Source organism: Rhodanobacter sp. GW835-FHT13D09 (assembly GCF_058793995.1).
On the sequence record NZ_JBXAGL010000010.1, the window covers coordinates 1 to 57,671 of the forward strand.

45 protein-coding genes, 1 pseudogene and 1 other annotated feature (1 of these 47 running past the window's edge) are annotated in these 57,671 nt (G+C 66.2%); of the genes and pseudogenes, 32 read left to right on the forward strand and 14 right to left on the reverse strand.

Annotated features, from left to right (window positions below; translation table 11 throughout):
• Positions 1-388: 388 nt before the first annotated feature.
• Positions 389-1,888, forward strand: a complete 1,500-nt coding sequence (gene glpK, locus AC1Q5A_RS13295) for a glycerol kinase GlpK (protein WP_492701352.1) — start codon at positions 389-391, stop codon at positions 1,886-1,888.
• A gap of 53 nt (positions 1,889-1,941) precedes the next feature.
• Here glpK and AC1Q5A_RS13300 read toward each other — a convergent pair whose 3' ends face one another.
• Positions 1,942-2,877, reverse strand: a complete 936-nt coding sequence (locus AC1Q5A_RS13300) for a carbohydrate kinase family protein (protein WP_492701354.1) — start codon at positions 2,875-2,877, stop codon at positions 1,942-1,944.
• A 276-nt stretch (positions 2,878-3,153) separates the two neighbouring features.
• Between AC1Q5A_RS13300 and AC1Q5A_RS13305 the strand changes: the two genes are divergently transcribed.
• From AC1Q5A_RS13305 to AC1Q5A_RS13360, 12 genes are all read left to right on the forward strand, one after another.
• Positions 3,154-4,200: a rod shape-determining protein gene (locus tag AC1Q5A_RS13305; protein ID WP_492623688.1), complete on the forward strand. Its 1,047-nt coding sequence runs from the start codon at positions 3,154-3,156 to the stop codon at positions 4,198-4,200.
• Between the two features lie 15 nt (positions 4,201-4,215).
• Positions 4,216-5,163, forward strand: a complete 948-nt coding sequence (mreC, locus tag AC1Q5A_RS13310) for a rod shape-determining protein MreC (protein ID WP_492701356.1) — start codon at positions 4,216-4,218, stop codon at positions 5,161-5,163.
• Positions 5,160-5,645, forward strand: coding sequence for a rod shape-determining protein MreD (gene mreD, locus AC1Q5A_RS13315; RefSeq protein ID WP_492701358.1), 486 nt, complete (start codon positions 5,160-5,162; stop codon positions 5,643-5,645). Before mreC ends, mreD begins: the two co-directional genes overlap by 4 nt.
• Before the next feature lie 16 nt (positions 5,646-5,661).
• Positions 5,662-7,668, forward strand: coding sequence for a penicillin-binding protein 2 (gene mrdA, locus AC1Q5A_RS13320; protein WP_492701360.1), 2,007 nt, complete (start codon positions 5,662-5,664; stop codon positions 7,666-7,668).
• On the forward strand, positions 7,665-8,780 hold the full coding sequence (gene rodA / locus AC1Q5A_RS13325) for a rod shape-determining protein RodA (RefSeq protein ID WP_492701362.1): 1,116 nt from the start codon (positions 7,665-7,667) through the stop codon (positions 8,778-8,780). The genes mrdA and rodA overlap by 4 nt, the downstream gene beginning before the upstream one ends.
• Before the next feature lie 96 nt (positions 8,781-8,876).
• Complete coding sequence (gene mltB / locus AC1Q5A_RS13330; RefSeq protein ID WP_492701364.1) at positions 8,877-9,893, forward strand: lytic murein transglycosylase B; 1,017 nt, start codon at positions 8,877-8,879, stop codon at positions 9,891-9,893.
• Positions 9,890-10,801 (forward strand): septal ring lytic transglycosylase RlpA family protein, encoded by a 912-nt coding sequence (locus AC1Q5A_RS13335; RefSeq protein WP_492701366.1) that lies wholly within the window; start codon positions 9,890-9,892, stop codon positions 10,799-10,801. Before mltB ends, AC1Q5A_RS13335 begins: the two co-directional genes overlap by 4 nt.
• A 75-nt stretch (positions 10,802-10,876) precedes the next feature.
• Positions 10,877-12,130 carry a D-alanyl-D-alanine carboxypeptidase family protein gene (locus AC1Q5A_RS13340; protein ID WP_492701368.1) on the forward strand — a complete coding sequence of 418 codons (1,254 nt, stop codon included), beginning with the start codon at positions 10,877-10,879 and terminating at the stop codon, positions 12,128-12,130.
• A complete protein-coding gene (locus AC1Q5A_RS13345; RefSeq protein ID WP_492701370.1) occupies positions 12,130-12,420 on the forward strand; it encodes a DUF493 family protein in 291 nt (96 codons plus the stop codon). The genes AC1Q5A_RS13340 and AC1Q5A_RS13345 overlap by 1 nt, the downstream gene beginning before the upstream one ends.
• A 196-nt stretch (positions 12,421-12,616) precedes the next feature.
• Positions 12,617-13,273: a lipoyl(octanoyl) transferase LipB gene (gene lipB / locus AC1Q5A_RS13350; RefSeq protein WP_492701644.1), complete on the forward strand. Its 657-nt coding sequence runs from the start codon at positions 12,617-12,619 to the stop codon at positions 13,271-13,273.
• A 9-nt stretch (positions 13,274-13,282) separates the two neighbouring features.
• Positions 13,283-14,293: a lipoyl synthase gene (gene lipA / locus AC1Q5A_RS13355; RefSeq protein WP_492701372.1), complete on the forward strand. Its 1,011-nt coding sequence runs from the start codon at positions 13,283-13,285 to the stop codon at positions 14,291-14,293.
• An 8-nt stretch (positions 14,294-14,301) separates the two neighbouring features.
• Positions 14,302-16,542 (forward strand): carboxy terminal-processing peptidase, encoded by a 2,241-nt coding sequence (locus tag AC1Q5A_RS13360; protein ID WP_492701374.1) that lies wholly within the window; start codon positions 14,302-14,304, stop codon positions 16,540-16,542.
• A gap of 105 nt (positions 16,543-16,647) precedes the next feature.
• Here AC1Q5A_RS13360 and AC1Q5A_RS13365 read toward each other — a convergent pair whose 3' ends face one another.
• The 3 genes from AC1Q5A_RS13365 to AC1Q5A_RS13375 all read right to left on the reverse strand — a co-directional run bounded on the left by AC1Q5A_RS13365 (position 16,648) and on the right by AC1Q5A_RS13375 (position 22,996).
• The gene (locus tag AC1Q5A_RS13365) at positions 16,648-17,970 is read right to left on the reverse strand and encodes an aspartyl/asparaginyl beta-hydroxylase domain-containing protein (protein ID WP_492701376.1); all 1,323 of its coding nucleotides are present in this window, start codon (positions 17,968-17,970) and stop codon (positions 16,648-16,650) included.
• Positions 17,971-18,152: 182 nt separating this feature from the next.
• Positions 18,153-20,015, reverse strand: coding sequence for a tetratricopeptide repeat-containing sulfotransferase family protein (locus AC1Q5A_RS13370; protein WP_492701378.1), 1,863 nt, complete (start codon positions 20,013-20,015; stop codon positions 18,153-18,155).
• A gap of 104 nt (positions 20,016-20,119) precedes the next feature.
• Positions 20,120-22,996 carry a TonB-dependent receptor plug domain-containing protein gene (locus AC1Q5A_RS13375; RefSeq protein ID WP_492701380.1) on the reverse strand — a complete coding sequence of 959 codons (2,877 nt, stop codon included), beginning with the start codon at positions 22,994-22,996 and terminating at the stop codon, positions 20,120-20,122.
• An 853-nt stretch (positions 22,997-23,849) separates the two neighbouring features.
• Between AC1Q5A_RS13375 and AC1Q5A_RS13380 the strand changes: the two genes are divergently transcribed.
• Positions 23,850-24,452, forward strand: coding sequence for a DUF4126 domain-containing protein (locus AC1Q5A_RS13380; RefSeq protein ID WP_492701382.1), 603 nt, complete (start codon positions 23,850-23,852; stop codon positions 24,450-24,452).
• Between the two features lie 31 nt (positions 24,453-24,483).
• Here AC1Q5A_RS13380 and AC1Q5A_RS13385 read toward each other — a convergent pair whose 3' ends face one another.
• From AC1Q5A_RS13385 to AC1Q5A_RS13405, 5 genes are all read right to left on the reverse strand, one after another.
• Positions 24,484-26,220 carry a M1 family metallopeptidase gene (locus tag AC1Q5A_RS13385; protein WP_492701384.1) on the reverse strand — a complete coding sequence of 579 codons (1,737 nt, stop codon included), beginning with the start codon at positions 26,218-26,220 and terminating at the stop codon, positions 24,484-24,486.
• A gap of 128 nt (positions 26,221-26,348) precedes the next feature.
• Positions 26,349-27,731 carry a leucyl aminopeptidase family protein gene (locus tag AC1Q5A_RS13390; protein WP_492701386.1) on the reverse strand — a complete coding sequence of 461 codons (1,383 nt, stop codon included), beginning with the start codon at positions 27,729-27,731 and terminating at the stop codon, positions 26,349-26,351.
• A gap of 100 nt (positions 27,732-27,831) precedes the next feature.
• Positions 27,832-28,530: an HAD family hydrolase gene (locus tag AC1Q5A_RS13395; RefSeq protein ID WP_492701646.1), complete on the reverse strand. Its 699-nt coding sequence runs from the start codon at positions 28,528-28,530 to the stop codon at positions 27,832-27,834.
• A gap of 13 nt (positions 28,531-28,543) precedes the next feature.
• On the reverse strand, positions 28,544-29,890 hold the full coding sequence (locus AC1Q5A_RS13400) for a LysM peptidoglycan-binding domain-containing protein (RefSeq protein WP_492701388.1): 1,347 nt from the start codon (positions 29,888-29,890) through the stop codon (positions 28,544-28,546).
• 304 nt (positions 29,891-30,194) lie between these two features.
• Positions 30,195-31,586, reverse strand: coding sequence for a Do family serine endopeptidase (locus tag AC1Q5A_RS13405; RefSeq protein ID WP_492701390.1), 1,392 nt, complete (start codon positions 31,584-31,586; stop codon positions 30,195-30,197).
• A gap of 401 nt (positions 31,587-31,987) precedes the next feature.
• On the opposite strand from AC1Q5A_RS13405, the gene AC1Q5A_RS13410 reads away from it, so the two are divergent.
• The 4 genes and pseudogenes from AC1Q5A_RS13410 to AC1Q5A_RS13425 all read left to right on the forward strand — a co-directional run.
• Entirely contained in the window at positions 31,988-35,260 is a 3,273-nt protein-coding gene (locus tag AC1Q5A_RS13410; protein ID WP_492701392.1) for a ribonucleotide reductase barrel domain-containing protein, read from the forward strand.
• Between the two features lie 60 nt (positions 35,261-35,320).
• On the forward strand, positions 35,321-35,908 hold the full coding sequence (locus tag AC1Q5A_RS13415; RefSeq protein ID WP_492701394.1) for a hypothetical protein: 588 nt from the start codon (positions 35,321-35,323) through the stop codon (positions 35,906-35,908).
• Between the two features lie 96 nt (positions 35,909-36,004).
• Entirely contained in the window at positions 36,005-36,742 is a 738-nt protein-coding gene (locus tag AC1Q5A_RS13420; RefSeq protein WP_492701396.1) for a TSCPD domain-containing protein, read from the forward strand.
• A gap of 169 nt (positions 36,743-36,911) precedes the next feature.
• A pseudogene (locus AC1Q5A_RS13425) lies at positions 36,912-37,447 on the forward strand (transposase); the annotation flags it as partial.
• Positions 37,190-37,306, forward strand: a sequence feature (AL1L pseudoknot). (Overlaps the previous pseudogene by 117 nt.)
• 553 nt (positions 37,448-38,000) lie before the next feature.
• Here AC1Q5A_RS13425 and AC1Q5A_RS13430 read toward each other — a convergent pair.
• Positions 38,001-38,804, reverse strand: coding sequence for a DNA-binding transcriptional regulator (locus tag AC1Q5A_RS13430; RefSeq protein ID WP_492701398.1), 804 nt, complete (start codon positions 38,802-38,804; stop codon positions 38,001-38,003).
• Between the two features lie 203 nt (positions 38,805-39,007).
• Here AC1Q5A_RS13430 and AC1Q5A_RS13435 point away from each other — a divergent pair, with 203 nt between their 5' ends.
• The 12 genes from AC1Q5A_RS13435 (at position 39,008) to AC1Q5A_RS13490 (ending at position 51,161) form a co-directional block, all read left to right on the forward strand.
• Positions 39,008-40,702: a bifunctional 3-(3-hydroxy-phenyl)propionate/3-hydroxycinnamic acid hydroxylase gene (locus tag AC1Q5A_RS13435; protein ID WP_492701400.1), complete on the forward strand. Its 1,695-nt coding sequence runs from the start codon at positions 39,008-39,010 to the stop codon at positions 40,700-40,702.
• Positions 40,699-41,646, forward strand: coding sequence for a 3-carboxyethylcatechol 2,3-dioxygenase (locus tag AC1Q5A_RS13440; protein WP_492701402.1), 948 nt, complete (start codon positions 40,699-40,701; stop codon positions 41,644-41,646). Before AC1Q5A_RS13435 ends, AC1Q5A_RS13440 begins: the two co-directional genes overlap by 4 nt.
• 21 nt (positions 41,647-41,667) lie before the next feature.
• Positions 41,668-42,522: an alpha/beta fold hydrolase gene (locus tag AC1Q5A_RS13445; protein WP_492701404.1), complete on the forward strand. Its 855-nt coding sequence runs from the start codon at positions 41,668-41,670 to the stop codon at positions 42,520-42,522.
• A 7-nt stretch (positions 42,523-42,529) separates the two neighbouring features.
• Positions 42,530-43,324, forward strand: coding sequence for a 2-keto-4-pentenoate hydratase (locus tag AC1Q5A_RS13450; RefSeq protein ID WP_492701406.1), 795 nt, complete (start codon positions 42,530-42,532; stop codon positions 43,322-43,324).
• 13 nt (positions 43,325-43,337) lie between these two features.
• On the forward strand, positions 43,338-44,285 hold the full coding sequence (locus AC1Q5A_RS13455; protein WP_492701408.1) for an acetaldehyde dehydrogenase (acetylating): 948 nt from the start codon (positions 43,338-43,340) through the stop codon (positions 44,283-44,285).
• Positions 44,286-44,296: 11 nt separating this feature from the next.
• Positions 44,297-45,367, forward strand: a complete 1,071-nt coding sequence (gene dmpG / locus AC1Q5A_RS13460; RefSeq protein WP_492701410.1) for a 4-hydroxy-2-oxovalerate aldolase — start codon at positions 44,297-44,299, stop codon at positions 45,365-45,367.
• Positions 45,368-45,439: 72 nt separating this feature from the next.
• Positions 45,440-46,024: a TetR/AcrR family transcriptional regulator gene (locus AC1Q5A_RS13465; RefSeq protein WP_492701412.1), complete on the forward strand. Its 585-nt coding sequence runs from the start codon at positions 45,440-45,442 to the stop codon at positions 46,022-46,024.
• A 304-nt stretch (positions 46,025-46,328) separates the two neighbouring features.
• On the forward strand, positions 46,329-47,240 hold the full coding sequence (locus AC1Q5A_RS13470) for a SphA family protein (protein WP_492701414.1): 912 nt from the start codon (positions 46,329-46,331) through the stop codon (positions 47,238-47,240).
• Between the two features lie 31 nt (positions 47,241-47,271).
• A complete protein-coding gene (locus AC1Q5A_RS13475; RefSeq protein WP_492701416.1) occupies positions 47,272-48,162 on the forward strand; it encodes a VOC family protein in 891 nt (296 codons plus the stop codon).
• A gap of 14 nt (positions 48,163-48,176) precedes the next feature.
• Positions 48,177-49,010: an alpha/beta fold hydrolase gene (locus AC1Q5A_RS13480; RefSeq protein ID WP_492701418.1), complete on the forward strand. Its 834-nt coding sequence runs from the start codon at positions 48,177-48,179 to the stop codon at positions 49,008-49,010.
• Positions 49,007-50,548: a bifunctional 3-(3-hydroxy-phenyl)propionate/3-hydroxycinnamic acid hydroxylase gene (locus AC1Q5A_RS13485; protein WP_492701420.1), complete on the forward strand. Its 1,542-nt coding sequence runs from the start codon at positions 49,007-49,009 to the stop codon at positions 50,546-50,548. The genes AC1Q5A_RS13480 and AC1Q5A_RS13485 overlap by 4 nt, the downstream gene beginning before the upstream one ends.
• Before the next feature lie 370 nt (positions 50,549-50,918).
• On the forward strand, positions 50,919-51,161 hold the full coding sequence (locus tag AC1Q5A_RS13490; protein WP_492701422.1) for a DUF2798 domain-containing protein: 243 nt from the start codon (positions 50,919-50,921) through the stop codon (positions 51,159-51,161).
• On the opposite strand, the gene AC1Q5A_RS13495 is transcribed toward AC1Q5A_RS13490, so the two are convergent.
• The 4 genes from AC1Q5A_RS13495 to AC1Q5A_RS13510 form a co-directional block, all read right to left on the reverse strand.
• Positions 51,158-51,328 (reverse strand): hypothetical protein, encoded by a 171-nt coding sequence (locus AC1Q5A_RS13495; protein WP_492701424.1) that lies wholly within the window; start codon positions 51,326-51,328, stop codon positions 51,158-51,160. The two genes, AC1Q5A_RS13490 and AC1Q5A_RS13495, sit on opposite strands and share 4 nt — an antisense overlap.
• 740 nt (positions 51,329-52,068) lie before the next feature.
• Positions 52,069-52,614, reverse strand: coding sequence for a Panacea domain-containing protein (locus AC1Q5A_RS13500; protein WP_492701426.1), 546 nt, complete (start codon positions 52,612-52,614; stop codon positions 52,069-52,071).
• A gap of 672 nt (positions 52,615-53,286) precedes the next feature.
• Entirely contained in the window at positions 53,287-53,571 is a 285-nt protein-coding gene (locus tag AC1Q5A_RS13505) for a helix-turn-helix domain-containing protein (protein WP_492701428.1), read from the reverse strand.
• A gap of 248 nt (positions 53,572-53,819) precedes the next feature.
• Positions 53,820-54,140, reverse strand: coding sequence for a helix-turn-helix domain-containing protein (locus AC1Q5A_RS13510; protein ID WP_492701430.1), 321 nt, complete (start codon positions 54,138-54,140; stop codon positions 53,820-53,822).
• Between the two features lie 277 nt (positions 54,141-54,417).
• Here AC1Q5A_RS13510 and AC1Q5A_RS13515 point away from each other — a divergent pair, with 277 nt between their 5' ends.
• Together AC1Q5A_RS13515 and AC1Q5A_RS13520 are read left to right on the forward strand one after the other, a co-directional pair.
• A complete protein-coding gene (locus AC1Q5A_RS13515; protein ID WP_492701432.1) occupies positions 54,418-56,820 on the forward strand; it encodes a TonB-dependent receptor plug domain-containing protein in 2,403 nt (800 codons plus the stop codon).
• 5 nt (positions 56,821-56,825) lie between these two features.
• Positions 56,826-57,671: the start of an Atxe2 family lasso peptide isopeptidase gene (locus tag AC1Q5A_RS13520; RefSeq protein WP_492701434.1), read on the forward strand. Its footprint extends 1,251 nt past the window's final position; only the first 846 of its 2,097 coding nucleotides appear in the window; it begins with the start codon at positions 56,826-56,828; the stop codon falls past the right edge of the window.

Consider the following 57,671-nt stretch of genomic DNA (forward strand, 5'->3'; position numbering starts at 1 on the left):
GGTGGGGGTTTTTCTTTGATGCGGTGGCGACCGCAGGTCGCGACCCGCAACAGGTCACCGCCAGGGGCTTTTTCCTGGAAGGCCTCCCCTCCAGGGGAGGCCTTCGTCTTTGTGGCGTTTAAATCGCCCAGCCGTCGCCGCGTCCGAAGGGCGTGACCCCACTGCCTACTCGTTTGTCCGCTTCATCAAGGTGCGCAGCATGGGCTGTGGCAGATCCCGCGGCACCTGATTTTCGTGATCCCGGCGCTCGCGTTGATCGATAAGCTGGCACCGCCCATCGGCAGGCAGGCCACGACGCATTGAAAGCGGGGGAATGCTGTACGGCAATCGCTCGCCGCACCGGCCAGTTGCTACTCTTCGCCGACGGGTTGGCGCGAAAGGATCAGCCGTGGCGCAACGCTATATATTGGCGATAGATCAGGGCACGACCAGCTCGCGCGCGATGCTGTTCGATCAAGCGGGCGCAGTGGCCGGCGTGGCGCAACGCGAGGTCTGCCAGATCTTTCCGCAGCCCGGCTGGGTGGAGCAGGACCCGCGGGAGATCCTGGCCAGCGTGCTGGCGACGGTGGCCGAGGTACTGGCTTCGGCACGGGTGGGCGCCGGCGAAGTGGCCGGCATCGGCATCACCAATCAGCGCGAGACCACCGTGGTGTGGGATCGCCACACCGGTGAGCCGGTCTACAACGCGATCGTGTGGCAGTCGCGGCAGAGCCTGGCGGTGTGCGAGCGGTTGGAGGCGGAAGGCTATGCGGCGCTGGTGCGCGGGAAGACCGGGCTGCTGATCGACGCGTATTTTTCCGGCAGCAAGATCCGCTGGATTCTCGATCATGTCGGTGGTGCCCGTGCCCGTGCAGAGCGTGGCGATCTGCTGTTCGGCACGATCGACAGCTGGCTGATCTGGAATCTCAGTGGCGGCAAGCTGCATGTCACCGATGTCAGCAATGCCGCGCGCACGCTGCTGTTCGACATCCATGCGCGGCGCTGGGACGACGAGCTGCTGCGCATGCTGGACATCCCGCGCAGCCTGCTGCCGCAGGTGCGTTCGTGCAGCGAAGTCCATGGCCTTACTGCAGCCTTGCCCGGCCTGCCGGCCGGGGTGCCGATCGGCGGCGTGGCCGGCGACCAGCAGGCGGCGTTGTTCGGCCAGGCCTGCTTCACCCCCGGCATGGCCAAGAACACCTACGGTACCGGCTGTTTCATGCTGATGAACACGGGGACACAGGCAGTGCCCTCGAGGCACGGCCTGCTGACCACGATCGCCTGGGAGCTGGATGGTGTCGTCGAATACGCGCTGGAAGGCAGCATCTTCGTCGCCGGCTCGGTGGTGCAGTGGCTGCGCGATGGCCTGCAGATGCTGGTGCACGCCAGCGATTCGCAGGCGTGCGCCGAGAGCGTGGATTCCAGCGACGGCGTGTACCTGGTGCCGGCTTTCGTCGGGCTGGGCGCCCCGTACTGGCGCAGCGACGTGCGCGGCGCGATGTTCGGACTGTCGCGCGGCACCCGCAAGGAGCACGTGGTGCGCGCGGCGCTGGAGTCGATGGCCTACCAGTCGCGCGACGTGCTGGCCGCGATGGAGGCCGACGCCGGCATCCCGCTGAAGGAATTGCGCGCGGATGGCGGAGCGATCGCCAACGACTTCATGGCACAGTTCCAGAGCGACATGCTGGGTGTACCGGTGCTGCGGCCGAAGATCGCCGAGACCACCGCGCTGGGCGCCGCCTACCTGGCCGGCCTGGCCGTGGGCTTCTGGGAAAGCCGCGAGCAGATCGCGGCGCTGTGGCAGGTGGACCGCCGCTTCGAGCCGGCGATGGACGAGTCGGTCCGCGACCGCCTTTACCGCGGCTGGCGCGATGCAGTGAACGCCACCATCGGCTTTCGGGTTGGCTGAAATGCACCGGGCCCGCGCGTGGGGGCCCGGTCGTCGCCGCGTCGAGGCGGGAATCAGTCCAGCGCGTAACCGAACTGGTCGAGGAATGCCGCGGCGAACTCGGCGTAGTCGAAGTGCTGGTTCTGGGTGCCCGGATGTTCCACTTTCAATGCGCCCATCAGCGAGGCCATGCGGCCTACCGTCGGCCAGTCCTTGCCGCGCATGATGCCGAAGATCAGGCCGGCGCGGTACGCGTCGCCGCAGCCGGTCGGATCCACCACCCGGCGCTCGCGCGCCGGCGGGATGACGTGGGTGTCGCCGCCCACGTGGATGACCGAACCTCGCGGGCCCTGGGTCACGATGTACGCCGTCACCCGTTCGGCGATCTCGGCGGCGCTCCAGCCGGTGCGTGCCTGCAGCAGCTGCGATTCGTAGTCGTTGACGATCACGTAGGTCGACTTCGTGATCATCGCGCGGAACTCGTCACCGCTGAACAGCGGCATCGCCTGGCCGGGGTCGAACACGAACGGCACGTCGCGCGCGGCGAATTCGTCCACGTGCTGCAGCATCGCCTCGCGGCCATCCGGGGCGACGATCGCGAAGTCGATCCCGGGGATGTCGCGCACGTGGTTTTCCTGCGCGCTGGACATCGCGCCGGGATGGAAGGCGGTGATCTGGTTGTTGTCCAGGTCGGTGGTGATGAAGCACTGCGGGGTGAACTGGTCGTCAAACACGCGCACGCCGTCGAGCCGGATGCCGCACTGCTCCATGTGCGCGCGATACGGTGCGAAATCCTGGCCCACCGCGGCCACCGGCAGCGGGTCGCCGCCCAGCAGCTTGAGGTTGTAGGCGATATTGCCGGCGCAGCCGCCGAACTCGCGGCGCATCCGCGGCACCAGGAACGACACGTTCAGGATGTGCATCTGGTCGGGCAGGATGTGGTTCTTGAACTGGTCCTGGAACACCATGATGGTGTCGTAGGCCAGCGATCCGCAGATGACGGCAGACATGATGAGCGGAAGCCCCGGGCAGAGGTGGAAAGGTCGCGGATGCCGCGGTCGGCCGGACGCCGAACCGGCCGGTTCCGGCCAAAGGCTGGAATCGTACCGTCATCCGCCCCTGTTGGCGAATTTCCGCGATCGCATCCAGTTCATTCCGCCGCGCAGAATGTGTGCTTATGGTCGTGTTGTGGAAGGGTTTCTTAACGTTATTGTCCTTGCGCATGCCTGCTACGCTGACTAGACTGGCCAGCTTACTTTTTAGCCAAGCCGAGCCACGGCGGACCCATGTTCAAGAAGTTTCGCGGGATCTTTTCCAACGACATCTCCATCGACCTCGGCACCGCCAACACGCTGATCTATGTGCGTGGCCAGGGCATCGTATTGAACGAACCCTCGGTGGTGGCGATCCGTCAGGACCGCGGCCCCGGCGGCCCGCGCACGATCGCGGCGGTCGGCAGCGAGGCCAAGCGCATGCTCGGCCGCACCCCGGGCAACATCGCCACCGTGCGGCCGATGAAGGACGGCGTGATCGCCGACTTCACCATGACCGAGGCGATGCTGCAGCACTTCATCAAGCAGGTGCACAAGTCGCGTCTGCTGCGGCCGAGCCCGCGCGTGCTGGTCTGCGTGCCGTGCGGCTCAACCCAGGTGGAGCGGCGTGCGATCAAGGAATCGGCCGAAGGCGCCGGTGCGCGCGACGTGTTCCTGATCGAGGAGCCGATGGCCGCCGCTATCGGCGCCGGCATCCCGGTGCACGAGGCGCGCGGCGCGATGGTGCTGGACATCGGCGGCGGCACCTCCGAGGTGGCGGTGATCTCGCTCAACGGCATCGTCTACTCGCAGTCGGTGCGCGTGGGCGGCGACCGCTTTGACGAGGCGATCATCAACTACGTGCGGCGCAACCACGGCACCCTGATCGGCGAATCGACCGCCGAGCGGATCAAGCTGCAGATCGGTTGCGCGTTCCCGCAGGGCGAGGTCAAGGAGATCGAGATCTCCGGCCGCAACCTGGCCGAGGGCGTGCCGCGCATGTTCACGATCAACTCCAACGAGATCCTCGAGGCGCTCCACGAGCCGCTGGCCGGCATCGTGGCGGCGGTGAAGTCGGCGCTGGAGCAGACCCCGCCGGAACTGTGTTCCGACGTCGCCGAGCGCGGCATCGTGCTGACCGGCGGCGGCGCGCTGCTGCGCGACCTCGACCGGCTGATCTCCGAGGAGACCGGCCTGCATGTGCAGGTGGCGGACGATCCGCTGACCTGCGTGGCGCGTGGTGGCGGCAAGGCGCTGGAGCTGATCGATCAGCACGGCAGCGACTTCTTCGCGCCCGAATAAGGCCGGGGCCGTCGGATGGCGCGCACGCGCGACGAGTCTTCGCCGCTGTTCGCCGGCAATGCCGCGGGCACGCTGCGGCTGATCGTCTACCTCGCGCTTGCCGTGGTGCTGATGGTGCTCGACCATCGCAACGGCTGGTTGTGGCGCCTGCGCTACGCCACGGCGGCCGTAGTGGAGCCGGTGTATCGGCTGGCCGGACTGCCGGCGGCCGGGGTCCGCGCGGTGAGCGTGACCTTTGCCGACCGCCAGCGGCTGACCGAGCAGAACCAGCGCCTGCGCGAAGACCTGTTGCTGGCCAACGCCAAGTTGAACCGGATGGCTGCGGTGGCCGAGCAGAACCAGCGCCTGAAGGAGTTGCTCGATACCCAGCACAGCCTGAATCTGAACGTGCAGCTGGCGCGGGTGATCGGCGTGGACCTCGGCGCCTACCGCTACGAGCTCACCCTGAACATGGGTGCCCGCGACGGCGTCAGGTCGGGCCAGCCGGTGATCGATGCGCACGGCGTGATGGGCCAGGTGAAGGAGGTGCTGCCGACCACCTCGATGGTGATGCTGATCACCGACCCGTCGCACGCGATCCCGGTGGTGATCGAGCGCACCGGCCTGCGCACGGTGGCCTATGGCTCGCGCGACGGCGCCGAGCTCAGCCTGCCGAACATTCCGCAGGCCGCCGACGTGCGTGCGGGTGACAAGTTGCTCACCTCCGGTCTCGGCGGGCGTTTCCCGCCGGGCTTCCCGGTCGGCGAGGTGCGTTCGGTGGCGCCGTCGGCGAGCGGCATGTTCCTGGTGGCGATGGCTCGGCCGTCCGCGGATCTCGACCGCAGCGAGGACGTGCTGCTGCTGCACGACCAGGCCGAGCCCGATGGTCCGCCCGCGCCGGTGACGCCGATGGGGCCGCCGCGTGACCTGGCGCCGGCTGCCTCCGCCGCTGCTCCGCCAGCGGCCAGCGGGGTACAGCGATGAACCGGCAGCGGCTGAGCCTGTGGTGGTTCGTCGGCACGCTGGTGTTCGCCCTGCTGTCGATGCTGGTGCCGCTGCCCGGCGCGCTGGAGCCGTTCAAGCCGTACTGGCCGGCGCTGTTCCTGCTGTACTGGTCGCTGGAGTCGGAAGACCGCGTCACCCTGGGGCTGGCCTTCATGGTGGGCCTGGCCGCGGACCTGCTCAACGGCGTGGTGCTAGGCGAGCAGGCGCTGCGCCTCACCGCGCTGGTGTTCATCGCGCTGCGCTTCCGCTCGCGGCTGCGTTTTTTCCCGATGTGGCAGCAGGCGCTGGCGGTGCTGGCGCTGCTGCTGAACGACCGCATCCTGCTGCTGATCGTGCGCGTGCTGGCCGGCGCCTCGCTGCCGCCGGCAAGCTGGTGGATCTCGCCGTTCGTGGGCGCCGCGCTGTGGCCGTTCCTGTTCCTGCTGCTGGACGACCTGCGCGCGCGGCTGCGGATCCAATGAGACATGAACCAGTGACATGAAGCCCCGGCGCTCGATCAAGGATCCCCGCGGCGAAAGCCTGCTGTTCCGGCGCCGCGCGCTGGCCGGTTTCGTGCTGATCGTGCTGTGCCTGTGCCTGCTGCTGAGCCGCTTCGTGTTCCTGCAGGTGATGCATCACGACGAGTTCGTCACCCGCTCGCAGGCCAACCGGGTCAAGCCGCGTGCGATCCCGCCGGCGCGCGGGCTGATCTACGACCGCAACGGCGTGCTGCTGGCCGACAATGTGCCCGCGTTCCGGCTGGAAGTGGTGCCCGAGCAGGTCAAGGACATGCCGGCGATGCTGGCCGAGCTGGGCAAGGTGGTGCCGCTGGACCCGGACGACCTGGACGCGTTCCGCAAGCAGCTGCGGCAGAGCCGGCGCTTCGAGAACGTGCCGCTGAAGATGCGCCTGACCGAGGACGAGATCGACCGCTTCGCGGTGAACCGCTGGCGCTTTCCCGGCGTGGACGTGGTGCCCTACCTGACCCGGCGCTATCCGCTGGGCGGGCTGTTCGCGCACGTGGTGGGCTACGTCGGACGCATCGACGCCGAGGACCTGGACCGGCTCGATCCGGTGCGCTACAAGGGCACCAGCCACGTTGGCCGCAGCGGCATCGAGCGCTCCTACGAGAACGTGCTGCACGGCACGCCCGGCTACGAGCTGCTGGAGGTGAACGCCGACGGGCGCACCCAGCGCGTGCTGGAAACGCATGCGCCGACGCCGGGCAGGAATCTCTACCTGAGCATTGACGTGCGGCTGCAGAAGGCCGCCGAGTCGGCCTTTGCTGGGCGGCCTGGCGCGGCGGTGGCGATCGACCCGCGCAACGGCCAGGTGCTGGCGATGGTCAGCGTGCCCACCTTCGACCCCAACCTGTTCGTCAACGGCATCAGCCAGGCCGACTACAGCGCGCTGACCACCGACCCGGACAAGCCGCTGTACAACCGCGCGCTGCGCGGCGTGTATCCGCCCGGTTCCACTGTGAAGCCGCTGGTCGGCCTGGCCGGGCTGGAAACCGGCCTGCGCACGCCGCAGGACACCGTGGTCTCCACCGGCGTGTTCTACATTCCGGGTCAGCAGCGCGGCTATCGCGACGACCAGCGCGGCGGCGTGGGGCGGGTCGACCTGCTCGGCGCGATCGAGCAGTCGGTGAACACCTATTTCTACAAGCTCGCGCTGGACATGGGCATCGACCGCTTCAGCGAGTACATGGGCAAGTTCGGCTTCGGCCGGCCGACCGGGATCGACCTGATCGGCGAATCCTCCGGCGTGCTTCCCTCGCGCGAATGGAAGGCGGCCAACTTCCGCCAGCCGTGGTACCCCGGCGAGACGGTGATCGCCGGCATCGGCCAGGGTTTCTGGGCGGTCACGCCGTTGCAGCTGGGCCACGCCATCGCCACCTTCGCCGGCCACGGCGTGCCGTACGCGCCGCGTCTGGTGATGGCCACCCAGGACGGCGTCAACGCGCAACCGCAACCGCTGGCCAACCCGCCCAGCGGGCCATCGGTGATCCGCAAGCCGGCCGACTGGGACGTGGTGAACCAGGGCATGCAGCGGGTGATCTACGGTGCCAAGGGCACCGGGCGCCGGCTCGGCGTCGGCTTCCCCTACCTGATGGCCGGCAAGAGCGGCACCGCCGAGCGCTTCTCGCGCACTTCCGAGGCCTACGACACCAACCGCAGCACGGCCTATCTGGCCAGTCGCCACCGCGCCTGGTTCGTCGCCTACGCGCCGGCCGACAATCCGCAGATCGCGGTGGCGGCGATCCTCGAATCCGGTGCCTGGGGCGCAGAGGCGGCCGGGCCGATCGTGCGCACCATCCTCGATACCTGGCTCGCCGCGCACGACGGCGTTATCCCCGGCGCGGAGCGCCTGCCGGTGACGGCGGCGCCGCTGGCGCCGGTCGCCGCGCCGGCGGCGACGGCCCCGCCCGATGCCGCCCTGGAAGACGACGGCCCGGTCGAAGACCTGCCGGCACAGGCCACCACAACGGGAGGCACGCCATGATCGAGGCGTTATATGCGCGTGCGCACCGCTTCCTGCGCCGCATCCTGATCCGGCCGCGGATCGACCTGCCGCTGGCGTTCAGCCTGTTCCTGCTGGCCTCGATCGGTCTGGTCACGTTGTACAGCGCCGGCGACGGTAGTCTGGCGCTGGTCGGCGGCCAGGCCGGCCGCTTCGTGCTGGGTGCCATGCTGCTGCTGCTGGTGTCGCGCATCCCGCCGTCGACTCTGCGCAGCTGGACGCCATGGCTGTACGCCGGCAGCACCGCCCTGCTGGTGGTGGTGGCGATCCTGGGCGAGGGCCGCGGCTCGACCCGCTGGCTGCACCTCGGCTTCATGCGCTTCCAGCCGTCCGAGCTGCTCAAGCTGACCATGCCGATGATGGTGGCCTGGTACCTGCACCCGCGCCAGCTGCCGCCGGGCTGGAAGGACATCGTGATGGTCGGCCTGCTGATCGCGATCCCGGCGGGGCTGATCGCCGAGCAACCGGACCTGGGCACCGCGGTGCTGGTGACCGCGGCCGGCGCGTTCGCGCTGTTCCTGTCCGGCATGGCGTGGTGGCGCATCGGCCTGCTGGTCGGCGCGGTGGCCGGGATGATCCCGGTCGGCTGGCACTTCATGCACCAGTACCAGCGCGAGCGCGTGCTGACCCTGCTCAACCCGGAGTCCGACCCGCTCGGCAACGGCTGGCACATCATCCAGTCGCAGATCGCGGTGGGTTCCGGTGGCGTGTTCGGCAAGGGCTGGCAGCACAGCACGCAGTCGCGGCTGGACTTCCTGCCCGAGCACACCACCGACTTCATCTTCGCGGTGTTCTCCGAAGAGTTCGGCCTGGTCGGGGTGGCCGCGCTGGTTGCGTTGTACGCGTTCATCATCGGTCGCTGCCTGTGGATCGCGATGGAGGCGCGCGATACCTACTCGCGTCTGCTCGCCGGCGCGATCGGCATGAGCTTCTTCGTCTACGTGTTCGTCAACGGCGGCATGGTCGCCGGCATGCTGCCGGTGGTCGGCGTGCCGATGCCGCTGATCAGCTACGGCGGCACCTCGGCGGTGTCGCTGCTGACCGGGTTCGGCGTGCTGATGTCGATCCACGCCAACCGCAAGATGCATATTTGAACGTTGCCGATTTCCTGCCCGCCATTCGCCCGGAGTTGCCCGCGCGTGCGTGCTAGGCTTTCGACGACATCGGTCTTCTGTGAGCGAAGCCACCACATGACAGTCGCGCCTGTGCCGGTCCCGGCCCATTTCCTCGCCATCCTCGGCCTGCTGTGGGTGGGAGTCTCGGCCTCGGCCCCGGCTACGGCGACGGTGCACCCCGGACAGGCGGAGCTGGTGCGCGAGGTCGCGCAGGAGACCGGCAAGAGCCCGCAGGCGCTGAACGCGCTGCTCGACGGCGCGAAGATGCAGCAGGGCATTCTCGATGCGATCAGCCGCCCGGCCGAGGCGAAGCCTTGGAAGGATTACCGGCCGATCTTCCTCACCGACCAGCGCATCCGTGACGGCGTCGCGTTCTATCGCGAACATCGCGCGCTGCTGGAGCAGATCGGCAAACAGTACGGTGTAGCGCCGCAGTACATCGTGGCGATCGTCGGCGTGGAGACCAGTTACGGCCGCATCACCGGCCGATACAAGGTGCTCGACGCACTGGTCACGCTGGGCCTGTACTACCCGCCGCGGGCGAAGTTCTTCCGCGAGCAGCTGAAGGAATTGCTGAGCCTGCCGGACAATCATCTGGCTGGCCCGCTCGACACGCTCACCGGCTCCTACGCCGGCGCGCAGGGCTGGGGCCAGTTCATGCCCGGCAGCATCCGCGATTTCGCGGTGGACGCCGACCACGACGGCCGCATCGACCTTTCGAACTCGCTGCCGGACATCTTCGCCAGCGTGGCCAACTATTTCGTGAAGCATGGCTGGGTCGACGGCGGCCCGGTCGCGGCCCGGGCGCAACCGGATGCGGCGGCCCGGCCGATCGCGGTCAAGGACGCCGCGCCGCAGTGGCCGTTGGAGCAGCTGGAGGCGTGGGGCTACGCGCCGTTGCAACGGCTGTCGCCGGGCGAGGCGGCCAGCCTGCAGACGCTGGAAGGCCCGAACGGGCCGGAGTACTGGTTCACCTTCCGGAATTTCTACGTGATCACCCGCTACAACCGCAGCCCGCTGTACGCTATGGTGGTCAACCAGCTGGCGCAGGCGATCGCTGCCGGTGCTGACCAGGCGGGCGCCGCACGATGAGGGCGGCAGGCGTGGCGGCGTTGCTGCTGGCGGCGTTGCTGCTCGCCGGCTGCGGCGGCGCGAAGACGAGGAAGCCGGGCTACGGCGCCAGCGGCAGCCGCGGCGGCGCGGCGCGCGGCGCCGACGAGAGGCGGGAGGGCGGTTTTCGCGACGACCTCAGCCAGTCGCAGGAACGGCGCTATCGCGACAGCGCCGACAGCGTGCCGCCGCCACTGGACGTCAGCAAGCTGGTCGAGCCGGTGCCGAAGGTCGAGCCACGCTCGCTGTACGGCAACAAGTCGCCGTATACCGTGCGCGGGCAGACCTACCGCGTGCTGTCCAGCGCGCGCGACTACGACGAGCGCGGCATCGCCTCGTTCTACGGCAACAAGTTCCACGGCTACAAGACCTCCAGCCTGGAAAACTACGACATGTATGCGTTCAGCGCGGCCAGCACCACCCTGCCGCTGCCCAGCTACGCGCGCGTGACCAACCTGGAAAACGGCAAGAGCGTGATCGTGCGGGTCAACGATCGCGGCCCGTTCCATGACAACCGCCTGATCGACCTGTCCTACGCCGCGGCGGTGAAGATCGGCATCTGGCCCAAGGGCACCGGCCTGGTCGAGGTGCGCGGGATCGACCCCGGGCAGCCGCTGCAGGAACTGCCGGCGCCGGTCGTGGTCACAGGCGGACACCCGGGAATCTACCTGCAGGTGGGCGCGTTCGCCGATGCGGAGAATGCCGAGCGGCTGGCACGGCGCCTGCGTCAGGCCGACCTGGGCGAGGTGCAGGTGAACGAGGCCATGGTCAATGGCCGGCGCGTGCGCCGGGTGCGGATCGGGCCGCTGGCCAGCGTGGACCGCGCCGACCAGGTCAGCGCCCGGATCGAAGGCATGGGCCTGCCGCGGCCCCAGGTCGCGGTAGACTGAGCAGGTTTTTCCACATCTTTTCCCATCGCGTCGGCAGCGCCGCGCCGACACCCAGCCACCGGACTGAACAACACGATGAATTTTTCCCGCCGCACCCTGATCCCGTTCGCCGCCCTTACGCTGCTGCTCGGCGCCGCCGTCGCCCAGACGCCGCCGCGCCCGTCGCCGGTACCGCGCCCGGTGGTTCCCGAGGCGCCGGTGCCGCCGCCGCCGGACGTCGACGGCAAGAGCTGGGTGCTGATGGACTACGCCACCGGCCAGATCCTCGCCAGCAAGGAGCCCGACCAGCGCGTGGAACCGGCCTCGATCACCAAGGTGATGACCGACTACGTGGTCTCCGCCGAGATCGCCAACGGCAAGATCCACATGACCGACCCGGTCACCATCAGCGAGAACGCCTGGCGCGGCGGCGGTGCCGGCACCGACGGCTCCACCAGCTTCCTCAAGCTCAACAGCCAGGTGCCGCTGAAGGACTTGCTGTACGGGATGATCATCCAGTCCGGCAACGACGCGGCAATCGCGCTGGCCGAGCACACCGCCGGCTCCGAACCGGCCTTCGCCGGCCTGATGAACGCCTACGCCAAGCAGCTCGGCATGGCCAACTCCAACTTCGAGAACGCCTCCGGCTACCCGATCGCGAACCACTACACCACCGCGCACGACATCGCGCTGCTGTCGCGCGCGCTGATCCACGACTTCCCCGAGGACTACGCGATCTCCGCGATCAAGGAGTTCGAGTGGAACGGCATCAAGCAGCACAACCGCAACACCCTGCTGTGGCGCGATCCCAGCGTGGACGGCATCAAGACCGGCCATACCGCCGCCGCCGGCTATTGCCTGGCCGCCTCGGCCAAGCAGGGCGAATCGCGCATGATCGCCATCGTGATGGGCGCCAGCAGCGAGAAGGCGCGCGCCGACTCGGCGATGGCCCTGCTCAACTACGGTTTCCGCTTCTACGAGACCCACAAGCTGTATGACGCCGGCAAGCCGCTGGCCACGCCGCGGCTGTGGAAGGGCGCCACGAACCAGCTGCCGCTGGGCGTCGCCGACAGCGTCCAGGTCACCGTCAAGCGTGGCCAGTACGACCAGCTCAAGGCCACCATGGACATCCCGGCCACGCTGATCGCGCCGTTCACCAAGGGCCAGCAGGTCGGCACGCTGCGCATCACGCTGGGCGGCCAGCCGGTGCAGAACGTACCGCTGGTGGCGCTGGCCGACGCGCCGCAGGGCGGCTTCTTCTCGCGCCTGTGGGACAGCATCCTGCTGTGGTTCCACAGCGACAAGAAAGCGGATGCCGAGGCGCCGGCCAAGGGCGCGGACGCGAAGTGATGCAGCCGGTCGACTTCAGCAAGGCGAAGCAGGAGGGCAAGGGCTTCCAGTTTCCCGGCGAATTCGAGGTCACCGCAGTCGGCAACGCCAGCGCGAACCTGCCGACCCACGTGCCGCAACTGCTGGAGCGCGCCGGCCTGCATGTGCTGCACGAGACCGTGCGGCACCGGCACTCCGGCGCGGGCAACTTCGTCTCGGTCACGGTCAGCTTCCGCTGCGACAGCCGCGAGCAGTACGAGGCGGCGCACCAGGCGCTGCGCGCCGATCCGGATATCCGGTACACGATGTGAGAGCCGGGAACAGGGAATCGGGAGTGGGAAATAGGGAAGGCTGGCGTCCTTGGTTGCCCATGCTTCGACGGACAGCATGAGCATCCCTTGCACCCTTCCCGCCGCCTCGAACAACGATTACCCGTCCCCATCTTTCCGATTCCCTTCGCCGACCGTGAACACCGATTCTCCATTCCCTATTCCCGATTCCCGGCCGCTGAAAATCCGCCGCCTCGGCCGCCAGCCGTACGCGGCGACCTGGCAGGCGATGAGCGCGTTCACCGACAATCGCACGGCGGACACGCCCGACGAGCTGTGGCTGCTGGAGCACGACCCGGTGTTCACCCTGGGCCAGGCCGGCAAGATGGAGCACGTGCTGGCGCCGGGCGACATCCCGGTGATTCCGGTGGATCGCGGTGGCCAGGTGACCTACCACGGGCCGGGCCAGATCGTCGGCTACCCGCTGATCGACCTGCGCCGGGCCGGCGTGGGCGTGCGCGAGCTGGTGCACCGGATCGAGCAGTCGCTGATCGACACGCTGGCGCACTGGAACGTGGTCGCGGCACGCCGCGAGGGCGCGCCCGGCGTCTACGTGGCCGACGCCAAGGTCGCCGCACTGGGCTTGCGCGTGCGCCGCGGCTGCAGCTTCCACGGGCTGGCCTTCAACGTGGCCATGGACCTGGAGCCGTTCCACCGCATCAATCCTTGCGGTTACAAGGGTTTGGCGGTCACGCAGCTGCTAGACTTGGGCGGTCCGTCGCGGTTGGCCGCGGTCGAGGACGTGCTGGTGGAGGAGTTCTGCCGCCAGTTCGGCTTCGCTGCCGAGCCCGCTGCCCCCATCCTGCCCGAACTCCCCGCCCGCGCAGCGGTCTGAGCTGTCTACATGAGCGAAACAACCGCCTCTTCCCCCAAGGTCATCCCGATCAGCGTCGTCGCCGGCGCGCCCGCCGCGGAAAAGCAGCTGGGCAACGACAAGATCGCGCTGAACCGCGCCGGTTTCGACACCAGCGTGCCGACCCTGCGCAAGCCCAGCTGGATCCGTGTGCGGCTGCCGCAGGGCAACGCCGTGCAGCAGTTGAAGGCACGCCTGCGCGAGAACTCGCTGGTCACGGTGTGCGAGGAAGCCTCCTGTCCGAACATCCACGAGTGCTTCAGCAAGGGCACCGCCACCTTCATGATCCTCGGCGAGGTGTGCACCCGCCGCTGCTCGTTCTGCGACGTGGCGCATGGCCGCCCGGTGGCGCCCGATCCGCTGGAACCGGCGCGGCTGGCCGAAACGATCCGCGACATGCGGCTGAAGTACGTGGTGATCACCTCGGTCGACCGCGACGACCTGCGCGACGGCGGCGCCGAGCACTTCGCCGCCTGCATCCGTGCCACGCGCCACGCCAGCCCGAACATCCGCATCGAGATCCTCACCCCGGATTTCCGCGGCAAGGGCCGCATGGAGCGCGCGCTCGAGGTGCTGAAGGACTTCCCGCCGGACGTGTTCAACCACAACCTGGAAACCGTGCCGCACCTGTACCGCGAGGTGCGCCCCGGCGCCGACTACCAGTGGTCGCTGGACCTGCTCAGGCGCTTCAAGGCGCAGCATCCCGAGGTGCCGACCAAGTCCGGCATCATGCTTGGCCTGGGCGAGACGATGGAGCAGGTGCTCGAGACGATGCGCGATCTGCGCGCCCATGACGTCGAGATGATCACCATCGGCCAGTACCTGCAGCCCACTCCGCACCATCATCCGGTGGTGCGCTACTGGACTCCCGAAGAATTCGAAGCGCTGCGCGCGGAAGGCGAGGCGATGGGCTTCCATCACGTCGCCTCCGGCCCGCTGGTGCGTTCGTCCTACCACGCCGATCTGCAGGCCCACGCGGCCGGGGTCACCGAGTCAGCCTGAGAACCTCCATGAAATTTCGTCCCGCGCTGGTCCTGCTGCTAGCCTTCACCGCGACCTGTGCGTTCGCGCAGTCGGCCGCCGACCTGGGCGCCGGCAAGGCCCGCAAGGCGGCCACCTGGCCGCTCGCGCCCACCACCAGCCAGGCGCAGGCCGCGCAGCTGTCGGCGCGCTTCCTGACCCGCTTCCACTACGATGCGCAGCCGCTCGACGACGCGATGTCGGCGCGCATCTACAAGGCCTACTTCAAGCTGCTCGACAGCGAGAAGGTGTTCTTCACCCAGGCCGACATGGCGAAGTTCGCGCCGTTGAAGACCAAGCTCGACGATGCGATCTGGAACCAGGATCTGTCCGCGCCGTTCGCCGTGTTCAACCTGTACCTGCAGCGTGCGGTCGAGCGCATGACCTATGCGCGCGAGCTGCTCAAGAAGGGCTTCGACTTCTCCGCCGACGAAAGCTACACGTTCGATCGCGAACACGCCGACTGGCCGAAGGACCAGGCCGAGCTCGACGACCTCTGGCGCAAGCGCACCAAGAACGACTGGCTGCGCCTGAAACTGGCCGGCAAGGACGATGCGGATATCCGCAAGACGCTGGACAAGCGCTACGCCGGCTACATCGAGCGGGTCAGGCAGCTTGACGGCCAGGACGCGTTCCAGACCTTCATGACCGCCTATGCCGAGACCACCGACCCGCACACCGACTACCTCGGCCCGCGCGCGGCGGAGAACTTCGACATCTCGATGAAGCTGTCGCTGGAAGGCATCGGCGCGGTGCTGCAGGCGCGCGACGACTACACCCAGATCCGCGAGCTGGTGCCGGGTGGCCCGGCCCTCAAGTCCGGCAAGGTCAAGGTCGGCGACCGCATCGTGGCCGTGGGCCAGGGCGACAAGGGCGCGATGGTCGAGGTGATCGGCTGGCGCCTGGACGACGTGGTCAACCTGATCCGCGGCAAGAAGGACACCACCGTGCGGCTGGAAGTCCTGCCGGCCGACACCGGCCTGGACGGCAAGCACGAGATGGTCAGCCTGGTGCGCCAGAAGGTCAGCATCGAGGAGCAGGCGGCGAAAAAGAAGGTCATCGAGATCAAGGACGGCGACGTCAGCCGCAAGATCGGCGTGATCGAGCTGCCTGCGTTCTACTCCGACTTCGGCGCACGCAGCGCCGGCGACAAGAACTACAAGAGCGCGACCCGCGACGTCACCAAGCTGCTCGGCGAGCTGAAGCAGGACGGCGTGCAGGGCGTAGTGGTGGACCTGCGCAACAACGGCGGCGGCTCGCTGGCCGAGGCCAATTCGCTGACCGGCCTGTTCATCGACAAGGGTCCGGTGGTACAGGTGCGCGACTCCCGCGGCGAGGTCGAGGTGCAGGGCGACGACCAGCCGGGCATGGCGTGGAGCGGCCCGCTGGCCGTGCTGGTCAACCGCGGCACGGCGTCGGCGTCGGAAATCTTCTCCGCTGCGATCCAGGACTACCACCGCGGCCTGGTGATCGGCGAACCGACCTTCGGCAAGGGCACCGTGCAGAACCTGGTCGACCTCGACCGCTACGCGCAGGGCGACAGCGAGAAGCCCGAGCTCGGCGAGCTGAAGATGACCATCCAGGAATTCTTCCGCATCAACGGCGGATCGACCCAGCTGAAGGGCGTCACCCCGGACATCGAGTTCCCGAAGAACGGCGACGACAAGGATTTCGGCGAGTCGACCTACGACAACGCGCTGAAGTGGACCCAGATCGCACCGGCGGACTACCAGGTGGTGGCCAACCTCAACGCCTACCTGCCCCAGCTGCAGAAACTGCACGCCGAGCGGACGGCGAAGTCGCCGGCGTGGAAGCTGATGCTGGACGAGCTGGCCCAGTACCGCGCGATGCGCGCCAAGACCTCGACTTCGCTGAATTTCGCCGCGCGCGAGGTCGAGCGCAAGCAGCTGGAGGCGGTCCAGGCCGATTTCCGCGCGCGGCACAGGGCCATCGACGGCACCGACGCCTCGCTCGCCGACGAGGCGAGCAGCCTCGACGACGGCCTCAACGCGAACGAGCGCAGCCTGAAGATCGAGCTGAAGCAGGAGAAGGATGCGAAGAAGGCGAAGGACGTGCAGCTCAACGAGACCGCGCACATCCTGTTCGACGCGCTCGGCATGATCAAGACCGATCCGAAGCTGGCCAGCGAAGTACTGCCCTATGGCGGAAAATACGGCGGCAGCCTCGCTGCGGCCCCCGCCGCGCCGGCGGCAGCGGAACCGGTGCATTGAAAAACCGCGCGATCGGGAAAAGGGCGGCGCGGGAGCGCCGCCCTTTTTTCTGCCCGATCATCCGGCGCCGACCACCCGCAGACCCGGCAGCCTCGCCGGCAGGGATCAGCCCGGCGTGGCGGGTATCTCGCAGGACTGGTTGAAATCGCCGATCGCCTCGACCAGGTCGGTCACGGCCGCACGCTCCGCCTCGCTGAGGTCGGGATGCCAGCAGTCCAGGATCAGCACCACGCGCGTCTGCCCGCTGCGGTTCCACGCCTCATGCTCGTAGGTGTCGTCGAACGTCACGCAACGACCTTCCTGCCACACGTGCTCTTCACCACCCACGCGGATGGCGCAATCGGGCGGAACGATCAGCGGCAGATGGGTCACCAGCCGCGTGTTGGTGACCCCGGTGTGCGGCAGGATGTGCGTACCCGGGCTCAGCACCGAGAACAGCGTTTCCGGCGCGTGGTCGCGGATGCGTACCAGCGGCAGCGTATCGAGCAAGGCGGTCGTTTGCGGGCAGCGCGCACAGTGTTCGTCATGGCGCTGGCCGTGGCGATAGAAAAAGTACGCATCCCAGGCGGGATCCTGGTTGCTGGACGAACGCAGCATGCTGCGACTGGCCTGCGCCGGCACCTGGCCCAGAAACGCCTCCAGCTGCTGTCCCCGCGACAACACGGCGTGCAGTTCCGCGCGCACCGTATCGGTCGCCGCCTCCAGCCGCTCCAGCCAGGGGAAGTGCTTGCGCGGGTAGTACGGCTGACTGGCGATATCGGGGAAATACAGGAATTTCGGCTTCTGTCGTGGATCGGGAATGTTCGCCGGCTGATCGAGGAAGTAGATCGCCAGACTGCGTTCCACCCGCGCCAGTTCGTCGCTGCCGTAACGCTCGCGCAGCGGATCCAGCGCGCCGCGGAACAAGCGGCGCCGTCCCTGGTTGACGTAGTTCACGGCATGTTTCACCGCATCGCGCAGACCCGGCGCGGTGGTTGCGTCGTCCTGCCAGCGCCCCCGCGCCCCCGCGCTTTCGATGGCCATGAAATAGGCCTTCAGCGCCTCGTGCGATTGTCCCAGTTGCTCCAGCGCCATGCCCAGCTGCAGGCGCGCCACGAACGCCCGTGGCGCCAGCGAAAGCCCGCACCGGAAGCTGGTGGCGGCTCCGCTGAAATCATCCACCGCCATCTGTGCGGTGGCCAGCTGGACCCAGGCAGTCGGATCGTCCCGCATCACCTGCACGGCGACCTGCAGGCGCTGAATGGCCGCTGCATGCTCCCCGCGCGCGGAGTGACAGCCGGCCACGAACCGCAGTGCCTCGACGTCCTGCGGATGCCTCTCGAGCAGGCTCAGGAAAGACTTCTCCGCGGCGTCCGGCTCGCCCTGTTGCGCATGTTGTCGCGCCATGCTGCGGCCGGCTTCCAGAGTATCGTCGTGCGGTCGGTTCATCGGCGGTCGATGGTCTCGCATGGATACGGTCGGCTCCCGCGGCGCAATCCACGGGAACTCCGCCTCGCCATCATACGCGGGACGCCTGGCCAATCGCCGGCTCCGCATGGCGCCGGGTGGCACGGGCGCAGGCCTCGCGGCATGCCTTGCGCAACCCGGCCTTCGCCGGTCGCGGGCAAGCCTCAGTCCGCATAGCCGAGCTGCTGCATGACGGGACGCAGGGTGGGCAGCACCGGCTCGAACCATTCGCGGTAGGCGTGCCAGCGCCCCACCGCCTTGCCGTTGATGCCCTGGGTGACCTGGGCATAGCTCGGGGTACTGATGAACGGCTTGCTCCGCGCATGTTCCGAAAAGCCTGCCATCGGCGACGCGTCCTCGATGCCGAGGAATTCGCCGAGGCCGGCAACGCTGGCCTCGAAGCGGCTGACCACCGATTCGTAGCGCCATTCCAGCAACTGCGGGGCGAATACCTCGACCTGCTTTTGCCATTGCCCGAAGGCCTGCACGTAGCCATCGGCGAGGCGCTGCAACGACGAGCACAACACCATGAAGGCGGGCGAGCGGAATGGCTGCATGTAACAGCTGAGCAGCACGTCGCAGGGGTGGCGCAGGCACAGGATGATCCGCGCTTGCGGAAACAGCCGCATGATCATCGGCAGGCACAGCATGTTGAGCGGATTCTTGTCCACCAGCCGGCGCCGTCCCCGATCCGGCAGGGCACGGTCGACCCGGCGGAAATAGACGGCGCGCAACTGGTCGGCTTCCGCCTGCGTCAGGTTCGCCAGATCGGCCGGGTAGTGCTGGCCGAACAGTTCCATGCCTTCGATCAGCTCATGGATGAAGGCACGCTCGTCCATGGACTGGAAGTCCGGGTGGGCATCGAGCATCTGTTCCAGCAAGGTGGTGCCGGAACGCGGAAAGCCGACCACGAAGACCGGACTTTGCCCGGCGGAAGGCGAGGACAGCGGATGCCAGGCCTCATGGGCGGCGCGGCTGACGACGCGATCGGCCATCTGCAACGGCTGGCTGTCGGGTGCCAGCAGCTCCGGCAGCACGTTCCGCGCAATATCCAGTTGTGCCGCATGTGCGGTCTGCAGCGCTTGCCAGACCTCATGTTGCCGGCCCTGCTTGTCGCAGGCAGAGGCCAGCCCAAACGCGGCGCCGGCCCGGCTCTGGTCGTCGGGGGCAACGGCAAGCACGCGCTGGTACAGCGCCGCGGCGCCGGCATGGTCGGCGCCGCGCATGGCCAGTGCGGCATGCGCGCTCCAGCCCTCGGCGCGTGCGCCCTGCGCTTCCGGTGGCAGCCGGTCGAGCGTGCCCAGCGGCAGCTCTCGCAGCTCGCCCCGTGCAAGCTCGACCTGGTTGCTTCTTTCGTGCAGCGCGATCCGTTGTGCGGCGATCCGCAGCCGCATCACCCCGGCATCGGGTCCGGGAGGCAACTGCGCGTGTGCCAGCGTGCGCAGCGCCGCATCCAGGTCGCCCTGCACGGCCAGCATCGCAGCCAGGATCAGGGCCTGCTCGGCGGGTTGCGGTGGCCAGTCGATGGCTCCAGCCAGCATCGCCTCCTGGCTGCCGTTGTCGCCGCAGACGTAGCAGGCATGCGCCGCCTGCAACCGGGCTTCGATGAAGTGCGGCTCGAGGGCCACCGCATCCATCAGGGTCTGTCGAGCCGGCAGCCAACGTCGCTGCTCGAGGTAGAGCAGGCCGAGGTTGTAGAGCACCTCGGCATCCTCCGGCGCCAGCGACCGCGCCTTCAGAAAAGCCTGTTCGGATGCCGCCGTATCGCCTGCGTGGCGACACGCAAGGGCCAGGTTGTTCCAGTACGCGGAGACCTCCGGCCGCAGCTGGGACAGCCGATGGAACGTCGCTGCGGCCGGGCCGTAGCGATGGGTGGCCTGTTGCGCCAGGCCGAGCCACAGCAGAGCGCTTTCGTCCGCGTCGCCGGTTTGCGGGGCCTGCGCCGCGAGGGCGATGACGTGTTCCATCTCGCCGGCGTGGTAGGCGGTGGCCATGGCGTTGGCGAGGGCGCTGGTTGGGGTAGGCATGCCTTCTCGATCGATCGTCCGCCGAGCCCCATTATGCAGGAGGGCCGCGGGAGTATCCCGCGGCCCTCCTGGGCAGCTTGACGCTTTCCTGGGTGATCAGGAAATCAGAACTTGAACGTGGCGCGCATCCAGTAATAGCGTCCCAGCGCGTCGTAGGTGGCGGTATCCACGTTGTAGTTCAGGCCGTTCTGGTAGACCAGCGGCGGAGCCTTGTTGCTGAGGTTGTCCACGCCGAGGTCGATCCGGGTATGCCATTCCGGGATCGCATAGCCAACCTGGATCGAGTGATACAGCACCGAGGCCATCGGTATGTTGACTCCGGCGAAGCTGGCGTCCGCATTCAGGTTGGTCAGATGGTGGATGTAGCGCGTCTGCCACTGCGCACTCCAGTTGCCCTTCGCCCAATTGAGCGTGCCCGTCCCGCGCCAGCGCGAGATGTTGCCGAACTGCTGGGAGTAGGTACCGGCGTAATTGACCGTCTGCGCGCCGGGTTGGCCGGGAGTGGCGTTGTTCTTGTAGCTGGAGAGATAGGTGGTGGAAAGGCCGGCCTTGAAATTGCCGGGGTCGACGCTGCCCAGGTCGAAATGCGGGATCTTGTAGTTCAGCGTGAAGTCGATGCCGCTGGTGCTCAGGTTGCCCAGATTGACCACCGGCGTATTGATGACGTTCACCTGGCCCGGCTGCTGGGTGGTGGTGTTGTAGCGACTGATGAACGAGCAATACGGGCTGCTGTTGTTGGCGAAGCAGCCATTGACCACGGTCGACGCTGCAATCGGTGTCAGCAGGTCACTCAGGTAGATGTGCCAGAAGTCGACGCTGGTGGACAGGCCATCGGCCCAGCTGGGGTTGTAGACCAGGCCGAAATCGATCGATTTGCCCTGCTCCGGCTTGAGCGAGGCACCGACCGTCTTGGCGCCGGCGTAATAGGTGTTGACCTGGGCCGGCGAGTTGCCAGCCCAGTTGACCGGGACGTACTGGCAGGCGGCGGGATGCTGCGCGAGCTGGGCGGCGGTGAGACCGACGCAGGGGTCGTTCAAGTTCGGCTGGACCAGGGTGACGCCGTCGTAGAGTTCATCCAGATTGGGGGCGCGGAATACTTCGGAGATGGTGCCGCGCAGCAGCAGATCCGCGATCGGGCGCCACTCGATGGCGATTTTCTTGTTGTTGGTGTTGCCGGAGGAGCCGTACCTGGAGGCACGGATACCCACGTCGAGGTTCAACGAATACGCCCACGGTTGCTGTGAGAGCAGCGGGATCAGCGATTCGGCATAGACTTCCTTGACGTTGTCGGCGCCACGACCCGGTGAACCGCAGGCTTCCTGCAGTACCTGGCAGTTGCCGGTGGCGAGGTTGAGGACAGCGTCGGGCGTCACCGTGTAATTCATCGATTGATGGCGGTACAGGGCGCCGACGGCCAGCTGCACGGCACCTGCCGGCAGATCCCACAACTCGCCGTTGGCATCGAGCTGGACCTGCTTGGTGGCATTGGTGAATACGTACTTCGGGGTATCCACGCCGGCCTTCAGAGCGGCCGTCTGGTGGGCCTGGTCGAAGATGTTCACGCCGCGGTTGATGGCCGCCTGGAAGTCGGCGATGTTGACCTCGTTGTAATCGCGCTGCACGCGATTGGCATGGCCGTAGTTGAGCGTGGCATCCCAGCTCCAGGTGCTCTGGCCGAATGTGCCGCGCAGGCCCGTGTTGATCTGCACGTTGGAGGTGGTGTACGTGTGCAGGCGCGTACCGAGCCCGGTCAAGCGGGTGTTGAAGCCATAGCCGGTGCCCGGAGCACCCGGGTGGGCGGGATCCGTGCCGAACGTGACCCCGAACGGATTGATCGGGTTGCTGGCCAGTACGTACCAGCCGTCGCTGTTGGCCGAGGTCGGCGCGGGCGCGTCCTGGCCGCTCGACTGGGTGTGGTTCAGGAACGCATCCGCGAAGAAGGTCAGGTTGTCCGCCAGCTTGTAGCTGCCGAGCACGAAGGTGTCGAAGCGCCGTTGCGCGGTCTGGATGTAGTTGAATGCGTTGTAGTTGTACGCATCCGGGTTGCCGCGGTCGCAGCGATAGTCGCTCACGCTCGATCCATTGCCTTGCGCCAATGTGATGTATTGGGTCGGGCAGGTGCCGGCGGCTTTGGCGGCGATCGACGCGGGCGTCTGGATCTTGCCGGTCGGAAGGGTGCTGGAACCGGCCGGGCTGATCACGCCGCTGGACAGGTACAGCTGGTGCGCGGAGTACTTGCGCTGGGTGGCGAGCACGGCGTCGTACTTGTTGTAGTCCATGCCGCCGACGATGTTGTAGTTGTCGCCGCTGGCGCCGGCGGTCAGGCTGATGCCGTGCCGATGGCCATCGCCGTGGTCGGACTCACCCAGGTTGACGCTGGCTTCGGCGCCCTTGTAGTCCTTGCGCAGGATGAAGTTGACCACGCCACCGATCGCATCCGAGCCATACACCGTCGAGGCGCCTTCGGCCAGCACGTCCACCCGCTCGATCATGTTCTGCGGGATCATGTTGAGATCGGCGTTGGCCATGCGCTGGCCGTCGATCAACATCAGCGTGCGGTTGGTGCCCAGGCCGCGCAGGGAGACGCGCGCCGCACCGTCGCCACCTTCCAGCAGCGGGCTGGCGACACCGCCGCCATTGCTGTTGTTCTGGGTGTTGGTCGCGTTGCCGGAAATGCTTGGCAGCTGTTGCAGCACGTTGCCCAGGGTCGGGCTGCCGGAATTGGTAATCGTGGCGCGATCCACGGTCACCACCGGACTGGACGTCTCGGCGTCGACGCGACGGATCAGCGAGCCGGTGACGACAACCGCCTCGAGATTCTTTGCCTTGCTTTTTGCGGCTGGCGCCGGCGTGACCTGCTTGGAGGCCGGTGCATCGCTGGTGGTCGATTCCTGTGCCTGGACGGCGCCTGCCGCCGCAAAAATGCCCACGCTCAATGCCAGACGCACGGCCAATGACAGGTGATTCAAGTTGTATTTCATGTGCTATCCCCGTTTGAAGTAGAGAGTTCCCCGTGCTTTCCCGGCGGGTCGGATGCGGTACGGATGGGTACCAGTCGCGCCAGGTCAGGCACTGAATTGCTCGATGGCGGCAGTCCGTATTTCTCGGGCTGAACGATGCTGCCGCTGAAGCCGCTTCGGGCCTCGCCGTGCTGCAAGCCTTGGTTGTTTTGTCTGCAGACGGATGGTGCGCCCGTGGCCGGGCTAGGTGACGCTGGACGGATGGCACCCCTGCAGGCGGCGCGCGCCCGGCGGCATGCCGATGGAAAGTGCGGTGGGCGTAGCCAGTGGGGGCTGGCCAGGAGGCAGTACGGGATGCATCTAGTTCTCCCGAGCATGATGAATGGTCCGGGATTCGTGACGGCGGCGCTTCTCGTGCAGATCCCATCCCTGATGAGCGCTTCCGGCCGCCCCTCCCAACGGGGCGCGTGTCGCCATGATCCGGTTCGTATGACGCAAGGCGGGTGGGTTTCGCCGGGGGCAGGCTGATCGCAATATTTTGCGATGCAGCCGGCGCGGGCGACGGAAGACACGGGCCGGCGTTCAGGATCACACGGAAGCGGGAAAAAAAACAGCGCCATGACATCAGTCCTTGTTTTCCGTGCCGACCCGGCAGCCGTCCGGCGGCGGGCCGCCGACCGCCCGGCCCGCAGCCGTGATGGCCGTATGGACGTCCGCCCGGGCATGCACGAGACGGTGCGGCGAGCCGCTTCTCGCCGATCGTGCGGTGCCGGCATTTCCTGCGTGACGAGCCATCGAGCGGCTGGACAGACGCCGGCGTGGCGCGTAAACCCTGCACTGCTGGAGTCCCCCGCCCGAGAGGATCCGCATGGACATGTTGCCGAACATTGCGCTTGCCGGTGGCCTGGCCTGGGCCAGCGGCATCCGGTTGTATGCCACGATCTTCGCGGCCGGCATGCTCGGCCGGTTCGGCTACGTGCACCTGCCGGACGGCCTGTTGCCGCTGACCGATACCTGGGTGCTGGCGGTATCGGGTGTGCTGATGCTGTGCGAGTTCCTGGCCGACAAGGTGCCGGCGTTCGACAGCGCCTGGGACGCCATCCATACCTTCATCCGCATCCCGGTCGGCACCCTGCTGGCCTGGGGCGTGTTCAAGGATTCCGGCGCCGGCGCGCAGCTGGCGGCAGCCCTGCTCGGCGGCGCGCTGGTGGCCGGCACGCATTTCACCAAGGCCGGCACGCGCGCGCTGATCAACACCTCGCCGGAGCCATTCAGCAACTGGGGCGCCAGCGTGGGTGAGGACGTCGGCTGGCTCGGCGGCCTGTACCTGATGTGGCGGCACCCGCTGGCACTGCTGGTCCTGCTCGGCCTGTTCGTGCTGCTGATGTGCTGGATGCTGCCGAAGATCGCGCGCGGCCTGCGCGTGCTGGCGCAGAAGCTGCGCGGCCTGCTCGGCGCGTTGCCCGGCAGCGGTTGACGGGCGCACCGCGGCGGCACGCCCGCGGCCGTCACCGCTTCGCTGCCTCGCGCTGCGCGCGTCGCTGTTCCATCCACTGCTGGAATTCGGTGATGCGCGGCTCGTCGCGCAGCAGCACCGAGTGCGGATCGATCGTCACCAGCGCACCGGCGGGCACGGCGAGGCTGCCGGCGCCGTCCGTCATCGGCACGGTGTGCACGAGGTCGTCCACCTGCACTTCCACCGGCATCGGGAACGGCAGGTCGTGCGGCACCTGCCAGCGCAGCTCCAGCGTGTCGCCGCGGCGCTGCACGTCCAGCTTGGGCAGCGCGGCCTGGTACAGGTAGACGCCGAAGAACCAGTCCAGCTTGCGCCCGGTCACCTTGTCCACGATGCCGATGTAGTCGAGGGTGGTGGCGTACTGCGGCGCGAAGTTGCCCGGCTTCGGATCGGGGCGGCCGTAGACCAGCTCGCGGATGCTGGCGTAGAACGCGCGGTCGCCGATCAGGTGGCGCAGCGTCTGCAGCATCAGCGCGCCCTTGTTGTAGATGTCCAGGCCCGGGCCGTTCTTTTCGTCGTAGACCTGCTCCTCGGTCCGGCCGCTGCCGGACACCAGCGGGTAGCGGTTGCGCAGCATCAGGCGCAGGCGGTGCAGCCAGCTGTAGTAGTCCGCGTCGCCGTCCAGAAGCTGCGCGTACAGCGGCTGCATGTAGGTGGCGAAGCTTTCGTGCAGCCACATGTCGTCCCAGTTCGCGTTGGTCATCTGGTTGCCGAACCATTCGTGCGCGAACTCGTGCTGCAGCAGCCAGTCGAAGCCACCGCCATCCTTGGCGTAGTGGTTGCCGTAGGCGTTGATGGTCTGGTGTTCCATGCCCTTGTACGGGGTTTCCACCACGCCCATCTTCTCGTCGCCCCACGGGTAGGGGCCGATCTTCGCCTCGAAGAAATCCAGCAGGCGCGGGAACTCGGCGAACAGGGCCTGCGCTTGCGCCTCTTCGCCGGGCAGGTACCAGTAGTGGAGCGCAATCGTGTTGCCGTAGCGGCTGCGGTACTCGCCCTTCAACTCCTGGTACGGGCCCACGTTGATCGAGACGGCGTAGGTGGCCGGATGCCTGGCACGCCAGTGATAGGTGCGCTGGCTGCCCTCGTCGCTGACGCCGACCAGCACGCCGTTGCCCGGCGCCACCAGCGGCTTGGGCACGCTGACGTAGAGATCCACCAGGTCGGGTTTGCCGCCGGGCTGGTCGATGCACGGCCAGAACAGGTCGCAGCCTTCGCCTTCCACCGCGCTGCCCACCCATGGCTGGCCGTCTTTGGTGCGGCTCCATACGAAGCCGCCGTCCCATGGCGCGTTCTTCGCCACGTGGGGCTTGCCGCCGTAGCTGATGGCGACCGTGAGTCTGCCGCCCTTGGCCAGCAATGCGGGCAGCTGGATGCGCAGGCGGCCGTCCGGATTGCCCCAAACCGAGGGGGCGAGGGGCTGGCCGTCGATGGCGACGGCGTGGACCGGCAGGTTGCGGTCCAGGTCGAGCAGCAGCACGCCGGTGGCCGCGGTGGCGGTGAAGGTGAGCACGGCGCGGCCGTCGATGGTCTGCCGGGCGGGATCGACCGCGATGTGCAGCTCGGCGTGGTCGAAGTGCACGCGCGTCTGCTCGGCCGGCATCGGCGTGCCGGAGTCCTTCGTCAACGCGGTGAGCGGTGGCTGCGCCGGTGCGCTGGACCCGGCCGGTGCGGCGCTGGCGGCACCCAGGCCGAGGGCGAGGCCGAGGGCAAGCAGGTGGGGGCGCATGGGCGGTCTCTCCGCGGGAGTCGAATTCCGCACGGTGCCACGTTGCGTACGGACGCGACATCGCCGGAAGTCATGCCTCATCCCGCCATTCCGATCGCTTTCCGCGTGCAGGGGAGGCGGAAAGGAGATCAACCGTGCCGGTAGCGCTGCTCCAGCATCGCAAACATCGCGCGCAGGCCCATCGCCTCGCCGCCGCGCGGGCGGCCGGGGCGGTCGGCGTCGTTCCAGGCGTAGGTGTCCAGGTGCAGCCACGGCGTGCCGTCCGGCACGAAGCGTTCCAGGTACAGCGCCGCGGTGATCGCGCCGGCATGGCGCGAGGGGCCGGCGTTGGCGAAGTCGGCCAGATAGGAGTCCAGCATCCGGCGGTACGGCCGCCATAGCGGCAGCTGCCACAACGGGTCGTCGACCGCGCGGCCGGCGGCCAGCGCGGCGGCCGCGGCGGTTTCGTCGTTGGCGAACAGCGCCGGCAGGTCCGGCCCCAGCGCCACGCGCGCGGCGCCGGTGAGGGTGGCGAAGTCGACGATCAGGTCGGGCTGCTGCTCGGCGCCGTAGGCCAGCGCGTCGCACAGCACCAGGCGGCCTTCGGCGTCGGTGTTGTCGATCTCCACCGAATGGCCGGCGCGGGTGACCACCACCTCGCCCGGGCGCAGCGCATTGCCAGCCACCGCGTTCTCCACCGCGGGAACCAGCAGGGTCAGCCGTACCGGCAGCTGCGCCTGCATCACCAGCCCGGCCAGCGCGATCGCGTGCGCCGCGCCGCCCATGTCCTTCTTCATCCAGCGCATGCCGTCGGACGGTTTCAGGTCGAGCCCGCCGGTGTCGAAGCACACGCCCTTGCCGACGATCACCAGCTTCGGGTCGGCCTTCCTGCCCCAGCTCAGCTCGACCAGCCGCGGCGCACGGTGGCTGGCGCGGCCGACCGCGTGGATGGTCGGGAAATTGGCCTTGAGCAGTTCGTCGCCGACCCACTCGCGCAGCTTCGCCTTGTGCATCTTGCCGAGTCGGCGGATCGCGTTGCCCAGTTGCTCCGGGCCCATGTCTTCGGTCGGCGTGTTGACCAGGTCGCGCACCAGCGCGGTGGCCTCGACCAGCGGCGCCAGCTGCCGCAACTCGGCGGCGGCGATGGCGAGCCGGGCCGGCGCGCGCTTCGGCTGGCGGTAGCGGTTGAACTGGTAGGCGCCAAGCGCCCAGCCGAGCGCGGCCCGGGCCGGGTCGGCGAGCACGCCTTCGGCGGCAAGGTGGTAGGTCGCCTCGGGCAGGCTGCACGGCAGCGCGGCGAGTGCCGCCAGCGGCTCGCGCGGGTCGACGCCGGCCAGCACCCGTACCAGCTTGCCGGCGTCGTCGCACAGCAGCGCGAACGTTCCTGCCGCCGCGGTGAAACCGCACTCGGCCAGCCAGTGCCGCTGCGCCGCGGTGAGCCGGCGACGGGTGGCGGCGTAGTGCGCGGCGTCGGTGGTCTCGATGGCGATGCTGCGGCGGTTGCCGGGCTGGCGTTCGATCAGGGCGGACATGCGGGATCCTTCGGGCTGGCGGCGGCACGGTGCGCCGCCTCATGGGCGATTAACCGGCAATGATGCGCGCATTGCCCGCGGCTTGCCTATGGCCCTTGGCTCAGCGGGCGCCGTACGAGTCCAGCCAGTCGGCCAGCTCGGTCAGGTTGCGCAGGTCGAGCCCGGGCGGCGGGCCCAGCTCGTTCGGCCACGGCCGGCCGTCGCGGTTGATCCATGCGGTGCGCAGCCCGGCGTCGCGGGCGCCGGCGATGTCCATCGCCGGATCGTCGCCGACGTGCAGGATCTGTTCCGGCGCCACGCCAAGTCGTTCGGCGGCTGCCAGGAAGATGCGCGGGTCGGGCTTGGCCACGCCGCTGTCGCGCGCGCAGACGTGGTGGGCGAAGTGTGCGTGGATGCCGATGCGCTGCAGGTCGGCATTGCCGTTGGTCAGGCTGGCCAGCGGCCAGTGCGCGGTGATGCGTTCGAGCGCGGGCAGGCTGTCCGGATACAGCTCCACGCGGTTGCGCGCGGCGAAGTAGATCTCCCACAGCGTCTGGACCGGCGCGTCATCTACGCCGCAGGCGGCGAACGCCTGCTGCAGGGTGAGCTGGCGCTGGCGGGTGAAGTCGTGGGCCAGGTCCAGCCGCTCGGCGGCCACCTGCATGCGCAGCTCGCGCATGGCCGCGATCGGCCAGGCGCGAGCCACTTCGGGATGGTATTGCCGCAGCCAGGCGTCCACCGCCTGGTCGGCGCGTTCCAGGGCCGGCAGTACCGGCCACAGGGTGTCGTCCAGGTCCAGCGTCAGCGCGCGTATCGGCACCGCGACCGGGGTGTCAGTTGTTGTCGATGCGCAGCACCTGGCCGAGCCTGATCTGGTCATTCTTCAGATGGTTCCACTCGCGCAGCTTGGCCACCTCGACCGAATGCCGCTTGGCGATCGACGACAGCGTATCGCCCTTGGCCACCTTGTAGGTGGTGGTGGCCTGGCGTGCGTGTGCGCTGACCTGGCCGAAATCCCTGCCGCCGCTTCGGTCGATGGTGGTGGCGCTGCCGTTGGCGTGCTCCACGCTGCTCACGCTGACGTCGGCCACGCTGCCCCGCACCTTGTTCAGGCGGGCGGCCTCCTGCGCGTCGGCATGGCGCTGTTCCACGGCCTGCCGCGCCGCCAGGGTGTCGGGCGAGGTGGGCGCGATGGCGGCGCGGGCCGCATAGGTCGCGCCCGGCGCCGACACCGGCGTGCTGCGGACGGCGCGTGCGCCGACCTCGGCGAGGATGCGGCTGCGGCGCGCGTCGTCCATCGACGCCAGCGCGCTGCCGTCCTGGTACGGCAGTACCGCATGCTTGCGCAGCGCGGCCTTGGCCGGCTCGGTCTGCATGAAGTCGATGAAGGCCTGCGCCTGGGCGGCCTTCGGGCTGCGCGGGTTGGTCACCAGGTACAGCGGGGTGAACAGCGGGTAGCTGCCGTCGGCGATGTTGGCGACGGTGGCCGCCTTGCCGTTGAGCGGGATCGCCTTGAGCTTGGGGTTGCCGCTGATACCTGCCAGGGTGGACACGCCGAGGCCGTTCGGGTTCAGCGCGACGCCTTCTTCCAGCTTGCGCGTGTTGACGTACAGCCGCGGCGCGGCCACCGGCTGGTTGCCGCGACCGAACAGCAGGCTGCGCAGGCTGTATTCCACGCCGTCGCCGGGGCTGGCCACCGCGTAGACGTCGATCGGCGCGTCGCGCCCGCCGACCTCGCTCCAGTTGTGGATCTTGCCGTAATAGATGTCGTGCACCTGTTTCAGCGTGAGGTTGCTGATCGGGTTGGACGACTGGGTGATGATCACCAGGGCGTCCCAGGCCACCGGCGTGAAGGTGAGCTGCGCGTTCTGCGCGCTGTCGTCGGCGGCACGCGCGCTGCCGGCCAGGTCGGCGGTGCCGTTGGCGACCGCGTCGATGCCCGAGGCGGTGTTGAACGGCTGCAATTCGATGCGGCCGTGGCCGGCCTTCTCCCACGCCTTCGCCACCTCGTCGACCACGCCGTTCGCGGTGGCGACGTCGCCGCGCCAGATCAGGCTGCTCTTGGCGGCGGTGCTGGCGCCGGCCTTCGCCTTGGGATGATGGGTCTTGGCAAGCGCGGGAGTGGCGAGGCAGGCCCCGATCAGGGCGACGGACAGCAGGTGGGCAAGACGGACAGACATGGCGGTGGGGAGCCCCGGAAATATGTGGAGTGGAGGCGAAAGTATGCCGCCCGGCAGACGCACGGGCGGTGAACGAGCCAGGCTATTTCATCGACCCGGATGCGGAACATCAAGCACTTTCATGCATTTGCGCGCAGACAATGGCCCGGGGTGTGCGCCGCGACACGGGCCGTGGGCGATCCCGGCCACGCTTTTGCCTGAACGGAATCTCGTAACGTCTTTACGCGCCGGTCATGCCGCACGCCGCGGGATGACCGGCGCAGCCGGCTGGTTAGCGTCGCGTGGGCGGAGCACCCCGCACGAGTCAGTTCACCACCACATAGCGCGTGTCGTCGCCGTCGGTGACCACCAGCACCAGCTGGCGCGGCTTCACTCCGGCCAGGCCGCGCAGCATGCCCAGGCTGGTGATGCGCTGGCTGCCTACGCCGATCACCACGTCGCCGGTGCTCAGCCCCGCACGGGCGGCGTGGCTGCCAGGCTGCACCGCGCTCACCGCCACGCCGTACCAGCCCTGGCTGCGCAGGTTCTGGCCCAGTTCGCTGAAGCGCACGCCGGCCAGGCGCGGATCGAGTTGGCTGCCGTCGATGCTGGCCAGCTTCTCCGCGGTGAGCTTGGCGTCGACCTCGCGTGCCTTGCCGTCGCGCAGCACGCCCAGGCGCAGGGTGCTGCCCAGCGGCAGCAGGCCTTCGGCGTTGTGCAATTCCTGCACGTCGCGCAGCGGTTTGCCGTTCACCGAGGTCAGCACGTCGCCGGGCTGCAGGCCGGCATGCTCGCCGGCCGAGCCGCTGCCCACGCCGGTGACCACCACGCCGTTGCTGTCCTTCAGTCCGAGCAGCTTGGCGATGCGGGGGGTGATCGCCTGGGTCTGCACGCCCAGGCTGCCGCGCTGCACCTTGCCGTGCGCCAGCAGCTGCGCCATCACCTCGCTGGTGAGGTTGCTGGGGATCGCGAAGCCGATGCCGACGTTGCCCCCGGACGGCGAGAAGATCATCGTGTTGATGCCCACCAGCTCGCCGCGCAGGTTGACCAGCGCGCCGCCGGAGTTGCCGGGGTTGATCGAGGCGTCGGTCTGGATGAAGTTCTGGTAGCCCGAGCCACCAAGGCCCGAGCGGCCCAGCGCGGAGACGATGCCGGCGGTGACCGTCTGGCCCAGCCCGAACGGGTCGCCCACCGCCACCACGTAGTCGCCCACCTGCAGGCCGGACGAGTCGGCCAGCGGCAGCGCCTTGAGGTTCTGCGCCGGAATCTGCACCACCGCCACGTCGGTTTCCGGGTCGGTGCCGATCAGTTTGGCCTTGAAGCTGCGCCCGTCCTGCAGCGTCACCTGGATGTCGTCGGCGCCGCCGACCACGTGGTTGTTGGTCAGCACGTAGCCCTTCGCCGCGTCCACGATCACGCCCGAGCCCAGGCTCTGCTCGACCCGCTCGCGCGGCGTTGCGGGCAGACCGAAAAACTGGCGCACCATCGGGTCGTCGAAATAGGCATCGCGCACCCGCACCCGCGTGGTGGTGGAGATGTTCACCACCGCCGGCGTTACCCGCGTCAGCATCGGCGCCAGCGACGGCATCGGCTGGCCACCGACCGCGGCCGGCAGGGCGGCGGCGCGGAGGGTTCCCGGCACGATGCCGAGGGCGAGCGCCGCCGCAGCGAGCAGGCCGGCCAGCCGGTGCAGGAGGCGGGGGTGCGGCTGCGTCATGGGGTTCTCCTGGGGCATTGAAAGCGGCGCTGCTTCGACCGGATCGCCGCGCCGCGGTTCCATCGGTCCGGATGATGCCGTGGGGACTTTACATCGGGCGACGCGAGGGTTAATTTGCCTACCCGACAGCAACCACAACATCTTGTGTTCAAATGCCGGCGTCGAGACAAGTGCTGGTGTCGACTATCGCGCTCTTGAGGGGGAGTCGTTGTCGTCGGGAACAGCTGGCACAAAGGCGGGAGGGCAATCCTCACAGCCGATCACGCGCCACGGACATAGCATGGTCGACCCACGTCGCACCAACACAGAAAACAACGCCGGCCGCGGGGCCGTTGCGGGAGGTCAGGAAGCCGATGAGCACAGCACGTGCGCCAGCCACAGGTTCAACCACGGGTACCGGCATGAGCCCGGCCCAGAACGCCAGCATGAGTCGCGACGCGGTGGTGGAGATTCCGCTGCAGCCTGCGTCCTACGACATCTGGGACAAGAAGTACCGACTGAAGGCGAAGTCCGGCGAGCCGGTCGACGCCAGCATCGACGAGACCTACCAGCGCGTGGCGCGTGCGCTGTCCGACGTCGAGGCCAGCGAAGAGCTGCGCGGCCACTGGTACGAGCGTTTCCTGTGGGCGCTGCGCCGTGGCGCGATCCCGGCCGGGCGGATCACCTCCAACGCCGGCGCGCTGGCGCACAAGCCGGCCACCAGCACGATCAACTGCACCGTCTCCGGCACCATCCACGACTCGATGGACGACATCCTGGAGAAGGTGCACGAGGCCGGCCTCACCCTGAAGGCCGGCTGCGGCATCGGCTACGAGTTCTCCACGCTGCGCCCGCGCGGCGCGTACGTGTCCGGCGCCGGCGCGTACACCTCCGGCCCGCTGTCGTTCATGGATATCTACGACAAGATGTGCTTCACCGTCTCCAGTGCCGGCGGCCGCCGCGGCGCGCAGATGGGCACGTTCGACATCAGCCACCCGGACGCCAAGGAATTCATCCGCGCCAAGCGCGAGGACGGCCGGCTGCGCCAGTTCAACCTCAGCCTGCTGATCACCGACGGCTTCATGCAGGCGGTCGAGCACGACCGGGACTGGCCGCTGGTGTTCCCGGTGCACGTGAAGGAGCAGGACGAGATCGACGTCAACGATCCGGCCCAGGTGGTGTGGCGCGAATGGCCCACCCACCAGAACTACGTCGACCGCGAGGACGGCCTGGTCGCCTGCAAGATCTACGGCACCATCCGCGCGCGGCACCTGTGGGACATGATCATGGTCTCGACGTACGACTACGCCGAGCCCGGTTTCATCCTGATCGACAAGGTCAACGAGATGAACAACAACTGGTGGTGCGAGCACATCCGCGCCACCAATCCGTGTGTCACTGCCGATACCTGGGTGCAGACCGCCGAAGGCCCGCGCCAGGTCGCCAACCTGCTCGGCCGCGGCTTCATGGCGCGGGTGGACGGTACCGACCACGCCACCGGTGCCGAGGGTTTCTTCCGTACCGCGACCAAGCCGGTGCTGGCGCTGCAGACCGTGGAAGGCCACCGCCTGCGCCTGACCGAAGATCACCGCGTGCGCCGCGTCTCGCGGATGACGCGCTGGAACGTCGAGACCGAATGGTGCACCGCCGGCGCGCTGCAGCCGGGTGATCGCGTGCTGCTCAACGACCACCGCGCCAACGCGCAATGGCCCGGCGCGCTCACCGCGGAACAGGGCTACCTGCTCGGCCTGCTGGTCGGTGACGGCACGCTCAAGCACGAGGCTGCCGTGCTGTCGGTGTGGCCGCAGGCCGCTGCCGTGAATGGTTCCGTGAACGGGAGTGCCCGTGCGCTGATGGCCGAGGCCTTGCGCTGCGCGCAAACCTTGCCGCATCGCGCCGATTTCGCCGGCTGGTCGGAAGTGGCCGGTCGCGGCGAATACCGCATGAAGTCCGCCGCGCTGCGCGACCTCGCCTTCGAGCTCGGCATGGGCGTGGGCGACAAGGCGGTCACCCCGGCGCTGGAACAGGCATCGAGCGAGGCATGTCGCGGTTTCCTGCGCGGCTTCTTCGACGCCGACGGTTCGGTGCAGGGCAGCCAGGCCAAGGGCGTGTCCGTGCGCCTGGCGCAGTCTGACCTGCCCCGGCTGGAAGCGGTGCAGCGCATGCTGCTGCGCCTGGGCATGCCGTCGCGCATCTACCGCGATCGCCGCGCAGCCGGTGAAAGCCTGCTGCCGGATGGGCATGGCGGTGCGCGCGCTTACACCACCCAGGCCCAGCACGAACTGGTGATCGCGGGCGAGGCGCTGGCTCGTTTCGCCGAGCTGATCGGTTTCGCCGACAGCGACAAGGGCACCCGCCTCAAGGCCGCCCTGTCCGGCTACAAGCGCAGCCTCAACCGCACGCGCTTCGTCGCCACCGTCGAATCGCTGCAGGCCGACGGCATCGAGGACGTCTACGACGTGCAGGTGCCCGGCATCAACACCTTCGACGGCAACGGCCTGCACGCGCACAACTGCGGCGAGCAGCCCCTGCCGCCGTATGGCTCGTGCCTGCTCGGCTCGGTCAACCTCACCACTTTCGTGCGCGATCCGTTCGGCCCGAAGGCGCGCTTCGACTGGGACGAATACCGCGAAGTGGTCAAGGTGTTCACCCGCATGCTCGACAACGTGGTCGAGATCAACGGCCTGCCGCTGGAACAGCAGCGCAACGAGATCCTGGGCAAGCGCCGCCACGGCATGGGCTTCCTCGGCCTGGGCTCCACCCTGACCATGCTGAAGATGCGCTACGGCAGCGCCGACGCGGTGGGCTTCACCGAGGACGTCTCGCGCGAGATGGCCGTGGCCGGCTGGGAAGTCGCGCTGGACCTGGCGAAGGAGAAGGGCGCCGCGCCGGTGCTGCTGCGCGACTACACCGTCACCGGCGACATGCTGCGCAAGCGCCCGGAAATGGCGAAGGACGGCTACCAGGTCGGCGACGCCATCCCCGGCCGCGTGCTGCACGCGAAGTACAGCCGCTACATGCAGCGCATCGCCACGGTGGCGCCGAACCTGGTCGAACAGCTGGCCGAGACCGGCGCGCGCTTCACCCACCACACCTCGATCGCGCCCACCGGCACCATCTCGCTCAGCCTGGCCAACAACGCCAGCAACGGCATCGAGCCCAGCTTCGCGCACAGCTATTCGCGCAACGTGATCCGCGAGGGCAAGAAGACCAAGGAAAAGATCGAGGTGCTCAGCTTCGAGCTGCTGGCCTACCGCGCCCTGATCAACGCCGACGCCAAGGTGTCCACCGACGAGCCCGCCAACCGGCTGCCGGACTACTTCGTCGCCGCCGACGACATCGGCCCGAAGGAGCACGTCGACATCCAGGCCGCCTCGCAGCTGTGGATCGACTCGTCGATCTCCAAGACCGCCAACGTGCCCACCGACTACCCCTACGAGGACTTCAAGGACATCTACTTCTACGCCTACAAGCAGGGCCTGAAGGGATGCACCACCTTCCGCTTCAACCCCGCCGCGTTCCAGGGCGTGCTGGTCAAGGAAGCGGACCTCGAAAGCACCCTCTACCGCTTCGAGCTGGAGGACGGTAGTGTTGTCGAACTGAAAGGCAATGAGCAGGTGGAATACGACGGCGAAATGCACTCCGCCGCCAACCTCTTCGATGCCTTGAAGGAAGGCTACTACGGCAAGTTCTGAACCGTCGTCCGTGCAGTCGCGGGCGGCAACTCAAGCGGTCCACCGGAGGGGAACACCAGCATGTCCATCGACAACGAAACTGAAGTGAGCAACGCCACCACCACGCCGGCCGCCGCCGAGGCGCCTGCTGTCGTTCTGCCGGTTCTGCCGGAAGTGCCGCCGGCGGCGCCGGTTGCCGCACCAGCACCGGCGAAGAAGAAGCCGGCAACGAAGAAAGCCGCGCCAAAGAAGGCCGCCGCCAAGAAGAAGGCCGCGCCGAAGAAGGCTGCCGCCAAGAAAGCCGTGAAGAAGGCGGCCAAGAAGGTTGCGAAGAAAGCGGCGGTGAAGAAGACCGCCGCGAAGAAGACCGTGAAAAAGGCCGCCAAAAAGGTCGCGAAGAAGGCCGGCGCCGCGAAGAAGGCGGTGAAGAAGGTTGCGAAGAAAGTCGCCAGGGTGGTGAAGAAGAAAGCCGCCAAGGTCGCAAGGAAGGTCAGCAGCAAGAAGACGGCCGGCAAGAAGGCCGCACCGAAAAAGGCGGCAGCGAAGAAGTCCGCCAGCAAGAAAGCCGTCGCCAAGACGGCCAAGAGGTCCACTGCCAGCAAGAAGGCGAGCGTCAAGTCGGCCGCGCGCAAGCCCGCCGCCAAGAAGGCCGCCGGCAAGAAGAAGTAAGCAGCACCGCATCCGGCCCGGCCGAAGCGCCGGGCCGGATGATCCACGCATCGTGCCGCGTCCACTCCGGCACCAACACCCAAAGAAGCGAACACCATGGCGATCAAGATCGAAAAGAAGATCACGGGCTACAACGTGGTCAAACCCGAAGACAAGGTTGCCGCCGCCCCGGTCGCCGCCGCCGCGCCGAAAGAGGCGCCGACGGCCGAAGTGATCCAGATGCACGAAAGCGTGGAGCGCCCCGAGACCCTGATCGGCTCCACCTTCAAGATCAAGTCGCCGCTGTTCGAGCACGCGCTGTACGTCACCATCAACGACATCGTGCTCAACGCCGGCACCAAGTACGAGCAGCGCCGCCCCTTCGAGATCTTCATCAACTCGAAGAACATGGACCACTTCCAGTGGATCGTGGCGCTCACCCGCATCCTCTCCGCCGTGTTCCGCAAGGGCGGCGACGTCACCTTCATCGTGGAAGAGCTGAAGGCCGTGTTCGACCCCCGCGGCGGCTACTTCAAGGCCGGCGGCGTCTACATGCCCAGCATCGTCGCCGAGATCGGCTCGGTGGTGGAGCAGCACATGAAGAACATCGGCCTGATCCACGATCCGGAGATGGACGAGGCGACGCGCAAGCTGATTGCCGAGAAGCGCGCGGCCTACGAGGCATTGGGTTCAAAAAAAAACACTGATGCCGGCGTGACTGCCGAGTCGACCAGCGCCGAGACGCTGACCTTTCCGCCTGGCTCGATGATGTGCGACAAGTGCAACACCAAGGCGCTGGTGCTGATGGACAACTGCCAGACTTGTCTGAATTGTGGGTATTCGAAGTGTGGGTGATAGGAGAATTGGATGAATGCCATATCCCCTGCACACAACCCTCACTTGGTACCAATTGAGCGCCGAGCACGGTTCACTCAATTGGAGTTGTGGAACTTGCGTGCCCAGCTTTGGGGCACTGAATCGCCCCGGTTTCGGTGGAGGCTCCAACTCTTGAGAGAATGGAGCCATGAACAAGTCCACAAAGTTTTCCCCTGAGGTCCGCGAGCGCGCGGTGCGCATGGTGCAGGAGCACCGCGGCGAGTATCCGTCGCTGTGGACGGCGGTGGAGTCGATCGCACCGAAAATCGGCTGTGTGCCGCAGACCCTGCTGAGCTGGGTCCAACGGCATGAGATCGATACCGGCGTACGTGAGGGCGTGACCACCGTCGAAGCGCAACGCGTGAAGGAGCTCGAACGCGAGGTCAAGGAGTTGCGGCGGGCCAACGAGATCCTGAAGCTGGCGAGCGCTTTTTTTGCCCAGGCGGAGCTCGACCGCCGGCTCAAGTCCTGAGGGACTTCGTCGACGCGCATCGAGCCACGTTCGGGGTCGAGCCGATCTGCAAGGTGTTGCAGATCGCCCCGTCGGGCTATCGTCGGCACGCCGCGCAGGTCCGTGAGCCACAGCGTCGCTGTGCCCGGGCCAAGCGCGACGCGCGGCTGCTGCCGGAGATCGAGCGCGTCTGGCGGGGCAACCTGCAGGTCTACGGGGCCGACAAAGTCTGGGAACTCCAGTGTGATCATGTCTCGCCGTGGCCTGCGGCCGCGCACTGGAGTGACCGCTGGTTGGTGCTGCGCTAGGTCAGGATCGCGCTCGTACAAGGAATGCCGGACACGCCCCATCCACCCGCGGGCGTTCCGGCGCGGGCGGGGCAACATGGATAGAAGAAAGGGAGAGTCGGACGCGGCAAAGAGGCCGCCGAGGGGGCTGTGGATCGAGGGAATCCGATGGAACGAATGAGGCGGGTATCGTCCGCGACGATCGCGCGGCAGGCGCTGCAAGAACGCCACGGCATCGCACACGACATCGGCCAATGTACGCCGCCGTGGGACAACTTTCGCCAGCGCGGGCGGACACACCCACGAAACCGCCCACGCACCCGGGTGGAAAACCGTGGCGGCAGGGTGCGGGGCTGCCAGGATTGCATGCGCTACCGCGAATGCACCGGTAACCCGATCTTCAATGGCCATGTTGCCCAGGCATGATCGGGCGCTGCTTTTCCCTTAAATGACGGTCTCCGACCCGATGCGGCTCCTTGCATGGGTGGCCTTCCAGGATCTATTCGTCCGCAGCGGACAATGCAGCCTCTTCGATCCGTTCGACGACTTTTCGCATGGCCGGTAGATAGCGCTCGGCCGCAGCCTTGATCGGCATTGCCTTGGCCAGGTAGACGAGGTTCAGGCATCCGAGGAGTTGATGCGGACCATGAATCGGAAGGGCGATCGCCGCAATCCGGCCCTCCATTTCCCACTCCATGAAGTTCTTGCCATAGCCTTGGCGGCGCGTCCGCTGGAGCAGACTTGTGATGGCCGCTGAATTGTTCGCCAAGCGGGAAGTTCCATGGTCTTCCCGTTTCGCCAACATGGAGAGGAGTTGCCTGCGCTCCTCTTCGGGGCAGAACGCCAGATAGACACGTCCGGTTGCGCTGGACAGCAGCGGCAGGCGACGGCCCACCATCGAGCAATGGAACGACAGGCGACTGAACCGATGCGTGGTCTCGCGGATCACCATGGCATCCCCATCAAGCGTGCACAGGTCGGTTGGCCACACGACTTCCTGCATCAACTCGCCTAGCAGCGGGGCCCCGATCGTCGATATCCATTCAGCATCCCGGAATCCTTCCGACAACTCGCGGACCTTGATGTCGAGCACGTAGTTCCCGTCTGACGCGCTCGTGCGTACGTAGCCTTCCTCCTGCAACGTCTCCAGCAGGCGCTTGACGGTGGTCCGGTGCAAGCCGGTCATGGCGCTGATTTCGGCGGCACCCGCACTGTGGCCAAGGCGGTTCATTGCATTGAGGACGTCGAGCCCGCGGGTCAGGCCGCGGACGTTCTTGTATCCGGAGGCTGGCTTGCTCGGCATGGCGGTTCGGATTTCCGGGATGGAACGTTGGGCCTGATCGGTTACATGGACAGGGGATGCTCTCAAAAGAGCGCTGCGGATGTGCACCTGGTGCACCAAGCATACGGTTTTTGTTGAATTGTTGCACCGCATCTTCCCAAGCTTCCCGCCTGCTGCAACAACCTGCGGGAGCGCGCCCCCGCAAATCCGCATCGGGAAAACGCATGAGCACCTTTGAAGGCACCCAACCCAACGCGAAGCCCGACCACGCCGCACAGGTCGTCGTCGTCGGTGCTGGCCCGGTCGGTCTGACTATCGCCAACTACCTCGGCCAACAGGGCCTCGACGTCCTGGTGCTGGAGAAGCTGGACAAGCTGATCGACTATCCGCGCGCCATCGGCATCGATGACGAGGCGCTGCGCACCATCCAGTCCATCGGTCTGGTCGAGAAGGTGCTGCCGCACACCACGCCGTACCACGCGATGCGTTTCCTGACCCCGGGCGGGCGCATGTTCGCCGACATCCAGCCGATGGCCGATGATTTCGGTTACTCGCGCCGCAACGCCTTCATCCAGCCGCAGATCGATGCGGTGCTGTACGAGGAGGGCCTGTCGCGCTTTTCGAACGTGCGCACGCTGTTCTTGCGCGAACTGGTCGGGATCTCGCAGGATGCCGACGGCGTGACTATCGAGGCGAGCAGCCCGGGCGGCAGCGAAACCGTGCGCGCGCAGTATGTGGTCGCCTGCGACGGCGGCAACAGCCGGGTGCGCCGCACGCTGAACGTGGCGTTCGACGGCGAGACCGCGCCGGACAGGTGGATCGTGGTCGACATCGCCAACGATCCGCTCGGCACGCCGAACATCTACCTGTGTTGCGACCACGAGCGCCCGTACGTGTCGGCCGCGTTGCCGCACGGCATCCGCCGTTTCGAGTTCAAAGTCAAGCCAGGCGAAACCGAGGAAGAACTCGACGAGCCGGAGAACATGCGCAAGCTGCTGGCCAAGGTGCTGCCGGAGCCGGACCAGGCCATCGACCTGATCCGCCAGCGCGTCTACACCCACAATGCGCGCCTGGCCGGCCAGTTCCGCGTCGGGCGCGTCCTGCTGGCCGGCGACGCCGCGCACATCATGCCGGTGTGGCAGGGCCAGGGTTACAACAGCGGCATGCGCGATGCGTCCAACCTGGCGTGGAAGCTGGCGCTGGTAGTCAAGGGATTGGCGAAGCCGGAACTGCTCGACACCTACGATGCCGAGCGCCGCGACCACGCAAAGGCGATGATCGACCTGTCGGTGCTGGCCGGAAAGGTGCTCAATCCGCCATCGAGGTGGCAGGGGACGCTGCGCGACGCGATTTCGTGGCTGCTGGCGTATTTCCCGCCGATCAAACGCTACTTTCTCGAGATGCGCTTCAAGCCGATGCCGCAGTACACGCAGGGCGCGATCGTCGCGCCGCAGCCGGCGCGGCCGGGTTCGCCGGTCGGCAAGCTCTTCATTCAGCCGAAGGTGCTGATCGAAAGCGGCGAAACCGTGCTGCTGGATGAAGCAGTTGGCGCCAACTTCGCCTTCATCGCCTGGGGTGTGGATCCGACCTGGGGCATGAGCGACGCGCAGGTCGCGTTCTGGACGAACCTTGGCGCGCGCTTCCTCCAAGTGGTGCCGGCGATGCAGCTGAAGTCGCAGGTGAGCAAGCCGCGCGAAGGCGTGGTCCGCATCGGCGACGTCACCCATCGCCTGAAGACATGGTTCGGCCAGAGCGGCGAAGGCGGCGATTCGATCGCGATCCTGCGCCCGGACCGTTTCGTCGCCGCCACCGCGCTGCCGCAGACCATCGGCAAGGTCAGCGACCAGCTCGCTTCGGCATTGTCGGCCTCCGTCGATGCACGACCCGCGCGGGCGAAGTCCCTGCAGGAAGCGGCATGAGTGCATTACTGCAATGCCTGTCGCATTCCCCGCTGGTGGGGTATGTCGACCCGGTGCCGGAAGTTCTGGCCGAAGTCGACGCCGTGGTGAAGGCGGCGCGTGAGCGCATCACCGCTTTCGATCCCGAACTGATCGTGCTGTTCTCGCCCGATCATTTCAACGGTTTCTTCTACGACGTGATGCCGAGCTTCTGCATTGGCACCGGTGCGCATGCCATCGGCGACTTCGGCACGCTCGCCGGCCGGCTCAGCGTGCCCTTCGACCCGGCTATCGACTGCGCCACCGCGGTGGTGGACGACGGCGTCGACGTTGCCGTGTCGCACGACATGCAGGTCGATCATGGCTTCGCCCAACCGCTGGAATTCCTGCTCGGTGCGCTGGACGCGAAACCGGTGATCCCGGTGTTCGTCAATTCGGTCGGCGCGCCGCTGCCGACGTTCAAGCGCGCGCGCATGCTCGGCGAAGCGGTCGGTCGCTGGGCACGCGGCACAGGCAAGCGCGTGCTGTTCATCGGCTCGGGCGGCCTGTCGCACCAACCGCCGGTGCCCGAATACGCCACCGCGCCGGAACCGGTGTGCGCCTCGCTGGATGGCGCCGGCTACAACCTCTCGCCGGAAGCGCGCGAAGCGCGCACCAACCGCGTCATCAACGCGGCAAAAGAATTCACCCGCGATCAGGATACGCTGCATCCGCTCAATCCGGTCTGGGACAATGGTTTCATCGACATGCTCGAAGCGAAGACGTACGCGCAACTCGACAGTGTCGCCAACGACACCGTTTCGGAAATCGCCGGTCGCAGCACGCATGAAGTGAAGACCTGGCTGGCCGCGTTCGCCGCGCTGTCGAGTTACGGTCCGTACCAGGCCGAAGCACGTTATTACCGCGCCATTCCCGAATGGATCGCCGGCTTCGGCGCACTCGCGGCACGCCCGCTGGGCACCTGAATTTTCCGAGGAACCGAAGACATGACCATGAACGAAGCCGAGACCAGCCGTTTCCTCTCCGTGAAGGAAGGCGACGCCAAACTGAATATCCACTTCAACGACTGCGGCAGCGGCGACGAGGTCGTGGTGTTGCTGCACGGCTCCGGCCCCGGCGCCAGCGGCTGGGCCAATTTCAACCGCAACATCGAGCCGCTGGTCGACGCCGGCTACCGCGTGCTGCTGGTCGACTGCCCCGGCTGGGGCAAGAGCGATTCGATCGTCAACAGCGGATCGCGCAGCGACCTCAACGCGCGCATCGCCAAGGGCGTGATCGACCAGCTGGGCATCGGCAAGATCCACCTTCTCGGCAACTCGATGGGCGGCCACAGCGCCGTGGCCTTCGCACTGAACTTCCCGCATAACACCGGCAAGCTGGTCTTGATGGGCGGCGGCACCGGCGGTATGAGCCTCTTCAACGCGATGCCGACCGAAGGCCTGAAGCTGCTCAACAACCTGTACCGCGAGCCGACGCTGGAGAACCTGAAGCGCTTCAACGACGTGTTCGTGTTCGACGCCAGCGTGCTGACCGAGGACCTGCTGCAGGCGCGGCTGGCGAACATGCTGAACCGCAGGGACCATCTGGAGAATTTCCTCAAGTCGTTGGAAGCCAACCCGCGCCAGTTCCCCGATTTCGGCCCGCGCCTGCCGACGGTCGCGGCGCAGACGCTGATCGTCTGGGGCCGTCAGGACCGCGTGGTGCCGTTCGACACCGGCCTGCGCCTGGTCGCCGGCATCCCGAATTCCGAACTGCACATCTTCAACCAGTGCGGCCATTGGGCGCAGTGGGAGCATGCGGACAAGTTCAACCGCATGGTCGTCGATTTCCTGAAGCATTGAGTACGCCATGACCGACCCCGCCACCCTCGCCAGGGCCGCCGAGTTGCTGCGTACCGCCGCGGCCACGGGCGAGTTCATCGCCCCGCTGCGCGAGACGTTCGACGGCCTGAGCGCCGACGACGCCTACGCGATCCAGAAGCTCAACACCGATTTGAAGGTGAACTGCGGCGCACGTATCGTCGGTGCCAAGATCGGCCTGACCTCGCCCGCCGTGCAGAAGCAGCTCGGCGTCGACCAGCCAGACTACGGCGTGCTGTTCGACGACATGGGCTACGGCGAGGGCCTGCCGATCCCGCTGGCCGGCCTGCATCAGCCCAAGGTCGAGGCGGAAGTGGCCTTCGTACTCGGTCGCGACCTCGACCTGGCCAGCCCGACCCTCGTCGACGTGATCGGCGCCATCGATTATGCCTTGCCCGCGCTGGAGATCGTCGGCTCGCGCGTCGCCAACTGGAACATCAAGCTGGTCGACACCGTGGCCGACAACGCCTCGTCTTCGGCCTTCGTCCTCGGCGGCGCGCCGAAGAAGCTCGGCGAACTCGACCTGCGCGGCTGCCGGATGACGATCAGCCGCGACGAGGAACAGAACGTCTCCACCGGCACCGGCGCCGCCTGCCTCGGCCATCCGCTCAACGCGGTGCTGTGGCTGGCGCGCACCCTCGCCCGCCATGGCGCCCCGCTCAAAGCCGGCGACCTCGTGTTGTCCGGCGCGCTCGGCCCGATGGTCGCGGTGGAGCCCGGCAAGACTTACACCGCCCGCATCGACGGCCTCGGCAGCGTGTCTGCCACCTTCGACAACCAGTAACAGGACATCCGCCATGACTGCAAAGATCAAGGCCGCGATCATCGGCTCGGGCAACATCGGTACCGACCTGATGATCAAGATCCTCCGCCACGGCAAGCACATCGAAATGGGGGCGATGGTCGGCATCGACCCGAACTCCGACGGCCTGGCCCGCGCTGTGCGCCTGAACGTCGCCACCACCCACGAGGGCGTCGAAGGCCTGACCCGCCTCGATGTGTTCAAGGACATCGACGTGGTGTTCGATGCCACCTCGGCCGGCGCCCACGTGAAGAACGACGCCATCCTGCGCGAGAACAAGCCGGGCATCCGCATGATCGACCTGACCCCGGCGGCGATCGGCCCGTACTGCATCCCGGTGGCCAACGGTTCCGAACACCTGGATGCGGTCAACGTCAACATGGTCACCTGCGGCGGCCAGGCCACGATCCCGATGGTGGCGGCGGTGAGCAAAGTGGCGAAGGTCCACTACGGCGAGATCATCGCCAGCATCTCGTCCAAGTCCGCCGGCCCCGGCACCCGTGCCAACATCGACGAGTTCACCGAGACCACCAGCAAGGCGATCGAAGTGATCGGCGGCGCCACCAAGGGCAAGGCCGTCATCGTCCTCAACCCGGCCGATCCGCCGCTGATCATGCGCGACACGGTCTACACCCTGTCCGACTTCGCCGACGAGGCCGAGATCGAGGCCAGCATCGCCGCGTTCGTGCAGGGCGTGCAGGACTACGTGCCGGGCTACCGGCTGAAGCAGCGGGTGCAGTTCGACCGCATCGAGACCCCGGTGCGCATCCCCGGCGTCGGCGATGCGGTCACCGGCCTGAAGACCTCGGTGTTCCTTGAAGTCGAAGGGGCCGCCCACTACCTGCCGGCCTACGCCGGCAACCTCGACATCATGACCAGCGCCGCGCTGCGCACCGCCGAGCGCATGGCCGAGCGGATGCTCGCCACGAAGCAGGCCGCCTGAGGAGAGCGACGATGATCACCGATCCCAAGACCCAGAAGATCTACATCTCCGACGTGACCCTGCGCGATGGTTCGCACGCCATCCGCCACCAGTACAGCGTCGAGCAGGCGAAGCGGATCGCCAAGGCGCTGGACGAGGCCAAGGTCGACAGCATCGAGGTCGCCCACGGCGACGGCCTGCAGGGCTCGAGTTTCAACTACGGCTTCGGCGCGCACAGCGACCTGGAGTGGATCGAGGCGGTCGCCAGCGTGGTGAAGCATGCGAAGATCGCGACCCTGCTGCTGCCGGGCATCGGCACCATTCACGACCTCAAGGCCGCCTACGACGCCGGCGCCCGAATCGTCCGTGTCGCGACCCACTGCACTGAGGCCGACGTCAGCAGGCAGCACATCGAATATGCGCGCAAGCTGGGCATGGACACGGTCGGCTTCCTGATGATGAGCCACATGACCACGCCGCAGAAGCTGGCCGGGCAGGCCAAGCTGATGGAAAGCTACGGCGCGACCTGCTGCTACGTGGTCGACTCCGGCGGCGCGCTGAGCATGAACGACATCCGCGACCGCTTCCGCGCGTTCAAGGACGTGCTGGACCCGGAGACCCACACCGGCATGCACGCGCACCACAATCTGAGCCTCGGCGTGGCGAACTCCATCGCTGCGGTGGAGGAGGGCTGCGACAGGATCGATGCCAGCCTCGCCGGCATGGGGGCTGGTGCTGGCAATGCACCGCTGGAGGTGTTCATCGCCGCGATCAGCCGGCTGGGCTGGAACCACGGCACCGATCTGTACAGGCTGATGGACGCGGCCGACGACATCGTGCGGCCGCTGCAGGATCGCCCGGTCCGCGTCGACCGCGAGACGCTCGCGCTCGGCTACGCCGGCGTCTACTCCAGCTTCCTGCGCCACAGCGAGGCGGCGGCGAAGAAGTACGGCCTGAAGACCGTCGACATCCTGGTCGAACTGGGCAAGCGGCGCATGGTCGGCGGGCAGGAGGACATGATCGTCGACGTTGCATTGGACCTGCTCAAGCAACAGGAACACGACCGCATCCATGCGGAACCGGTGATGAGCGAAGCCACCTGATCCCGGCCCGGGAGGCTTGCGCAGGCCTGCTATAGTCGGCAGGCTCGATGCGTTTTCCTGCCTCCCGGGTCCATGGCCGTAAAGACGACAACCCATTCGCGGGGCCGCCCGTTCAAGCACGAAGCCGGCGACGCGTTGCTGGAAGCGGCGCGCACGCTGGTCGCGGAGCAAGGCTACGCCAATGTATCGATGCAGGCGATCGCCAAGAGGGCCGGGGTCGGCCGCGTGACGGTGTACCGGCGCTGGAGCAACAAGGCCGACCTGGTGCTGCACGCCCTGCTGCGTTATTCCCAGGCCAAGACCGAGGTCGAGGATGGGCCTTTGGGTCAGATGCTGGATGAGTTCCTGGCCCAACTGTTCGCCGATTTGAACGCCTTGCATGGCCCGACCATCCGGAGCCTGATCGCCGCCGCGCAAGAGGATCCGGATTTCCGGGAGCGCCTCGAATACAAGTTGGCCCGTCCGCGCGACCGCTTGCTGCGCGCTCTCCTGAGCCGCGGCGTCGAGCGGGGCGAACTGCCTGCCGATGCCAACCTGGGCCTTATGGTGGAGAAAATCCACGGCGCGCTGTGGTACAGGATGCTCTTGGGCCGGCCCCTGACCCGGCGCTATGCCACCGAACTGGCGGCCTCGATGCTTCCCGTTCGCAAGCGATAGGTCACCTCGCCGGGTCAGCTGGATCCGCCCGCTCCCCCGGAACTGTCCGTGTCCAAGCCCTGCCTGCTGAAGGTGGGGCTTTTTCATGACCGTCTGTTGGAGGAAGGGGGCGGATCAAGGCTGAAAACGTTCGATCCTACCTCTCCATGATGCGGTGCAAGATGCAACTCCTCATTTATGGAACTACTGTTTCATTACCTTTAAGGTACTGATGTTCCATAAAGTTGAGAAGCGAGGATTCATGGCGCGATGGCAATCACGCCACTGCGCGTCTTACGAACGTGGAGAGGGGAGAGGGGAGAACATGAGACAGAAGCAATTCGTAGTGGCGACGTCGTTGGCAGTGGCCACGCTGGGGACCAGCATCGTGGCTCATGCCGGCGAGAGCCACGGTTCGATGTATGCGCCGGGCATCGAGAACTTCATTGTCGGCGCAATCCCGCCACCGGGCGTGTATGGCCAGGTCTATGGCTATTCGTATTCGGCGGACAAGCTCAGGGACGGCAATGGCGACAAAGTGCCGGTGAACTTCGACCTAGACGTCAACGTGGTGGCGCCGCGCGTGATCTGGGTGACCAAGTATCAGGTGCTGGGTGGGAGCCTGGTCTTCCATACGATCCTGCCGCTGGTGGACCAGCGCGTGTCGCTGGATCCGGCACCGGGCATGCATTTGAGCGACAGCAGGTTCTCGCCGGGAGACGTCACGTTCGGCGCCGGTATCGGGTACCACTACTCGCAGAAGGCACATGGTGCGTTGGCCGTGGACATTTTCGCCCCGACGGGTGCGTACGACGCCAAAAGGCTGGCCAATCCGGGCCGCAACTACTGGGCGGTACAGTCGATCTATGCGTTCGACTACATCGATCCGGCGGGATTCAACTTCGCCGCCAAGATCATGTACGAGTTCAACCTGGAGAACTCCGACACGAACTACAAGTCGGGCCAGGAACTCATCATCGACTACGCCGCGGGCTGGAGTTTCGGTCCGCATTGGACGATGGGTGTTGGCGGCACGGTGTACCGGCAAACCACCAACGACAAACAGAATGGCGAGGGCATCGCGAACAGCAAGGGCCGAACTTTCGCGATTGGCCCGAACATCAAGTACGACAGCGGCAAGGGGTGGCTGGTGACGGCCAAGTATTCGTCGGAATTCGACGTACGCAATCGCCCGGAAGGCGCGGTGTTCGCAGTCAAGGCCGTGTTCCCTCTGTAAGCGCGAAACAGAATCGGATCAGGAGACGAAGATGTCCATTTCAGCATTGGGTTACGTGGTCGTTGAAGCCAGCGACCTGAAAGCATGGGCCGACTACGGCCGCAACATCCTCGGGGCCGAGGTCAACGAGAACGACGGCGCGCTGGAACTTCGCGTCGACGAGCGCGCATGGCGTTTGCGCGTCGAGCAGGGGCCGCTGGACGACCTCAAGACCATCGGCTTCGAGGCCAGCACGCCGGTCGAATTCGCCGACGTGCTGGCCAGGCTGGATCAGGCCAAGGTCGCGTACAGCAAGGATTCGGCTCTGGCCAAGGCCCGCGGCGTGGTCGAACTGGCCACCTTCGTCGACCCGGCCGGCGTCACCATCGAGGTGTTTTACGGCGCCACGCAGTTGTTCCAGAAGCCGTTCGTGTCGCCGGCCGGCGTGCAGGGCTTCCTCACGGGCGACCAGGGCCTGGGCCACATCGTCGTCGCGGTGAAGGATGCCGGGGAGTACCAGGCGTTCTGGAGCAAGCTCGGTTTCCGTCTCAGCGATTACATCGAGTTCTCGCCGGCACCCGGCATCAGCGTCAACGTGAACTTCATGCACTGCAATCCGCGCCATCACACGCTCGCCTTCGCCGCGGTGCCGGCCCCCAAGCGCATCGTCCACCTGATGCTGCAGGTCAATCGCCTCGATGACGTGGGCCTGGCGCTGGATCGCGCCAAGAAAAGCGGCGTGCCGCTGGTCTGGGACATCGGTCGCCACACCAACGACCACATGACCTCGTTCTACATGGCCACCCCGAGCGGTTGGGAATTCGAATACGGCTGGGGAGCGCGCGAGATCGACGACGCCACCTGGACGGTCGAGCGCCACGACTCGATGAGCGTGTGGGGACACGGCCTGATGATCGACCCCACCAAACGCGAAATCCACTGAGGGAACTACTGAACATGGCCGAAAAAATCGAAGGCAAGTTCGCCACGGTCGATGGCGTGAAGGTGCATTACCACGACGTCGGCCAGGGTCCGGCGCTGGTGATGCTGCAAGGCTCCGGACCCGGCGCCACCGGCTGGTCGAACTACAGCCGCAACGTCAAGTACTTCGCCCGGAAATTCCGGGTGATCGTTCCGGACCTGCCGGGTTTCGGCAAGTCGGACATGAAGCCGGTGGATGCGCCGATCCCGGGCTGGTGGGCGAATGTCGTCCTTGGCCTGCTCGACCAGCTCGGCATCGACAAGGCGCATTTCGTGGGCAATTCGATGGGTGGCATGGTTTCGCTGAAGATCGCCCTGGAACAACCCGGGCGCATCGATCGCCTGGTGCTGATGGGCCCGGGTGGTGGCTCGCCGGTCAGCTCGGTGTTCCCGACCGAAGGCATCAAGACGCTGGTGAGCTTCTACGACGGCCCCGGTCCTTCGTTCGAGCGGCTGAAGAGCTTCGTCACCCAGATGGTGTACGACGCCACGTCGATGACCGACGAACTGCTCAAGGAACGCTTCGAGGCGGCGATCGCCCCCCGCATCGTCGCGCAGCCGCCGATGCGTCCCGGCCCCGGCGGCATGCCCGAGGAACTGTGGCGCGATGCGCGCCTGGCACGACTGCCGCACGAGACCCTGATCATCTGGGGCCGCGAAGACCGAGTCATGCCGATGGACATGGGGTTCACCCTGATGAAACAGATCCCGCGCGCCCGTTTCATGGTGATGCCACAGTGCGGCCACTGGGTGCAGTGGGAGCACGCCGACGAATTCAACCGTACTGTCGAGGGATTTCTTGCGCCATGAGCAACAACATCGAATACGACGCCGATGTGGCGATCATCGGTTATGGCCCCGGCGGCGTAGTCGCCGCCAACGTCCTGGGCAAACTCGGGGTGAAGGCCATCGCCATCGAGCGCTACAAGGATGTCTACTCCCGTGCCCGTGCCGTGACGGTGAACGACTGGACCATGCGTATCTTCCAGGATATGGGCCTGGACGAGCAGATGAAGAAGGTCATGGACGTGACCCACTCGCTGCGCTGGGTGGACTACGAAGGTCGCGAACTGGCGTCGATGCCATTCCCGCCGGGCGAGTTCGGTCACGCCACCTCGTACGCCATCTACCAGCCGGAGATGGAAAAGGTGCTGCGCGCAGCCGCCGATAAGCACGAGAGCGTCAACGTGCGCTACGGCGACGAGATGACCGATGTCGTCCAGGATGCGGACAGCGTGACCATCACGGTGACGAACGGCGACACCGGAGAGATCGGCACCATCCGCGCGAAGTATGCGCTGGCCTGCGACGGCGGCGCCAGCAAGACGCGCGAACTGCTGGGCATCAATCTCGTCGGCGACACCTTGCCCGTACGCTGGGTGGTGATCGACTGCCGGGTCAAGCGCTGGTGGCCAAACCGCCACATGCTGACCTTCTGGTCGGACAAGCAGCGGCCGGTCGTGGACATCGCGCTGTCGATGGGCAACCACCGTTGGGAATTTCCGCTCGACCCTGGCGAATCCGATGCCGATTTCCAGACGCACGAGCAGTTGTGGAAGCTGCTGAAATCGCTTGGCGTAACCGAAAATGAAATCGAGATCCACCAGCATGCCTTCTACAACCACCACGTGCGCCACGCGGAACGCTGGCGCGAGGGTCGCGTCTTCCTTTGCGGCGATGCCGCCCATCTGATGCCGCCGTGGGCTGGTTCTGGCATGCAATCCTGCATCCGCGACACACAGAACATCAGCCTGAAGCTTGCCGATGTTCTGGCCGGACGCGTGGGCGAATCCGTCCTCGACACCTACGAGGCGGAACGCGCGCCGGACGTGGAACGCTATACGCAGATCTCGGTCGGCCTGGGCATGATCATCAAACGTGAACTCAGCGACGAGGAGGTCGGCGCAATTATGGAAGCCGAACGCGCCTCCGGCGAGCTGCCGGCGGTACTGCGTCCGCCACATTACCAGCAAGGCTGGCTACAGAAGGGCGAAGGCAGCAAAGACGTGGTCGGCAAGCTGCTGCCACAGCCACGCGCGGCGAACTGCAGGGGCCAGTTCGGCCTGCTCGACGACATGCTCGGCAACGGCATCGTCCTGCTCGGCGCCAACGTCGATCCGGCCGCCAGGCTCAGCGGCGAGCAAAGGGCGGCGTGGGAGAAGCTCGGTGCCCGTTTCGTCGCCGTGCGTTCGGTCGACCAGCACGCCCAGGCCGATGACGATCTGATCGACATTGATGGCCAGCTGGTTGCCTGGCTCGACAAGCATGGCGCCGATGTCATCGCTGTACGCCACGACAAGATCGTCATGGCTGCCAGCGGAAACCTGGACGTACCTGTGCTGATCTGACCGTGACCCGGAATGGTTGGAACGGGCGCCGGCCGGACCGGCGCCCGTCATCGTATTCGTGGACTTGCTTCCGACGCGGGAAACGCGAGGCAAATGGACAAATGACTGAGCACCGGCACAGTCTGCCGGCTGTCCCTGGACTGAACGGCATTGATCTGCTGATCATTCTAGACTCGCCCGGACGATAGCACTCCGTAGTGCACGCCCCGGATACGGCGGTCAGTCAGGGGTCGATGGTGCCTCGCTCTCCAGCACCGTCGGCACTCACAGGGAGCGAACTTTGAACCGAGTCGTACAATAGCAATTCTCGGAAACTCTATGAACCGGCAATGCCGAGCATCCATCAGCATAATCAACGTCCAGCGGCATCATGAAGCCAAGAAGACTCCCCGCGCACTACGGCAGGTACGTCATGCCGCTGATCCTGACATTCCTGATGACGTTCGCGGTCGCTGGGATCAGTACGTGGATTGCCGTGGAATCGCTGAGTGTGTTTTTCCTGAAGAGCTGGATGAAATCCTGGATGGTGTCGTGGGCGATGGCGTTTCCAGCGATGGTGATGCTGATGCCTGTGACCCAGCGCATTGTCGCGCTGATCGTGCGCAAAGATTAAGGAAAAGGCGCCACGCCAACCAGCTCGTCCCGGTACGGTGCAAGGTCAGCCAGCAGGCGCGGCAAATCGTTGGGTCGCCGACAACCCAGCACCGCCTTGCCTTCGCCGTCCATGACGGCCAACACGCTGTTGCTGGAATGCAGATCGATAGCTGCGTAAAGTGACATGGCTGCCTCCTGTCGCGGGACGACGTCCGACGTTGTGGTGACATCGAACGTACTGCCACGCGCGGGAGACGGCGACATGAGTTTTCAGGTTCACTTCCTGGCTAAAGTGAACCTGACCCCGTTCGATTGGCTCGGGACCAAACCCCAGTTCCGGCCTGCGACCGTCAGCGTGGTCAGTGCGAAGGCGCACGTGAGATCGAACGTAGTGCCTTCGTGGTCGAGCGTGGCGTATCGCGACTCAATGAGGCGGTTGCGCGGCCTTCAAAGAAGCAAACGAAAAGTCCCGTACTTTAGCGGGCAATCCAATGAGGCCTGATCAACCAGTTACCACAATGCCAGAAGGTGTTTTTTGTCCGACTTCGTCAAGACGCGCGAATTTTCCACCACGGCACGAACGGCTCGACGCTTTGCCGCGGGGAGCCGGCCGCGGTACTCCTTCGCTGATGCCTGCACCCAAGTCTCCAGCTTCTGAGCGGAGTACCCACCCATAAGCATGGTGCAATCAAGCCATGAATTGTGTGTAAGACATTCCAAGTCAGCTGGTGTCAGCTCAATCATCGAGGCCATAAGATGCGGCCTCACTTTCTGAAAATTTGTGGGGCTGCTATTGATGAGAAAGAACCATGGCCCAGGCGAGACGCTGGCTAGCACATGGAACTTATTCCAAGGTGGGGTACACGCATGGCACCACAAATGAAAGACCTGCCCTACTTGCAAAGCCATCCTTGGTACACCTTTCCTTAGTTTGGGTGCCTGTTGATCAGATGCTGCACCAGGGAAGGGCCGTCGTCGAACTGCGCAGCGATGGCTTCCATCGCCATATCGCTATTACGTGTCGTGGCTTTCCATGCGTCGTCGTGCGAGGCGTCCCGGATGTACTTGGCGCCTTTTTCTTTGCACAAAGCCACCACCTCTTCAAGACACTCAATGTCCGACTCGCTCAACGCGTCGAAGCTGGGGGCGCCATGCAGACTGAATCTGTGCGTTTGACGATCCAGTCCAAAAGCTAGTTTCGCGACTTCTCCGCCATCGAAAAACGAGCGGTCCCCGCGCACGAACTTCAGCATATCGTACGTGACCGACGGGACAGGCCCCTTCTCCATGGCGACGTAATGATCGCCCACGATGAAACGGCCATACCGTTCCAGATGGCACCTATCCGCCAGATACAGCATCTTGAGGACGGGATACATGCTTTCTCCCGTCTGCGATGCCAAATAGGCTACGGCAGCGACTGCCTTTTCAACCCTGAAACCTTCGCCAATGATCAGTCGATCGGACTGCATGGCCATCTCCATAAGCATTCGACTCACCCCTGGTTCGAACGCGCGATGCAACGCCTTTGCCAGAAAAACGCAAGCGGCCCAACTTCGCAAGTCGGGCCGCCCTCAAGCGGTATCGACCGCTGTATGTATAAATAGTAGTCAGGTATCAATAGACTAGCAAGCATCACTGTTCATGTAGGTCAAGGCCTACGAACCTGAACGGTGTCCGCGCCTGCCGAAAGGTAACGACGGAAGGCGTCCCGGAAGTCGGCAAGCAAGCCTTTGAGCCGTTCCTGCCAGATACCCGGGGCTTGGCCCGCTTGTTCTCACGTCTCTTTCGAGATAGGCAATAACGGCTACCCTCAGTCCTGGCGTTGGCGGCAGGCAACCGCTCGGCTGCGCGTTATGAGCCGTACGTCGCATGGGGCCTCGGGCTTGTCCATGGTCGGATTACCCGCTGTGGCTGACGTTCTGTGAGGGGATTTCTTACAGCAGCTAGAGTGACGCTTCGGTAAATCAACCTGCGCCCGAACCTGTCCCGATCCGACCAAGCTGCCAAGCGTAAGCCAGCCGGCACGGAAAGTCAGGTGGAGCCGACGACGGGGGCACCATTCGAAGCACCGCAAATCCGCACCTTCAGCGCCGCCGCTCAGGTCAGCCCATGGCGGATTTATATCTAGGCCAATTAGCTCGTCAGCGCTTGCGTTTGCGCGAGCCTTTGAAGTCCTTGATTAGCTGCGCGAGCTCGTCGTCTTCGGCATAGAAGTAAGCCAGCGGTGTGTTGAGGACCTCCGCCAGGCGTTGTAGGGTCTGCAGATCCGGCTGGTGTACACCTGTTTCGTAGCGGTTGACACGGGTGCTGGCGACGAATTCGTCCAAGCCGGCCTTGATGCCCAAGGTACGTTGTGAGATGTCGAGGGCTTCGCGTGCCTCGCGCAGCCGACGACTATACACGGGGAGCGGGCCCTTCTCAGCCACGGGCGCATGTGTCTTGAGCTTCCATGTAGGGAAGCTTCCGGATACATGTGCGAACGCGATACTACGTTAAACGTAGTGATCTTCCGGCCCGCTGAGAAGCTCCGCTGGGGTTCCCTGGGGCTCGTCTGGTCAAGTGGGCATGATGGCCGCCGATCGCATGGCGGCCTTACTTCTCAAGCACGTCGTTTACGCATGGGGCATGAATCGAGAGCCGGGAGGATGGCGAGGGCCTGCTCCCGATGGCGGCTCTACTTTCCCTTCAGCTTTCTCTCGATCGCCTCTTTCAGCTTGACCGGCTTGTCGCTGCGCGAAGCTTCCGCGATCAGTCGCGCTTCCTCGTCATCCTCGATGTAGAAGTATTTCAAAGGCAGTGCCAAGGCCTTGGCGAACAATTTCTGCAGCCCAAGTTTCACCTCGTGCTCGCCCGTCTCGTAGCGGCTGACGCGGCTGCCCGCTACTGATTGATCGAGTCTCGCCGCTATCCCCAGCTGTGCTTGAGAGAAGCCATAGCTATTCCGCGCCTCGCGCAGGCGACGGCCGTAGATGGTTGTCGGGCACTTCTCGGTCATAAGCGCATATCAGTTTCGATATGCAGCAGCTTCCCGATGGGCACTTGACATTGATACTACGTAAAACGTAGTGTTAACGAAGCTACGTTTATCGTAGTCATGGGGCTTTTTGCTGGCGATCCGGTGCAAATGCAATCCAGCCGGAGCCAGTGAGGGGTGAAGACAGACATGGCGGCTTAGCTGGCAGCAGGCTTGTACGCGCTGAGAAGCGCGATCCGAGCCTGTGATCAAGCAGCAACCGGCAAGGCGCCAATCAGGGGAAAGCAAGGGACGCAGCATGAAGACAAGCACGCTACGCAACGCCATTTCCATCGCCTTGTTCGCGGCCGCTGCCGGCGCTAACGGGTGGGCAGTTGCCCAAGACGCCACGACAGACACGGCCGCGCAGGGTAGGGCGCCGGTGACCAAGGCGCCGGCCAAGACGCAACCGAAAAAAGCGGCCGACAAATCCGCGGCCCCATCGGCAACCGACCTGCAGACCGTGACCGTCACCGGCACGCGTATCCGCGGCGGCGGCACGCCATCGCCAGTCATCACGATCGGCAGCGAGCAGATCCGGCAGGAAGGCTTCACCGATCTCGGCGAGGTGATCCGCAGCGTGCCGCAGAACTTCTCCGGCGGCCAGAACCCGGGGGTGACGGTAGGCGCAATTCAGGGGAATCCCAGCAATCAAAACGTCACCGGAGGCGCGGGCCTGAATCTACGCGGGCTTGGGCCGGATGCGACGTTGACCCTGCTTAATGGCCGCCGCGTGTCCTACGGCGGGTTTTCCCAGGCCGTGGATATCAGTGCCATCCCGGTGGATGCCGTGGAGCGCATGGAGATCGTGCCGGATGGCGCCTCGGCCATCTATGGGTCCGACGCGGTGGGTGGCGTGGCCAACGTGATCCTCAAGCGCGATTTCGACGGCGTGACCGTGGGCGCGCGCTATGGAGGTGCCACCGACGGCGGACTGGTCACCCACGAATACAACGCCACCGCCGGCACTACGTGGGCCACGGGCGGCTTGATCGTGGCCGGCGTGAAAACCTCCAACGATCCGATCTACTCCGACCAGCGCGATTACACCCAATCGATGTATCGATCTTCGACGCTGTGGCAGGGCAACGACCTTCGCAGTGGCTTGCTCAGCCTGCATCAGTCGCTGGGAGATGCCGTCGAACTGCATCTGGACGCGCTCAGGAGCGAGCGGGACATCATGACTGCTCAGGCGTACGCCAGTGCCTACTACCCCAGCAGGACGAGGACCAGTATCACCTCGGCGGCGCCTAGTCTCGAAATATGGCTACCAGGCGACTGGACGCTCACGCTCGGCGGGAATATGGGGAAAGACAAGGCTTCATCGACCCAAGTGGCAGTGAGCAGGAAGACCGGGGCCATCACCAGACGCAACGTCAGCGAGTTCATGAACAAGATCCTGGCTTACGAGATAGGCGCGGAAGGGCCGCTATTCACGTTGCCTGGCGGCGAAGCGAGGCTCGCTACCGGTGCAGGCTACCGGTACAACGATTTTCGGTACCCGAGCGGCAACACGGTCTACGCCGATGGCGATGAAAGCAGCCGCTTCGCCTACGCCGAGTTGAGCCTGCCGCTGGTCCGGCCAGAGCAGGGCATCGGCGGAATCGAGCGGTTCGAACTGACCGGCGCGGTCCGCACCGAGGACGGCGATTACGGAAAGGTGACCACACCCAAGTTCGGTGCGATCTATTCGCCCAGCGCCGATTTCTCGTTGAAGGCCACCTGGGGGAAGTCGTTCAAGGCGCCTACGCTCGTGCAGCGCCATTACACCCAGTTTGCCGTCTACTATTCGGCGGCGACGCTGGGGCGTGGTTACCCCGCGGATGCCACGGTATTGTGGCTTTCGGGCGGAAACGCGGACCTGCATCCGGAGCGGGCACGGACATGGAGTGCCTCGCTGGCATTCCATCCCGAGGCGTTGTCCAGCCTCGAGATGGAGCTGGCCTGGTTCGATATCGACTACAACGCGCGGGTCGTGCAGCCCATCACCACGGCCAACGTCGGTGTGCTCGGCAATCCGGTCTACGCGGATTTTGTCGATTACGAACCCGCCGCGGCGGTTCAGGCCGCGGCGCTCGCGAACATCGCCAAGAGCAACTTCATCAACGCCGTTGGAGTGCCCTACGACGCCAGCAAGGTCGTGGCGATCGTCGACAGCCGGTATGTCAACGCATCCCGGCAACGGGTCAAAGGGCTTGACCTGTCCGGATCGTACCGGTTCGATCTGGGCCCAGGGCGGCTGGTGGTCCGCGGCTCGGCCAACTGGCTGGAAAGCACCCAGGCGCTGACGGCGGCTCAAAGCCCTTACGTACTGGCCGGTACGCTGTTCAATCCGGCCAGGATCAACAGCCGGATCGGGGCGGCCTGGCAGCAGGGCGGCTTCACCGCTTCGCTGTTCGGCAACTACAAGAGCGGGGTGACCAACACCGTCGACGGCAGGAAGGGCGCCTCGTTTACCACCTTCGACGCCACGCTGCGCTACGGCACCGGCGCGCGCGCCGACGCATGGTCGAACGTGGCGTTGGAATTGTCGGCGCAGAACCTGTTCGACCGCGCGCCGCCGCTGTATGCCGTCACCTCGCTGACCTATACGCCTTACGACTCGACCAACTATTCGGCGGTCGGCCGTCTCCTGAGCCTTTCTTTGTCCAAGCACTGGTGACGACGATGAAGATCTTGCCAATTCTTGTGCTCATGAGTGGGCTTTCGTATGTCGCCCATGCCCGGGCGGTCGAGCCTCGCGACCTGCTGGAGGTGGCCGACTTCAGTAGTCCTGTCGTGTCTCCGAATGGAAGGCTGGTGGCATTCCGGGTCGAGCAGGCTTCGGTCGAGCGTAATACTTATGATGCGTTCTGGTATGTGCAGGATGCCGACGGAGCGTCGCTCCCTCACCGGATCGGGGAAGGTGGCACAGTCCTGCGTGACTACGTAGGGGATTCTCTGCCAGCTACCGTCGTGTGGTCTCCCGACAATCGCTGGATCTACTACCGCGCCATGATCGACGGAAAGCTCGATGTGTGGCGTGCGGCGGTGGATGGTTCGGGCGCAGAACCCATCACGCATGACGCGGCGGACGTACGCGATTTTGCATTGGGCAAGGGCGGACGTGTGCTCAGGTACAGCGTCGGCGCGACCCGCGAGGAGGTTTGGTCGGCGGAGCAGGCCGAGTACGACCACGGCATCCACATCGACGCCACCGTGCCGGTTGGCCAGGAGCTGTTCCGCTCCAGTTATGTCGGCGGGCGCCTGGCGACGCAGCGCTTCAGCGACAAGGGTTGGTCCGATGGCGATGCTCCATTGTTGTCCGGCGTACCGGATCGCTGGATGGAGATCGACCTCGCCACGGGGGCAAGACAGGCGGTCGCGGGTCCGGATGCGCCTGCCGTGCCGCCGCTGGCTCCGGGCAAGTTCGGCGTCGATGGTGACCCATGGAAATCCGTCCGCGACACGCATGGCGGCGGGACGGCCTGGCTGACACGTGCCGGCGACGGCAAAGGGCAGATGTACCGGCCC

Bases quoted from the DNA above. Each gene is read 5' to 3' on its own strand.
- AC1Q5A_RS13300 (WP_492701354.1), bottom strand. From the start codon at position 2,877: ATGTCTGCCGTCATCTGCGGATCGCTGGCCTACGACACCATCATGGTG.
- AC1Q5A_RS13305 (WP_492623688.1), top strand. From the start codon at position 3,154: ATGTTCAAGAAGTTTCGCGGGATCTTTTCCAACGACATCTCCATCGAC.
- mreC (WP_492701356.1), top strand. From the start codon at position 4,216: ATGGCGCGCACGCGCGACGAGTCTTCGCCGCTGTTCGCCGGCAATGCC.
- mreD (WP_492701358.1), top strand. From the start codon at position 5,160: ATGAACCGGCAGCGGCTGAGCCTGTGGTGGTTCGTCGGCACGCTGGTG.
- mrdA (WP_492701360.1), top strand. From the start codon at position 5,662: ATGAAGCCCCGGCGCTCGATCAAGGATCCCCGCGGCGAAAGCCTGCTG.
- rodA (WP_492701362.1), top strand. From the start codon at position 7,665: ATGATCGAGGCGTTATATGCGCGTGCGCACCGCTTCCTGCGCCGCATC.
- mltB (WP_492701364.1), top strand. From the start codon at position 8,877: ATGACAGTCGCGCCTGTGCCGGTCCCGGCCCATTTCCTCGCCATCCTC.
- AC1Q5A_RS13335 (WP_492701366.1), top strand. From the start codon at position 9,890: ATGAGGGCGGCAGGCGTGGCGGCGTTGCTGCTGGCGGCGTTGCTGCTC.
- AC1Q5A_RS13340 (WP_492701368.1), top strand. From the start codon at position 10,877: ATGAATTTTTCCCGCCGCACCCTGATCCCGTTCGCCGCCCTTACGCTG.
- AC1Q5A_RS13345 (WP_492701370.1), top strand. From the start codon at position 12,130: ATGCAGCCGGTCGACTTCAGCAAGGCGAAGCAGGAGGGCAAGGGCTTC.
- lipA (WP_492701372.1), top strand. From the start codon at position 13,283: ATGAGCGAAACAACCGCCTCTTCCCCCAAGGTCATCCCGATCAGCGTC.
- AC1Q5A_RS13360 (WP_492701374.1), top strand. From the start codon at position 14,302: ATGAAATTTCGTCCCGCGCTGGTCCTGCTGCTAGCCTTCACCGCGACC.
- AC1Q5A_RS13365 (WP_492701376.1), bottom strand. From the start codon at position 17,970: ATGAACCGACCGCACGACGATACTCTGGAAGCCGGCCGCAGCATGGCG.
- AC1Q5A_RS13370 (WP_492701378.1), bottom strand. From the start codon at position 20,015: ATGCCTACCCCAACCAGCGCCCTCGCCAACGCCATGGCCACCGCCTAC.
- AC1Q5A_RS13375 (WP_492701380.1), bottom strand. From the start codon at position 22,996: ATGAAATACAACTTGAATCACCTGTCATTGGCCGTGCGTCTGGCATTG.
- AC1Q5A_RS13380 (WP_492701382.1), top strand. From the start codon at position 23,850: ATGTTGCCGAACATTGCGCTTGCCGGTGGCCTGGCCTGGGCCAGCGGC.
- AC1Q5A_RS13385 (WP_492701384.1), bottom strand. From the start codon at position 26,220: ATGCGCCCCCACCTGCTTGCCCTCGGCCTCGCCCTCGGCCTGGGTGCC.
- AC1Q5A_RS13390 (WP_492701386.1), bottom strand. From the start codon at position 27,731: ATGTCCGCCCTGATCGAACGCCAGCCCGGCAACCGCCGCAGCATCGCC.
- AC1Q5A_RS13400 (WP_492701388.1), bottom strand. From the start codon at position 29,890: ATGTCTGTCCGTCTTGCCCACCTGCTGTCCGTCGCCCTGATCGGGGCC.
- AC1Q5A_RS13405 (WP_492701390.1), bottom strand. From the start codon at position 31,586: ATGACGCAGCCGCACCCCCGCCTCCTGCACCGGCTGGCCGGCCTGCTC.
- AC1Q5A_RS13410 (WP_492701392.1), top strand. From the start codon at position 31,988: ATGAGCCCGGCCCAGAACGCCAGCATGAGTCGCGACGCGGTGGTGGAG.
- AC1Q5A_RS13415 (WP_492701394.1), top strand. From the start codon at position 35,321: ATGTCCATCGACAACGAAACTGAAGTGAGCAACGCCACCACCACGCCG.
- AC1Q5A_RS13420 (WP_492701396.1), top strand. From the start codon at position 36,005: ATGGCGATCAAGATCGAAAAGAAGATCACGGGCTACAACGTGGTCAAA.
- AC1Q5A_RS13430 (WP_492701398.1), bottom strand. From the start codon at position 38,804: ATGCCGAGCAAGCCAGCCTCCGGATACAAGAACGTCCGCGGCCTGACC.
- AC1Q5A_RS13435 (WP_492701400.1), top strand. From the start codon at position 39,008: ATGAGCACCTTTGAAGGCACCCAACCCAACGCGAAGCCCGACCACGCC.
- AC1Q5A_RS13440 (WP_492701402.1), top strand. From the start codon at position 40,699: ATGAGTGCATTACTGCAATGCCTGTCGCATTCCCCGCTGGTGGGGTAT.
- AC1Q5A_RS13445 (WP_492701404.1), top strand. From the start codon at position 41,668: ATGACCATGAACGAAGCCGAGACCAGCCGTTTCCTCTCCGTGAAGGAA.
- AC1Q5A_RS13450 (WP_492701406.1), top strand. From the start codon at position 42,530: ATGACCGACCCCGCCACCCTCGCCAGGGCCGCCGAGTTGCTGCGTACC.
- AC1Q5A_RS13455 (WP_492701408.1), top strand. From the start codon at position 43,338: ATGACTGCAAAGATCAAGGCCGCGATCATCGGCTCGGGCAACATCGGT.
- dmpG (WP_492701410.1), top strand. From the start codon at position 44,297: ATGATCACCGATCCCAAGACCCAGAAGATCTACATCTCCGACGTGACC.
- AC1Q5A_RS13465 (WP_492701412.1), top strand. From the start codon at position 45,440: ATGGCCGTAAAGACGACAACCCATTCGCGGGGCCGCCCGTTCAAGCAC.
- AC1Q5A_RS13470 (WP_492701414.1), top strand. From the start codon at position 46,329: ATGAGACAGAAGCAATTCGTAGTGGCGACGTCGTTGGCAGTGGCCACG.
- AC1Q5A_RS13475 (WP_492701416.1), top strand. From the start codon at position 47,272: ATGTCCATTTCAGCATTGGGTTACGTGGTCGTTGAAGCCAGCGACCTG.
- AC1Q5A_RS13480 (WP_492701418.1), top strand. From the start codon at position 48,177: ATGGCCGAAAAAATCGAAGGCAAGTTCGCCACGGTCGATGGCGTGAAG.
- AC1Q5A_RS13485 (WP_492701420.1), top strand. From the start codon at position 49,007: ATGAGCAACAACATCGAATACGACGCCGATGTGGCGATCATCGGTTAT.
- AC1Q5A_RS13490 (WP_492701422.1), top strand. From the start codon at position 50,919: ATGAAGCCAAGAAGACTCCCCGCGCACTACGGCAGGTACGTCATGCCG.
- AC1Q5A_RS13495 (WP_492701424.1), bottom strand. From the start codon at position 51,328: ATGTCACTTTACGCAGCTATCGATCTGCATTCCAGCAACAGCGTGTTG.
- AC1Q5A_RS13500 (WP_492701426.1), bottom strand. From the start codon at position 52,614: ATGCAGTCCGATCGACTGATCATTGGCGAAGGTTTCAGGGTTGAAAAG.
- AC1Q5A_RS13510 (WP_492701430.1), bottom strand. From the start codon at position 54,140: ATGACCGAGAAGTGCCCGACAACCATCTACGGCCGTCGCCTGCGCGAG.
- AC1Q5A_RS13515 (WP_492701432.1), top strand. From the start codon at position 54,418: ATGAAGACAAGCACGCTACGCAACGCCATTTCCATCGCCTTGTTCGCG.